This is a genomic window from Demequina aurantiaca, assembly GCF_000975135.1.
In the GTDB taxonomy this organism is placed as follows: Bacteria; Actinomycetota; Actinomycetes; order Actinomycetales; family Demequinaceae; genus Demequina; species Demequina aurantiaca.
Genome location: NZ_BBRF01000001.1, coordinates 1 through 41992, shown reverse-complemented (window position 1 = coordinate 41992; position 41992 = coordinate 1). Strand labels below are relative to the sequence as shown.

Genomic DNA, 41992 nt, shown 5'->3' with positions numbered 1-41992 from the left:
ACGTTGTTGCGGTTGGGTACCAGGTTGGGCACTGCAGTGGGATTCTCGCTCGGTACCGCGGTGGGGACTTGTCCGGGGGTGACGTTGTTGCGGTTGGGTACCAGGTTGGGCACTGCAGTGGGATTCTCGCTCGGTACCGCGGTAGGGACCTTTCCGGGGGTGACGTGGTCGCGTGCTGGCACCAAGCCCGGCGTCGTAGTGGGCTGAGGGGATGGGACGAGGTCAGGAGTGACGAGGGGCGTCTGAACGTCCGGTGTCGGAACCGAAGGGCCCTTTGGCGGTTCGACAACCTCGTGGGGCGTCGGCGTAGCGGTGACCTTCTGCGTTGGCGTCTTCTGAACCTCCGGCTGTGGCACCGGAGTGTTGGTGTAGGTGCAGTTCACGCGGTCGCTACCGGCGAGCTTGATGCTGACACCGCGGTCGGTGTAGGTGATGCCGCTGGATCCGTCGCGCGACGTACAGACAGGGGCGTTTCCCTTGAGGGCCCAGTCCGCGCTCTTGGCTTCAGTAATGGTCCACTCGGGGTCGTGGGCGCCCACGGCGCCGCGAATGTAGGTAACGGAGTCGGGGTGTCCGTTCGAGGCGGCTAGTGTGAAGTCGTTGACGCCATCGCCATCCGAATCGCCAAAGGGGACAGTTCCCGTGAATGTGGCGTGGGACGTGCCGTGTGCGCCATCTGTGACCTTCTTGGTCACGATGATCTCGCCCGCGGTGGGCGGCGGTTGCACCGCGTAGTAGTAGCAGTAGGCGTGGGTTACGCCGTTGGGGTACGTCACGTACTCAACGTTGTCTCCGTTGAGTGCGTCGCTCGAGCAACGCAGCGCACCGTATCCCAGCTCCGTGCCCCGGCCGTTGAGCGGAGCGGTGGGGTGACCGCCCTGGACCCAGAGGCGCTGGCCGTGAGTGGCGTGACGTACCTGGTCAGCGGTCAGGGTGATCGTCGTAGCAGCCGGGATGGTTGCGCCCGTAGCAACCCCATGGTTGTTGAGCATCGGAGTCGACTTCCCGGTGGTCACCTGAGTGGAGAACGCGCCCGTGACGGTAGACAGTTGATGCGTCGCTGCTGACTTGCCCTTGTACCCTGTGCCGAGAGTGAAGTCCCAATTCTCGAGCGGGTGGCAGTTCGGGGCGCCGGCGTCCTCTTTGGCCGGTACCACTGAATCGTGCCGTGCGTATCCGGTGTCGTGGCCGAGGTCACGAAGGGACTCCATGATGTCGTTGCGTGCCTTATTGGCCTGGACGTCTGCGTAGGTGGGGCAAACGCGGGCGACGACCGTGAGTTGGTAGGTAGGGGTATGGGTAGAGGTGGCCTCGGCAGCGGGTGCCATGGCGAGCATGGGAATCGCTATCGCGCCAATGGCGAGCGGGGCGAGGATGATGCGCTTGATGATAGAGGTGGGGGACACCTTTAAGTTCTTCACTTTAGTTCTTCTTCTCTAGTGTGTGACCGGATCGGCCTGGGCCACTTCATCGGGGAGAAGGTCGTCACTTATGAATGTACGCCGCACGGTGAGGGGTGCATCGGGACGAAGGTCCCTCACCACCTCGAGTAGATATGCGGTGTCTTAACGTGCACGCGTATGTGCATTAAATCGTTACCTTCGGCCGGGTGTGGCACGCGGCATACCGTCCCTATCTCGCTGGCGCGTACCGAAGTACGCTGAGGTTGAACGTTCGGACCTTAAGGTACGCATAAGCGAGGAGTCATGATGTTTGGAAAAAAGACGAACCAAGACAACGCCACCGCCGATGCTGCGGCGGTCACCGGAGCCAGCGGGCTTTCCGGAGACAACAAGATTGGTGAGTGGCTGGATCACCCGCAGGGCGGACCGGTGCTACGCGCGATGCTCGCGGAGGCGGGTCAGGATGCGTCAGCTCTGAGGCCTGTGCGGCGAATGAGCATGAAGCGTCTGATCCCCATGAGCAAGGGTCAGTTTACCGAGGGCAAGATCGCGGAGCTCGTTGCCAAAGCCGACTCGTTCGACCCGGCGACAGCGGCGCCCGAAGCGGACACGGCATCGGCCGCTGAAGCGGTGTCCACTGAACCCGAGTTCGACCTTCCCGAGTGGCAGGAGAAGGTCACTGGCGGTCGATTTGCCGGCAAGACGCTGATCATTACGGGCGCCGGCTCCGGCATTGGACGTGCGACCGCTTCACGAGTGGCGCGCGAGGGCGGTCGCGTGATTGCCGTGGACATGTCCGAGACCGGGCTGAACGAGTTTGTGGCGGAGCACGCCGACGAAGACATCGTTCCTGTCGTGGGCAACATCACGGTCGAGGAGGACATCGCAGCCATTGTCGCGGCGGCGGGAGACACGGTAGACGGCCTCGCGAACATCGCCGGGATCATGGACAACATGACTCCTCTACACGAGGTGACCGACGCTGTCTGGGAACGAGTCATGGCGGTTAACGTCACCGGCACGTTCAAATTGTCGCGAGCGGTGCTTCCGCTGATGTTGGCCGCTCACGCAGGTTCGATCGTCAACATCACCTCCGAGGCGGGACTGCGAGGCTCGGCCGCTGGGCTCGCGTACACCGCCTCCAAGCACGCAGTGGTCGGCATGACCAAGAGCTCGGCGTTCATGTACGGTCCGCAAGGTGTCCGCGTCAACGCGGTCGCGCCCGGCCCCACCATTACTGGCATTGAGGCGAACTTCGATTCAGCCCTAGGAGGAGCTCGTATTCAGCAGGCGATGGCCGCGATGCCGACGCCGGTGGGCCCCGAGGAGTTGGCGGCGTCCATCTCATTCTTGTTGTCTGATGACGCGACCAATATCAATGGCGTGATTCTGCCCTCCGATGGAGGCTGGTCAGCGGTCTAGGTCTCATCACTCTTGGCGCTGCGTGCTGCTCGTGCATGGGTGTCAACTAGACGGCCGTCCATCATCTCCACCACGCGCTCCATGCGGGCGAAGTGGCTGGTGTCGTGGGTGACAAGTAGCGTTGACGTTCCCTCGGACGCCGTCAGATCCAACACGATGTCGATGATCTGGGAGCCGCGTTCCTGGTCTAGCGAGCTCGTGGGTTCGTCGACAAGGAGGATGCTCGGTCGGTTCATGAGGGCGCGCGCAATGTTGATGCGCTGGCGCTGGCCGCCGGACAACTGGTGTGGACGCTTGTGCGCCTGGTCAGCCAGTCCCACCGTCGCGAGAATCTCAGTGGCTCGCCGGCCGGCCGCGGGGCGCCTGGCACGTGCACCCTGTGTTCCGAGTTCATTCATGACGGTCAGCTGCTCGAGTGCTGTGAGGGAAGGCAGCAGATTCGCTTGCTGAAACACGATCCCGACCTGTTCACGGCGAAGGGCACTTGCGTCCTTTGTGCTGAGCCCGCCAGCGTCCGTGCCGTTGATCAGGATGCGTCCCGAGTCCGGCTGGATCAGCGTGGCGCCGAGCGCGAGAAGGCTGGACTTGCCCGAGCCTGATGGCCCGGTGATGCAGGTGACAGTGCCGGCAACTGCCGTCAAAGAGACCTGGTTGACGGCAGTGACCCGATTCGATCCGTCGGGATACGTCAAGGTCACATCACTGAACTCGATCATCGTGCACCTCCAAGTGCTGAAAGTGGGTTGACGGACGTGACGGAACGGACACCGACTGCCGCGCCCGCGAGACCCAAGATGACCAGAAGGGCTGCGGGTAGTGCCGTGGTGAGTGGGCTCACGAGGAAAGGCAGCGCGGCAGGCACGATGGCACCGACTCCAATCACGGCGGCAACGCCTACTGCCACCCCCGTAGCAAGGACGACGCCAGCCTGGCCCAGGGCGTCCTTCATCAGGGTGCGAGTTGCGGCTCCGAGTGCCTTGAGAATCGCAATGTCACCAGAGCGCTGAATAGTCCACACAGTGAAGAACGCGCCGATCACGAGGGCGGAGATGCTAAACAGCATCGCGATCATCATGCCTAGCGAGCCCACCTCGGAGGCGAAGGCGGGAATGGCGGTCAGCGACGCCAGTTGACCCTTCGCTGTGGTGTGGGTGTTGGACGCTACCTGGTCCCACTGTGGCGATCCGGTGACGGCAACGCCCGTGGCAAAAATCGTCCCTTCGCGTTGGGTTGCGGCGATGTCCTGCCAGTCGGCAAGTGAGGTGTACGCGACGGGGGTGTGGCTGTACCACCAGTCGTCGCCGACTGCGCTCACTAAGAGCTTGAACCCCGCAATTGTGACGGTGTCGCCAATCTGCGCGTCGAGCGCGTCGGCGGCCCCTGTGGACAGCACGATGCTTCGAGGAATGTCCGCAACCGTCGCCTCGGGGCTTAACTCCTGGTTGGGAGAGGCACCGTAGCCAACGATTGTGATCGCGGCCTCGCCGGACTCAGACTCGGCACGCGAGGTCGTGATTCCTACGGGGGTAGCGGAGGTGACACCCTCGGCTTCAGCCCACGTGTCGGCCTGCTTCTGGGTGATGCTGGAGGAGGAGAAGTCCGTTGCAGCGCCGTTGTCGCTTGCCGCGAGCACCATTTTGTCGAAAGGCAACGCCAGGATCCCAGAAACGTTCTGCCACGCTAGGCCGCCGGCAAGCCCGCTCAAGAACCCGACCAGAATGGTGATGAGCACGATGACGGAAGAAATGAGCGCGAAGCGTCCGCGGGCAAACCTGAGGTCACGTAAGGCGACGAACATGTGGATCCTTGTCTAGAGCGAGTCAATGTGGAGTTGTCTCAGTCTCGGACTCTTTCCCGCCAGGCACATCGGCCACTTAGGTGGAACTCGGCTGCGGCAAAGGGGTGAGCGTCGGTCAACCTTTTGGCTGATGGGCGGTCGCGGCGCCGCGCGTAGGCTGAACGGTATGGCTCACGATGCTCTCCGCCCAGTGTTCGTTGGGCTGCAAGTGGGATTGCACGGGCTATTGGTTCTGCTTGCCGCGCTGGTCATCGGGCGAGCGGCTTTCGCTCCCTATCCGGGAGCCACTGCGGCGGTGGTGATTGCGATCGTCATGGTCGCGACGTATGCGTTCGGTATCTGGCGCGTGGGTGCTCGACGAGTAGGAAACGGCATTGCAGTGTGGCTAGGCGTACTCACACTTGAATGGATTGCGTTGCTCTGGTTCACCCCCGATGCCGCCTACCTGGTGTTTCCGCTGTTCTTTCTGTACCTTCACCTGCTCGGACGAGCAGTCGGGGCCGCCGTTGTGGTCACGACCACCGTGGTGGCGGTGGTTGCGCTCGGCGCGCATGGAGGCTGGAGCGTGGGCGGTGTGGTGGGTCCCCTTGTGGGCGCTGGTGTCGCCCTGCTCATCGGCTACGGCTATGAGTCGCTGTCTCGTGAGGCGTCCGAGCGAGAACGCCTCCTCGCGGAGCTCACCGCTGCTCAGGGGCAGCTCGCCGCCTCTGAGCATGAGTCGGGAGTTCTCGCGGAGAGGGCACGGCTCGCTCGCGAGATCCACGACACTGTCGCCCAAGGGCTGTCCAGCATCCAGATGCTGCTTCACGCGGCCGAACGCGCGGATCCGGAGGGCCCGGGAGTGCCGCACGTTCGCCTGGCACGCGAGACTGCAGCGGCCAATCTTGCCGATGCCAGGCGATTTATTCGTGAACTCACACCCCCTGACCTGGACGCGCACGGCCTCGAGGATGTGTTGCATCGCTTCGCGCGGGATGAGTGGGCGAGCCACGGCCTCGTCGTGGACGTGCAGGTCCGTGGTTCGGAGACGCTGCCGATGCATCTCCAGACGGCGCTGCTGCGCATAGTTCAGGGTGCGATGGCGAATGTCATTCAGCATGCCCAGGCAGACTCCGCGACAGTAGAACTGGTCGCGGACTCCGAGACGGTCAGCCTCCGCGTGAGTGACGACGGCGTCGGGTTCGATGTGGCGGCGGTCAGTGGCGCGCCGTCGTCGCATCGTGATAGCTCGTTTGGTTTGAGGGCCACACGCGAGCGCGTCGACCAACTCGGCGGGGAATGCGTCGTGGAATCAAGCATTGGCGCTGGCACTGTGGTGGCCGTGATGTTGGATCTGGAGGTTGTCTCATGATTCGGGTGGTGATCGCTGACGACCACCCGATAGTGCGTGCAGGCATTCGGGCGCTCCTCGACCCAGAGGCGGAGATCGACGTGGTCGGAGAGGCGCAGACAGGCGACGCCGCCGCAGAATTGGCGCGCGAGCTACTGCCCGATCTGGTGCTGATGGACCTGCAGTTTGGTGTGGATGCTCGTACATCAGGAGTGGACGCGACGGCGACCATTAGGGCACTACCGGAACCCGCGCCGTATGTGTTGGTGCTGACGAACTACGACACAGATCTTGACATCCTTGGTGCAGTGGAGGCCGGGGCAAGCGGATATCTGTTGAAGGATGCGCCACCGAGTGACTTGCTCGCGGCGATTCGCGCGGCGGCCGCGGGGGAGAGTGCGTTGGCGCCGGTCATTGCGTCGCGGCTGATGTCGCGAATGCGGTCGTCGCACGTGCGCCTCAGCGCTCGCGAGTTGCAAGTGCTTGACCTTGTCGCACAGGGCCATGCAAATACGGAGGTTGCGGCGACGCTGTTCGTGACCGAGGCGACTGTGAAATCGCATCTCGCTCATGTCTTCACCAAACTCGGGGTCACATCACGCACGTCAGCCGTCGCGGTCGCGCGGTCACAAGGACTATTGCGTTGAATATGGTCGTCCTGCAAAGTTGCCCGTGATTGCGCGGTTAACCTGGCGGTATGAGACCAGAACGCTTCGACACTGTACTGCGCCACGCGCGCATCACCGGTGGCGCAGACTCGACCGTAGACGTGCTGATTCGTGACGGGCGCATCGCGCAGATTGCGCCGGAGATCGAAGCCGACGATGCCGCCGGCGCGGAACAGGTGGACCTCGACGGCCGCTTCTTGGGACCTGGCATGTGGGACAACCACGTGCACTTCGCCCTGTGGGCACGCACCCGCAGGCGCTTTCACGTCGCGGGAGCGTCCTCCGCTGCGGAGGTGTGCGCGATGGTGGCCGCAAGAGTCGCTGCCGAACCGGAGAACGACGCAACGCTCGTAGGAGTTGGCTTCCGCGATGCCCTGTGGCCCGATGTTCCCACCACGGAGGCGCTCGATGCGGCGTCCCGTCACCGACCGGTCGTGCTGATCAGCGGCGACGTGCACTGCTGTTGGGTCAATTCCGCGGCCGAGCGTCACTACGACCTGGCGCACGCCGGACTGCTCCGCGAAACCGAAGCCTTCGAGTTGCAGCGCAAGCTTGAGGTCGAGCCTGACGACGATGAGCGAATCTACGCGGTGGAGGCGGGCGCCTCAGCCGCCGCCCGCGGCACCGTCGGAATTGTCGACCTCGAAATGGCGGACAACATGCGGCTGTGGGTGCGCAACTGCGCCCAGGGGCTGGGGCTCCTGCGGGTGCGTGCGGGGTTCTACGAGGACATGTTCGACACGATGGTGGAACGAGGCGTACGCACCGGAGACATCGTTGAGGACACCAACGGGCTCGTGACAGTGGGTCCCTTCAAGATCATCACCGACGGTTCGCTCAACACCAAGACCGCCTACTGCCACGACCCCTACCCGGGCACTGCAGACCACGGCATCATCACGGTGCCGCCTACGGCCCTCGAGGACATGTTGGACCGGGCCACTCAGCATGGCTTTGAGGTGGCCGTGCACGCGATCGGAGATCTCGCCAACACCTTCGCGCTCGACGCCTTCGCAAGTACAGGCGCGCGAGGCTCCATCGAGCACGCGCAGCTGGTCCAGCCAGAAGACATCGGCCGCTTTGCCCAATTGGGAATCACGGCGAGCGTCCAACCTGAGCATGCGATGGATGACCGAGACGCGGCCGACGTGCTGTGGGCGGGGCGCACCGACCGCTCGTTCCCGCTCGCCGACCTCCATGCCGCTGGCGCACGCATCGCGCTGGGCTCGGACGCCCCGGTCGCGACGCTCGACCCGTGGATCTCGTTCGCTGCGGCTGTGTCGCGGTCACGCGACGGGCGTGAGGCCTGGCACCCCGAGCAGCAGCTTTCGCGCGAAGCTGCACTCGCCGCGTCGACGTGCGCTGCGCGCGTGGAGGAGGGCGCACTGGCGGACCTCGTGGTGACGGACGCGGACCCGATGACCGCAGAGCCTGAGGTGCTACGTCGCATGCCTGTCGCCGCCACCTTGGTGGGAGGCGCGTTTACGCACACCCGCCTGTGATGGCGCGTTCATCGACCAGGAATGAACCTGCTGGCATGGGCGTTGGCGCAGGGGAAACCAATTCGCAGATATTGAGGAGTTATTCGTGGTCAAGGTTGAAGTCTGGTCCGACGTTGCGTGCCCGTGGTGCTACATCGGTAAGAAGCGACTGCAGGACGCCATCGCCGAATTTGATGACACCGTCGAGGTGCAGTGGCGCAGCTACCAGCTCGACCCCACGCACCCCAAGGGCGAGGTCATGACCCAGCCCGAGATGTTCGCCAAGCGTGGCATCGCAGCGGACCAGGTCGCCCAGATGAACGAGAGGGTGACCGGCATAGCCGCCGAGGTTGGCCTCGACTACGACCTCGACTCCTACATGGTCTCCAACACCAAGGATGCGCACCGCCTCTCCCACTTTGCGGACGCGCGCGGCGTGGGGGACCAGATGCATGAGCGCCTATTCCAGGCTCAGATGATGGAAGGCAAGATCCTCGACGACGCCGATGTTCTGGTCGGCCTGGGTGAGGACGTGGGTATTCCCGCTGACGACACTCGCGCCATGCTCGCCTCGGACGAGTTTGCGGCGGCCGTGGACGCCGACATTGCCGATGCGCAGATGGTGGGCGTGCAAGGCGTGCCGTTCTTCGTCTTTGACCGCAAGTACGCGGTGTCGGGTGCGCAGCCCAAGGAAATGTTCACTCGGGCTCTCGAAACCGCTCGCTCGGGTGAGGTTCCCGCCGGACAGTAGCGTCGCATCATCGGCCGGAAGCAACTATGTCTATCCTGAGCCTGTGAACACCACTACTCACGTCGGCATCGTCGTCAATCCGTCCAAGACCAGTCGCGAGGACGTCGAGGAAGCGTTGGCTTCCGTCGACATTGACCTTCCGTCTCCGCGATTCTCGTGGTTTGAGACCACCAAGGAGGATCCCGGGCACGGGATGACGCAGGAAGCCCTCGATGCGGGGGTGGACCTGGTGATCGCCGCTGGCGGTGATGGCACGGTGCGGGCCGTCGCAGAATGTCTCGCGGCCAGCGAGGTGCAGGCCGAACTCGGCATCATTCCCCTGGGTACAGGCAACCTGCTGACCCGAAACCTCGAGATCCCCCTGAACAGCATCGCCAAGGCGCTCACGGTGGCGCTTTCCGGAAAGTCGCGAACCATCGACCTGGCCTGGGCTCAGGCTGATGTGGGCGACGGTGACGACAACAAGGATCAGCGCCTGGCGTTCACCGTCATGGCGGGAGTGGGCGTGGACGCCAACATGATTATCGAGACCGACGAGGACCTCAAGGGCAAGGTCGGGTGGCTGGCCTATGTCGAGTCTCTTGGACGTGCACTCTCGGAGAGCGACGTGATCGAGATGGAGCTCACCGTCGACGGCCATGAGCCCTCCCGCAGCGAGGCGCACACCCTGATCGTCGGCAATTGCGGAATTCTGACGGGCGGCGTCACGCTGCTACCGGACGCGGATCCCGCGGACGGAGAACTCGACATGCTGGTGCTAAGCGCCGATGGTGTGGCGAGTTGGATGGACACGTTGCGCACCATGGTGTGGGACAACGGAATCAAGCGCTTGGTCGGTGCGTCCGACGCGGCGGAGAGCAGCGAATCCGTCGATCACCAGCGCGTCACCTCCGTCACCGTGACGTTGAGCGAGCCGCGAGTCTTGGAACTGGATGGCGACGACGTGGGGGAGTGTTCGCGCATCGAGTTCAGCATTCAACCGGAGGCAATTCACGTACGGGTGCCGCAGGAGTAGTCGGGCCCCGCGTCACTCGGTGTGCAGTCAACAGTCAAGCGCGCTGAGTAGCGAGCCCCGGTCGTACCTTTCTTCTCCGCCTTGCCGTGCGCGGGCCTCATAGAGCAGGCGCCCGGGTCGGTCCGACAGCACCACAATGCGGTCGGCCAGGGTCATCGCCTCATCAATGTCGTGAGTGACCAGAACCACACCTGAACCCGTTGTGGAAGCGTCCCTCGCCACAGCATCGGCCGCCGCGGCTTGTTCCGTCAGGTGAACAGTGGCGAGCCAGGCGTTCATGCGTCGTCGCGTGACGGGGTCGAGCCCTCCGAAGGGCTCGTCAAGCAGGAGCACGGGGCGCTCTGCCAGGCATGTCCTGAGCAAAGCGAGACGTTGGCGCATCCCCCCGGACAGTTCGTGCGGCCACGCGCGTTCAAATCCAGCGAGGCCGAACTCCTCGAATAGTTGTTGAGCACGCGGGTACGCCCGGTCGCGAGGCACCCCTGCCGCGATCGCTCCGACCATGGCGTTCGCCATCGCCCGCCTCCACGGCAGCAGGCCGTCACGTTGTGGCATCCACGCGGTCGCTCGGCGACCGGACGCGTCCGAGGGGACGGCGATCGTGCCCTCGACTTGTGCCCGGGGATCCAGGAGGCCACCAAGCGCGCGCAGCAGGGTGGATTTGCCGCAGCCCGATGGTCCGAGCACGGCCACGAACTCGCCGTCGTGTACGTCGAGGCTGAGCGCGTCGAGCACGTTGAGCCCGCCGTCCTGACTGCCACCACGTCCCCCGCGCGAAGCGGGGAACGTGATGGTGAGGTCACCGACAGACAAGACCGGCTCGCTGCGGCCGGCCTCCGGCGCTCGACCTGTGCTGTTGGCGGTGGTTGTCATTGCTTGGCGGGCAGGAACTCGTTGGTCCACGCCCCGTCGACACTCGGGTCGCCGTCCAGCATGTCGTTGTCGGTGAGCCACTGCGAGAACCGATCCCAGGTCGCGCCGTCCTGTTGTCCCCACGCCTGAGGCGAGGTCGCGTACTTGTCCGCGAGCCAGTCAGCGCTGGCGGTGACCAGGGCCGCGTCGAGCTCGGGAGCGGCGGCTATCAGCGCATCGGCGGCCACGGTGGGGTCCTCCATGGCTGCCGCGTAGCCGTGCGCGGTGACCTGCACAAAGGCACCCACCGTCTCCGGGGAGGACTCAATTTCCGCGCCCGATGTTGCGAGCAGCGGCGTGTACCAGTCGGGGATGCAATCGAACCAGTCGCGGAACGCGATGGTGTTGACGTCCATGCCGTCCACCTCACTTAGCCTCAAGGTGTCCCAAGCGTCAAAGACCCACGCGGTGTCGAACTGGTCCTGAGTGAGTCCGATGCGGAAATCGTCGCTCACGAGCGGCACATGGTCGACCTTCGCGGGGTCGCCACCGTCGCACTCGACCAGGCTGGAGATGATCGCGGTCTCGAGATCGGAGCCGTAGGAGCCGTAGTTTTTTCCCTCGAGGTCGCGCGGGCGTGTGATTCCCTCGTCTGCCAGCGACAGTAGCGAGGACGTGTTGTGCTCGATCACGGTCGCGACGGAAACCACGTCGGCACCGGCGGCCCGGGCGGGCAGCAGGCCCTCGGCCACGGAGAACGCGAAGTCGGCCTGGCCCGCGGCGAGCAGCTGCAGGCCGGACGTCTCGCCGGGCTCGATCACAGTGACGTCGAGTCCTGCGTCCTCGTACCAGCCGTTGGCGAGGGCCAGGTAGAGGCCTGAGTGGTTGGTATTGGGCGTCCAGTCGAGCACTACGGTGACCGGCGTGAGGGGCTGAGCCGCGTTGGTCGCGGAGTCCAATGCGGCCTCGTCCTTCGTGTCGGTATCGGTGGATGAGCAGGCGGCGAGCGCGAGGGCGGAACCGGCGGCGAGTGCCGCGAGTCGGGTGAAGTAAGTCATATTTTCTCCTGAATGAAAGTTGGAAGGGGAGGTTGGTCAGGTCGAAACGAGGTTGGTCTGCCAGGGGGTGGCGACGCGTCTCAGAGCGACGATCGCCGCCACCATGAGTGCCGACAGGATCGCGATGAGGGCGATGCCGACGAAGATCTGGTCGACCGCGTACGCCTTGCGGGAGCGCTGAATGAAGACTCCAATGCCGGACTCGCCGGCGAGGTACTCGGAGACCACGGCGGCGCCCACCGCATAGGTTGCGGCGATCCGCAGCCCGGCAAGTGCGCCGGGCACGGACGCGGGGAGACGCACCAGCCACATCTGATGTGCCTTTCCTCCGCCGAGTCCCGCGACGGTGTCCGAGTACTCGGCGTCCACGTCCCGGATAGCGGCGGTCGCGGCTACCAGGACGGGAAAGAACACGGTCAGTGCGACCAGGGTGACCTTGGGGGTCAGCCCGTAGCCGGCCCACAGGATCATCAGCGGCGCGAGCACCACCGTGGGAATGGTCTGGCTGAGCAACACCACCGGGTGGGAAATCTGCCCGCTGGTGGGAAACGCCGACGTGAGAACGGCGAGGAGCCACCCCAGCATCGTCCCCATGGCGAGTCCAAGTACCGCCTCGGTCGCCGTCGTAGCGACGTGTGGGCCAAGGAGCGGAGCCTGCTCAACGGCGGTGGCGACTACCTGGGACGGACGGGGCAGCACGAAGGGCGGCAGGTTGCCGATGCGTACGGCGGCCTCCCACGCAGCGACGAGGACGGCGACGGTTGCGGTCCCGATGAGCGCGGCTCGAAGTCTGGAGCCGGGCACTCGCTGCGTGCGGTGCGTGGCCCCAATCACCGGCGGTGCTTGCCTACCAGATCCTGGACCGACGGGCCGTCGTCAGCGGCACTGCCCGAGACCTTGATGACGGAGAGGCAGCCCTCGGCCCCGGCGGTGATCGTGGCCTCATGGACCGTGCGCAGCAGCGCCCAGATCTGGTCCGGGGTTCCTTCGATGGTGGTGCCCATCCCACCCACCTCGTAGGTCAGGCCGGACTCGCTGATGGCCGCGATCGCGGCGTCGACGTGGGCGTAGCGGTTGTCGGCGGTGCCGATGGGGCGGGGCAGGACTTGGATTTCTGCGATCATGCGTGACTCCTGGATTGAGACCAGGGTGCAACTCAACGCTCGCACTACTGCATTGCATGCAGTCGCCATCCGTCACGGGGGAGTACACCCGGCGGGTATTGCAAATGCGCTGCCGAGCCCACGCCCGTGCCTTCGACACGTCCTTACGCTGGCATTACCCAGGTCAAGTTATCGGGTCAACAGCGCACTGATGGCTGTTTTCTCAGCTCGGCTGCCCCGAGCTCCCCGCGTTGGCCCTTGAAGCATAGCCACATTGTCGAGAAGGAGTCCAACAAGGACACATTGTGGACTTTGAAGTCCGCTCTGTTCTCTGGAGGTACGGCATATACTCGTCGCAACGGAGAGCTGAAAAGGGACAATACGGCGCATGGACGACAAGACGATAGTGCCGCCGGTGCTCTACGTGCCGGTGCGTCGAGACGGACAGGGGTCGGTGGAAGTGATCACCATGCCCATGGACAATGGCGGCGCGGCCCTGCTCGCCTACACGGCGCTCGACCGCCTCGCCAAAGGCTGTGGCGCGGGCCAGGCCTGGGTGACCATCTTCACGTCCACGCTGTCCACGGTGAAGGAAGAATCGCCTTTCGACGCCTTAGCCTTCGACGTCGAGTTCCCCGGTGGGCTGGCTAAGGCAATGAGCTCATGAGTGAAATTTCGATTGACGGCGCCCGCATCCAGTCGCTCGCCGAGGATCTCCAGCCCAGCATCGACGATGTGTACGAGAGTCTCGGTGGGACTCCCGGCGTCGATGGGGGCATCGCGGCTAACATGATCGCGCTCATCACTTCCGCGGCGGCCGAGGGTGCGCAGACCGTCCCGGACTCCTACCTGGCACTGATGGCGCTGGTCAAGGAGGCCGTCACAGACTTTACTGCCACGGAGGAATCAGCGGCGCAAGCCTTGCGAGACTACGAGTCGCAGATTGAAGATTCATGAGTCTCGACACCACCATTCACGGCGATCCGGAATCCATTCACGACCTTGCGGACTGGCTCGACAACGTCAAGTCGGCCATTAAGACCGCGGACGTGCAAATGACGTGGGTCGCCACCGAGGCGTCCTACGCGTGGAGCGGCAGTGCGGCGATGGCCTTCCATGAGGCGGTCCAGGCGCTGAGGCGGTCCCAGTTCCCTGTGGCCGACTACCTGCGCGACGCCGTCGAGGTTTTTCGCTCCTACGCCAACCGCCTGAGCCGGGGGCGGGAGTACTTTGCCGAGATTCGGGGGTCGGCCCAGGGGGTCGGCTTGATCGTGAACGGGAATGTTGTCGAGTACCCCATGACCCGTCTGACGTATTGTCCGGACCTCAACTCGCCGTACACTCCGCCGCCGGGCCCCGCGCCCTCATACTTCATTGCATCGAATGGTTACGTTCCGAACCCGAATATGTCTCCCGATGTCAACGAGTGGTACGGCCACCAGTACCGGTTGTCGGCTTACAACGACGCGTCGAGCAAGGTCGGCACGTGGGAGGGCGAGCTGGACAAGTGGCTCGCGGAACACATGGCTCCACTCATCGGTCGCGTGGAAGAAATGTCCGACGCCGCCAAGACCTTCGCGGCGCTGCGGACAGGCTCGGAGTCGACTGTGGCCGCCGCGCTCGAGGGAAGCAGCGCACACGTGGACGTGAAGTTGAAAGAATGGCGCGCGGAACAGGGCGTTTTCAGCGACATCGCCAACGATGCCCGAGATGCCGCGCGTTCCGGCAATCCGGCGCGACGTGCCGCCTACGAGGCCTTTGACTTCTCGGGAAGTGACCTCAAAATTGGCGACCTCGAAGTCAAGATTGGCAGCGTTGGCCACTATTCCAAGATCATTCCCATCGTCGGCAACGTGGTGGACATTTCCTTGGCGGGCTACGACATTGCCGAGGGCGCTTCCGAGTCGTCCGTGATTGCGGAGCTCTTTGGGGGCGCGGCAGCTGGAGCGGCCGGAGCGGCTGGGGGCGGCGCTATAGCGGCCGCCCTTGGCTCCAACCCCGTGGGCTGGATTGCGGCGGGTGCAGTCGTGGTGGGGTGGGCAGGTAGCGAGGCCGCGTCCTGGCTGTGGGAATCCACTGTCGACCTCGATACTCGTGAATCGGTCGACTACTGGCTCGAAGAAAATGTGTTGTGGGACTCCACCTCCGGCACCCTCAAGACAGGACCATGATGCTCCCGACTAGATTGCGGGTTTCGCTCGGACGCACCGCCCCTAGCGAGACCCTGCGCCCACTGAAGACGTGGGTCATTCCCGTGCTCATTGTCGCGTTGGTGGTGTTGGCCGCCTTCGCCATTGCAGACTCGGGTGAGACGCCTCTTTTCTTGGTGGTCGCGTTGGCAGTGGTGGCGTTGGCGGCGATCCTGGGATCCATGACTGGGCTGTGCTGGCTGTCGCCCAAGGTCGTGAATGTCGAGCGCAGTGAGGGACCCCTGGTCATGACGCCCCCGGTGGCCCTGCAGATTCTGGTGAATCTCATGGCGGGGCTCGCGCTGCTGTCCGTCGTGGTGCTGTGGGTGCAACCGGATCAATGGGCGGATGCACCCTTCTACACCCGCGGCGTGATTTTGGGAGGGCCGGTGGTGGGTGCGTTCATGACCGGGCAGACATTGCTGTCGCTGCGTCGGCCCGCTGGACTTGGCTTGGATGACTACGGCTTGCGCGGGGTGAGGGGCGGTCCTCACGTGGCACTGAAGTGGTCGCAATTGGCGGACATCAGGGTGATCGAGGTGAAGAAGACTCGGACCTTGGTGTTGGTGACCGTCGACGGTCCAGTACAGGTGAAGGAGGGAACACTGAGCGGCGACGTCTACGCGGTCGCGACGGTCGTGGCCTACTACCTGCACCACCCAGATGAGCGCGCCCGACTGAGTACCGGAGTTGATGCTGTCCGTCACGTCGAGGCCGAGGTGCGGGCCGGGCAGTTTGCCGCCCTCTGACAGAACGCTACCGCCGCATGTATTGACATCGACATCATGCTTGTCAAGAAATAAATGTCGGTTGCGGATTTCTCGACACGAGTGGGGCTTGACGATGAAGGCATCAGGTGCCCGGCAGCTGCCCCGAGCTCCCCGCGTTGGCTCTTGAAGCATGGCCACATTGCTGAGCTCGAGTCCAGACGCCCCTTGGGGGGGTGCCTGCGCCTACCTACCAGGTGAGCCGTCGCCCAGGTCGGTGCAGTTCACCTCGACGGTGAGGTGCATGCGCATGTAGTCGCGCGCTCCCGCGTCGCCGTGAGCCGCGGCCGCGACATCGCGCCAGTGGTCGCGACCTATGAGCACGGGATGCCCGGGCTCGCCATCAAAATTGGCCCGCGCCAGCGCCTCACGCCCGTCGTTTGCGCCAGCGGCGATGATTCGCATGCCTGCAGTAGCGGTCTGCTCGGGAAGCTCAACGAGGGTCAGCAACACCGCATCGGCCGCAGAGGTCGCCGCCGCGGCGAGCCCCACACGTATTGACGCTGCCTGGCCCTCCTCCCAGTCGGTGGCGATGACGGGAAGGGCACGTGGAGGAACCAGGTGTGCCGCGGCATCTGCCTGCGCTCCCAGCACCACAATGACCTCGCGGCAGCCGGCGTCGCGGAGAGCATCGCAAGCGAGCGTCACCCACGGCACACCCTCCGGAGTCTTGCTGAGCGCTGGGGGCCCTTCCGCACGCGATCCCGCACCTGCCGCCAGCACTACTCCTGTCACGTCCATGCCACCCATCCTAGGATGAGTGCGCGGTGCATGGCCGAGTGCGACGATTCAATTAGCCGCGCGCTGAGCGCTGGGCCGATGCCGTTGCGGCTTTCGCTCCCACGGACGCCGCTCGACGCCTATTGCACAGCGGTAAAACTGATCGCGCCCGCGACGTCGTGCCAGGCCGCGGTGGCCAGTTCGTCGTCCTGATACATCGTCCATGTGAGCGGGGTGACGATCCAGCCGCGCTCCCCGGCGTCACGAGCCGCCTGGTCGCTCTGGGACGGAGTGAAGGTCCGCCATGCGAGGAAGAACCCAACTGCCAACACCACCGCGATCGCAACAAAGATCATCCAGACCTGTGGTCGCGCACTCGCCGGCTGCGAATCATCCCCGTGGGGTGTGACACCGGGGATGCGAGGATCCGACGCGGGCGTCGATCCATGATGTGCGGCCGGTATGGTGCGGCGGTAGGACGACATGAACCCTGGCATCTGACCTACCTCCGCTCTGTTCGGATGCTTCGATCCTACGTGCGCGGGTGCGGGCGCGTGGAGGAATCAGTCAGGTGGGAGGGTTCTCGCCGAATTTTGCATCGACCACGTCATGCCAGGCGTGGTCGTCGGCGAGTCCAGTGCGCACCAGCAGGTCTCGCCAGTCCTCCCGTGCATGCTCCAAGGCGTCGTCAAACATGGACCGGTTGCCGCGCGCCGCCATCAGGATCGCAGCATGGACGCGTTCGGCATCGACCTGCGGGGAGACGGCTACGCGCTCGAGTGGACTGACCATCATGGGTGCGGCGGCCCCAAAGTCAGCGTTGAGTTGCTCGACGATGCGCGCGCTGGGGATGGGCATGGGCTGAAGTCTGGCACGCCTCACCCTGCGTGGGTGACCGTTGTGCGAGAGCGCTCGCGGCCGTCGAGGTGAGTCGCCAGCGTCTACCGGCGGCGCGCGCGACGCGGACGCAGCGGGGGGCTTGCCGTGCCGGCTCCCTCGACTATTCCATCGAGGACCTCGGCCACAGTGTCGAGTGCCGTGTGGCGAGGCTCCCACCCGAGCACGGACCGTGCGCGATCGGTTGACATCAGGGTGATGTTTGCCGACATGTCTACCCATCCGGGGCTGACGGGAACCACGCGCGAATTCCACGCTGCGGACACGGCCGCCCTCACCGCAGGCGTCGGCGTCCGCTGAAGTCGGCCCCCGGAGAGCAGGCTTGCGATCTCGGGGCCTCCCAGCACGTCGTCCGCCGCCACGTTCAGCGCCCCGCCGGGCCTGGCCCTCACCGCGCCAACGTAGGCTCGCGCCACATCGTCTGCGTGTAGCGCTTGCACGCGGGTGTGATCGGGCCAGGTAGTGATCGGAAGGTGACCGCTGAAGATGGCGGGCGGTACCAGGGGGCCGATGAAGTAGCGCATGATCTCTGATCCCGCATCGCGCTGGAAAATCAACGCAGGCCGCAGGCGGGTAATCAGCACCTCAGGATGGTCGTGCTCGTGTCGATTGAGAAGGTGTTCAAGGTCGGCCTTATCGACGCTGTACTCACTCGTCGGGATGCCCCTCGTAGGCCAGCTCTCGTCGTGAAGTTCGTCGTCGTGGCTTGGCGAATAGGCGCCCACTGACGAGGCAACCACAACGTGATCGACGCCGGCGGCACGTGCGGCCGACAGCACCCGGGAGCTCCCCAGAATGTTGGTCCGGCGCAGTCGCTCGCGGTCGTGATTGGGCTGAATCGCCCACGCAAGATGGATCACTGCGGAGGCGCCCTCCATAGCCTGGGCAAGTGTCCGAATCACCCGGTCACCGTCGCGTGCGCCGATGTCGACGCTGGTCCAGGTCGCCACGTCATAGGGCGCAGGTGGCGTGCGGCGAGGAATGCGTCGAGCCACCGCAGCTACCTCGGTGACGTCGTCCGCCGCGCGAAGCGCACGCAACACGGCCGTTCCCACGTTTCCGCTGGCTCCCAGGACTACGACCTTCATGGTTTCTCCCAATGCTGGTGATAGACAGATGCCGTGACGATGCACGAGCACATCGCTGGGTTCAACACCTTCGCCCACCAAGTTATGCCGAGTGGACGAAGCGCAAGGTTCCCAGCGATGAGCGGAATAGCACAGTCCCCGCACCTGTTGGCCCAAGCATGACTTCCTCTCGCGCGACATCATCCATCAAACTCAGCGACGGCACGTCCATTCCCCAACTCGGGTTCGGTACGTTCCAGGTTCCACCGGCCGATGCCGTGGAGACGGTGGGCGCCGCGCTTGACGTGGGATTTCGCCACATCGACACTGCCCAGGGGTATAAGAACGAGGCCGAGGTGGGCGAGGCCATAGCCAACTCTGGCATCGCCCGCGACGAGATCTACGTGACAAGCAAGCTCACCAACAGCATGCACGCGCGTGACGACGTGATGCGCTCCTTCGACGAGACGCTCGCGAAGCTCCGCCTGGACAAGCTCGACTTGTTCCTCATCCACTGGCCGCTGCCGACGCGGTATGACGGTGACTTTGTTTCCACGTGGAGGGCCATGCTCGAGCTGGTCGAGGACGGCCGTCTCACCTCCGCCGGGGTGTCGAACTTTGAGCCCGCGCACCTGACCAAGATCATCGACGAGACCGGCGCGACTCCCGTGGTGAACCAGATCGAGGCTCACCCGTACTTCCACAACAACGCCGCGCGCCAGGCGTCTCACGACCAGGCGATCGCCGTCGAAGCTTGGGGCCCTCTTGCCCGGGGCGAGGCGCTCGACGATCCCATCGTGAAGGCCATCGCCACAGAGACCGACCGCGCGGCCTCACAGGTGGTCCTGCGCTGGCACGTGCAGCGCGGGGACATCATCTTCCCCAAGTCGATGCACCGCGAGCGTATGGCAGAGAACCTGGCCATCTTCGACTTTGAACTCTCCGACGACCAGATCGCACGCATCGACACGCTGGATAGGGGCGAGGATGGGCGTCAGGGACCAAACCCGAACACTTTCGACGCACTCTGAGCGAACCCTGCTCGCTCGCGAGCGTGCAATGTCGTTCGTCAAGGTCTTGACAAGCGATAGATATCTATCGATAATCGAGACGTGAGTCAATGGGCGCGGAACGTACTGTGGATGCTTCTTGGCCTGCTTTTCGCGGGGTCCATCCTCGCGCAGGTGCTGGTGCCGCTGCTGGCTGAGGAAGAGGCTCAAGGTATCGCTGAGGTTGCTCACCTGGTAGTCCCCTATGCGATTGCCGGCATTCTCGCAATCCTTTGTGGTCAGGTGGCGCTCGTCATCATCGGCCGTCTGCTGCTGTTTGTCGCGGACGACCATATCTTTACGGGGCCCGCGTTGAGATGGGTGGACGGCATTATCTGGTGTGCGGTGGTCGCCACTGTCATTTGCTTCGCGGTGCCTGCTCATCTGCTGAGCACACAAGGAGGCGGGCCGGGGATCGTCCTGTTCGCTGCCGGGGCGCTTACTGCGGGCGCGGCCTTTGTGTTGCTCATGGTCGTGATGCGCGGTCTGTTGCAGGCGGCCATCTCCAACCGTGACGAGCTCGCGGAGGTGATCTGATGGCCATCGTCGTCGATATCGACGTCATGCTTGCTCGCAAGAAGATGTCGGTCGCGGACTTCGCCTACGCCATAGGCATCAGCCCTGCCAACGTCGCGGTTCTCAAAAATGGCCGCGCTAAGGCGGTCCGCTTCACGACGCTCGACTCGATTTGCGAGGTGCTTGAGTGTCAGCCGGGAGACGTGCTGAGGTGGGAGCCGGACAAGGCTCAGCCCGCATCATCACGACCGCAACGAGGGCCCAAGTAAACCTCACTGGTCCTACCGAATCCCAGTAGCGTGGCAAGTATGGCGACCTTTCCGTTTTGCATGGTCGACGTATTCCCCTCTGACGTCGCGTTCTCCGGCAACCCGCTCGCAGTGGTGCTTGACGCGGAGGGTCTCTCCACGGCACAGATGGCCGCGTTCTCCGCATGGACCAACCTGTCGGAGTGCACCTTTGTGCTTCCACCCACGGATCCCGGTGCCGACTATCGCGTGCGCATTTTCTCCCTCACCGCCGAGCTGCCCTTTGCCGGTCACCCCACGCTGGGCACAGCGCGTGCCTGGCTCGACGCGGGAGGCGTGCCGCTGGCGCCTGGCCGAGCGGTTCAGGAGTGTGGCGTGGGTCTCGTCCCCGTGAGGATCGACGATCAGGAGCTGGCATTTGCCGCCCCGCCGTTGGTCCGGTCGGGCGCGGTGGACGACGCCGACCTCGCCGATGCGCTCGCGATCCTGGGGGTGAAGGAATCCGAGGTGGTCGAGTCAAGGTGGGTCGACAACGGGCCCGGCTGGCTTGGAGTGTTGTTGTCCAGCGCCGATGCTGTCCTCGCCCTGGATCCCGACCTAGCCGCCCGAGCGGGGCAGCGCAGCATCGGTGCGGTTGGCCTGCATGACGAAGACAGCGAAGCACATGCTGCGATCGAGGTACGCGGCTTCTTCAACGACGGCGGCGGCCCGCTACGGGAGGATCCCGTCACCGGCAGCCTGAACGCCTCGATTGCCCAGTGGCTGACGGCGACCGGTCGGTTGTCTGCGCCGTACGTGGCGCGCCAGGGGACGATGCTGGGCCGGGACGGGCGCGTGCGTGTCACCGAGGGCGATGGCGACCTCTGGATCGGCGGCAATGTTGTCGCGCGCGTCTCTGGAAATGTCGACCTCTAGTCGCCGTCCCGACGGACACAACGATGAGGGGTCGAACGCCATCGGCGTCCGACCCCCAATCCGTAAGGCGTGTGGCTACTTGCGGTTGGCCTGGTAGTAGGCGATGAGTGCCTTGGTGGACGCGTCCTGGTCGGCCAGCGCAGCTGCATCACCCTGGATGGCCGGCGCAATCTGGACGGCGAGCTGCTTGCCGAGCTCCACGCCCCACTGGTCAAAGCTGTTGATGCCCCAGATGACGCCCTGTGTGAACGTGATGTGCTCGTAGAGCGCGATCAGCTGGCCGAGCACCTGAGGGGTGAGCGCGGGGGCAAAGATCGAGGTGGTGGGCTTGTTGCCCGCGAACGTGCGTGCGGCGACGAGCGCACCCTCGGTGCCTTCGGCCTCGACTTCGGCGGCGGTCTTGCCGAACGCCAGCGCCTTGGTCTGCGCCAGGAAGTTCGCGAGGAACAGCGAGTGCGCGTCTTGGTCGCCGTCCACCAGGGGATAGGCGGGGTTGACCACGGCGATGAAGTCCGCGGGGATCAGCTTGGTGCCCTGGTGAATGAGCTGGTAGAACGCGTGCTGGCCGTTGGTGCCGGGCTCGCCCCAGAACACCTCGCCGGTCTCGGTGGTGACGGGCGAGCCGTCCCAGCGCACCGACTTGCCGTTGGACTCCATGGTGAGTTGCTGCAGGTACGCGGGGAAGCGGTGTAGTTGTTGCGCGTAGGGAAGCACGGCGTGCGACTGTGATCCCAGGAAGTTGCCGTACCAGACGTTGAGCAGGCCCATCAGGACGGGCACGTTCTGCTCGAGTGGGGTGGTGCGCACGTGCTCGTCCACCGTGTGGAAGCCCGCGAGCAGGTCGCCGAACACGTCGGGACCCAGCGCGATGGACAGCGACAGGCCGATGGCTGAGTCGACCGAGTAGCGCCCGCCCACCCAGTCCCAAAAGCCGAAGGCATTGGTGGGGTCGATGCCGAAGGCCTCGACCTTGTCGAGTGCCGTGGAAACCGCCACAAAGTGGTGGGCCACAGCATCGGCGTGGGAAGCATCGTCCCCGGAAATGGCGCCGGAGGCGGCCAGCGCGTCCCACAGCCACTGGCGCGCGAGGCGCGCGTTGGTCAGCGTCTCGAGCGTGGTGAACGTCTTGGAGGCGACGATGAACAGCGTGGTCTCGGGATTCAGTCCCTTGAGCTTTTGCGCGATGTCAGTGGGGTCGATGTTGGACACGAAGCGTGCGGAGATGCCCGCGGTCGCGTAGGGCTCGAGCGCCTCGTAGACCATGACGGGGCCCAGGTCCGAGCCGCCGATGCCAATGTTCACGATGTGCGACACGCGCTTGCCGGTAACGCCGGTCCACTCGCCCGAGCGCACGCGGTCCGCGAACTCGGAGACCTTACCTAGGACCTCCTGGACGTCCGCATCGATGTGCTGGCCGTCCACGACCAAGCTGGGTGAGGCATCGGCCGGACGGCGCAGGGCCGTGTGCAGGACTGCGCGGTCCTCGGTGGTGTTGATGTGCTCACCGGCGAGCATCGCGGCGTAGCGCTCGGCGACCCCGGTCTGGTCGGCGAGTTTGACCAACGACGCGAGGATGTCATCAGTCACCAAATTCTTAGACAGGTCGACGTGCAGGTCGCCCAGCGGCAAAGACATGCGCTCGACGCGCGAGGCGTCGGACGCGAACCACGCGCGCAGATCCGGCTCGAAGGACTCGTGGTAGGCAGTCAGTTCCGCCCAGGCAGAGGTGGACGTGGCATCGATGGGTGCGTTCATGCCTCCTATGCTAGCGACGCGCGCAGATAGCTAGGCCTGCCACGACTGGCCGATGGTGTTGAATGGGGCAAGACGCGAATGAACCAGGTGCAATGCGGCACGGAGGGTGATTCGCGGCTGGAACGTGGAACGGCGGCAGAGCACACATGAGCAACTCCTTGGCGACAAAGCTGAAGTCGAGTCGGCTGGAGGTCATTGTGCTCGTGGTGGCCGCCGTGTGCTACCTGGCACTGTCGGCGTTGGTTCGTGACGGGTGGGCGGATACCCACATGGACACGTGGTTGCCCGTGCCGACCATCTCGCCCCGCTCGCCCCTGGGCCAAATACTGCAAACTTTCTCGGTCATTACTCAGCCCTACGTGATGCTGGTAGTGACCGCCGTGCTCGCGGTACGGGCCTTTCATCAGCGTCAACGTCGGCTCGGATTTGCCCTTCTGGTCGCCTTGCTCGGCCTCCCGATATGGGAAGTAGCCCGACACCTGGTGGAGCGCCCGCGCCCGCAGTCCGCCTTCAGCGAGTCCATCTCCGCGACGGGGTATGCGTATCCCGCGGGGCACACGCTCGCGATGACGCTCCTTGCCTGGGTATTCGTGGCGGTCTCGAGCGCACAACTGCGCTCCGTGGGCACGTTGCGGCGCTGGCAATTCTGGGGGGTGGTGGCGGTTCTGGTGGTGGCCGTTGACCAGTTCCTCATGGGGGTGCAATACCTCTCCGACCTCGTGGCCGGTGTGCTGCTCGGCCTGACGATGGCGACCGTCTCGCTCCTCGTCAGCCGATTCGAGGGCATCCTGCCTGGTGGCACGGTGACGTCCCGGCTGCCCAGTTCCGGCCGCCACCCTGGAGTGATTTACAACCCCACCAAGGTGCTCGATCTTGAGGACTTCCGTCGCCGGCTGACGACCGTCTCGCGCTACAAGGGTTGGGAGGCGCCGACGTGGTGGGAGACCAAAGCCGACGACCCGGGTGCCGGCATGGCAGCCGATGCGGCGGACCAGGGAATGGATCGCGTCTTGGTGGCGGGCGGTGACGGTACGGTGCGAGCAGTCTGTACGGCGATGGCCGGGCACGAGATTCCCGTCGCCATCGTCCCGGCCGGGACGGGAAATCTCCTTGGACGCAACCTCAGAATCCCTCTCGACGAAGGAGAGGCGACGGCGCTCGCGTTGCAGGGCTTCCCGCGGCGCATCGACGTGGTGAGGTTCACGTCCGGGGAGGCCGCGAATACGTTCGTCGTGATGGCCGGCGTGGGGCTTGACGCGCAGATCATGCGCGACACCAACCCCAAGATCAAGAAGATGGTCAAGGGCGGCGCCTACGTCCTTGCCGGCGCTCAGCAGGTCAGCAACGCGGAGTTCCACGCCACGGTGACCTTGGATGGGAAGGTGGTCCACGACGGCGATGCCGCCATGGTCTTGGTCGGCAACGTTGGCAAGCTCCAGGGTGGGATCGACCTCATTCCCGGGGCCGATGCATCCGACGGCCTCCTGCACGTCGTCGTCGCCCAGGGCCAGGGTGTGCTCGGTATGGGGCGGATGCTCAAGGCGTTGAGCAAAGGCAAGGACAGCGCAGCGATTCGGCACTATGACGGTCGCCGCGTGACGGTAGAGCTGGACCGGCCGGTACCGTACCAACTCGACGGCGACGTCGAGGGGGACACGCGGTCCTTCGAGGCGGAGATCGACCCCGGCGCGTTGTCCGTTGTGGTTCCTCGCTAGCGACGCCTCGGGACGGTCGCTAGCTGACGGGTGCCACCACGTTCGCGCCGCACAGCATGACGCCGATGCGGCTGCCGGGCTCGGGCACCCAGCGCCCGGTCATCAACGCGGCGAACGGTGCGGCAACGCCCGGCTCGACGATCACCCGCAGCAGCCGCCACAGGCGGGCTTGGGCCGCTGACACGTCGTGGTCGGTCACGACGACCGACTGAACGTTTGCCTCGTTGAGGGCGCGCCAAGGGACGTCGCCGATGCGCCGGGCGCCCAAGTGGTCCGCCGCCACCCCGGAGATGGGCACGTCCACGGGGTGACCTGCCTCGACGGCGGCGGCGAAGGAGGCCGTTCCCACCGTCTCGCAGCCCACAATCTGCATGCGGTCCCCGCACCACGCGGCGGCACCTCCCGCGAGGCCGCCTCCGCCCACGGCGAGCAGCATCGCGTCGAGCGGACGACCTTGCGACGTGCGGCTGTCAAGGTCGAATTCGCGCGCGCACGTGCCGGCACCCGCCATCACGATCGGGTCGTCGAATGCCTCGATGGACGTCGCATGGTGCTGTACGAGGTAGTCGGCGGCTGCGTCCTTGGCATCGCCGTAGGTCTCGCCGATGCTGTGGATGTGCGCGTCCAGGCCCACCAACCTGTCGATCTTGGAGGGGTTGGCGGTCGTGGGCACAAAGATGTGGGCCTGGTGGCCGAACTCCCGGGCTGCGTAGGCGACCGCCGCCCCATGGTTGCCGCCCGATGCCGCGACCACCCCGGCATCGGCGATGGGTTGTGTGGCGACGTAGTGACACGCGCCGCGTGCCTTGAAGGCGCCGGTGACTTGAAGGAACTCGAGCTTGAAGACAAGGGTGGCGTCGACGCCGATCGCCGAGCCCGGGACCTCAATCACGGGAGTATGGCGCACGTGTGGCTCGATGGCCGCCGCGGCTTGCTCGATGTCGTCGGGAGTCACGTGCTGCGCGTTGGTCATCTGCCCATTGTGTCGCTGTATTGCCTGGTGCGCAGGACAGACGGTGGCGTGGGTGCCTGCATGCGTCGGTGCTTCATGGTGAGATAGTCCAGTGAGCGACAACAGCCAAAACCGACCAGCGGACGATGCCCGTGCTCGGCACCAGGAATTGGTTCAGGAGATCGAGGCGCACCGGGCGGCGTACTACGGCGACGACGCTCCGGCGGTGTCCGACGCCGAGTACGACGCGCTCGAGCGCGAACTGCGCGACCTCGAGGCATTGCACCCAGAGTTCGCGACTCCCGATAGCCCCACACGCACGGTTGGTGCCGCAAGCGTGCCCACCGGATTCGCGTCGGTCAAGCACCGCGAACGGATGATGAGCCTCGACAACGCCTTTGGGATTGACGAGGTGGAGGCGTGGCTAGCGCGCGTGGGCAAGGAGGCCGGCGACGAGGAGATCGTATGCGAGCCCAAGATCGACGGTCTGTCCATCTCGCTCACCTACGTCGACGGTGAGTTGACGCGGGGTGTGACCCGCGGTGACGGCACGACCGGAGAGGACGTGACCGCGAATGTGAAGACGATTTCGACGATTCCCGCGCGCCTCACTGGAGCCGCTCCCGCCCTCGTGGAGATCCGCGGCGAGGTATTTCTACCCGTCGCCGCGTTCGAGGAACTCAATGCGAGGCTGGTCGCCGAAGGCAAGGACCCGTACGCGAATCCCCGCAATACGGCGGCTGGTTCGCTGCGTCAAAAGAACTCGGACATCACCGCGAGCCGCCCGCTCGACGTGACGACGTATGCACTCGGTGCCCTGGACTGGGGGGACACTCCAGTCGACGAGCGCGCGTCGACGCAGTCCGGTATCTACGACGTTCTCGCGGACTGGGGCCTACCCGTCAGTGGATTCACCGCCGTCCTGCGCGGCCGTGGGGCCATTGAGGACTACTTGGCCGACCTCGAATCAAAGCGCCACGACCTGGTGCACGAGATCGACGGTGCGGTGCTCAAGGTGAACAGCCGCGCGGCTCAAGCGGAGTTGGGGTTCACGAGCCGAGCCCCGCGCTGGGCAATCGCGTACAAGTTTGCGCCCGAGGAGGTGCACACCACGCTCGAGGACATTCGCGTGGACGTGGGCCGCACGGGTCGCGTGACCCCCTACGGAGTCATGACGCCCACCGTCGTCGCCGGATCCACGGTGACGTTCGCGACGCTCCACAACGCCCACGAGGTGGCCCGCAAGGGGGTTCGCATCGGTGACACCGTCGTGTTGCGCAAGGCGGGAGATGTGATCCCGGAGATCGTGGGACCGGTCGTCGCGGCGCGTACCGGCGACGAACGTGAGTGGACGATGCCGGCGAACTGCCCGTCCTGCGGGACCGCATTGGCTGAGCAAAAGGAGGGCGACAAGGACCTGCGCTGCCCCAACTCCGAATTTTGTCCGGCACAGATCGTGGACCGCATCGCCTTCATCGGCGCGCGTGGGGCATTCGATGTCGAGGTCCTGGGAGAGAAGGCCGCTCACGCGCTGGTCGAGTCTGGCGTGCTCGCGAATGAGGCGGGGTTGTTCTCGCTCACCGAGGATGACCTGCGACGTGTGCCACTGCTAACGTACGAGGCTGACCAGAAGCTCACCAAGAAACAGGTCGAGGCGGGTCAGACCGGCCGCCGAGCCGGTGACGTCTCCGCCAACGGGCTCAAGTTGCTCGCCAATCTGGAGCAGGCCAAATCGCAGGCACTGTGGCGCGTGGTGGTGGCGCTGAGCATCCGGCACGTCGGGCCAACGGCATCGCGCGCGCTCGCGACGGAGTTTGGCTCGATGGACGCCATACGGGCGGCCGACGCTGAGACGCTCGCCGCAGTCGAGGGCGTGGGCCCGGTGATTGCTGAGGCGGTGGTGCAGTGGTTCTCAGTGCCGTGGCACGTCAACATCGTCGACAGCTGGGCCGCCGCAGGCGTGCGGATGGAGGACGAGCGTGACGATTCGGCGCCAGCAACACTTGCTGGCCTCACGATCGTCGCCACCGGCTCGCTTGAAAACTTCACCCGTGACTCCGTCAAGGAGGCGATCATCGCGCACGGCGGCAAGGCAGCATCGTCCGTTTCCAAGAACACCGACTACGTGGTGGCGGGAGCCGGCGCAGGGTCCAAGGCGGCGAAGGCCGAGCAGCTTGGGGTCACAATCCTCGACGAGGCAGCGTTTGAGGTGCTCCTGGAGCAGGGTCCCGAAGCGCTCTAGCCACGCAAAGGAAAGAGCGTGTCGGAGCAACGCACAACTGCTCCGACACGCTCACCTCGCCTCAGCGGATGGTGTCCGCAGCGAGGCCGTTCCCTACTTTTGTGGCGCTTGAATCGCCAACTCGGCGGGTACTTCGCTGGCCTTGCCATCGTGAAGGTGGCACGCGACCAGACGTTCTGGTTCCGACATTTTGAGGGCGGTGCGCGAGAGCGCAGGGTCCTCGGTGCGGCAACGATCCATGACGAAGGGGCAGCGGTCAGCAAACCGGCAACCGGAGGGGAGTTTGGCCATGTCGGGAGGTGAACCGGGAATGCCCTGCAGTTCGCGACGCGGTCCGCGCAGGGGCGGGAAGGAATTGAGCAGGCCCCTGGTGTACGGGTGGCGGGGGCGCAAGTAGGCGTCCTTCGCGTCCGCCGCTTCGACAATCTCTCCCGCGTACATGATGGCGATGCGGTCGGCTACCTCTACGAGGAGCGAGACGTCGTGCGTGATGAAGATCACCGAGAATCCCAGGCGATCACGCAGGTCCGTGATCTCCTCGAGGATCTGGCGCTGCATCACCACGTCGAGTGCGGTGGTGGGCTCGTCCATGATCAGCAGCTCGGGCTCGAGCACCAGGGCCATGGCAATCATGACGCGCTGGCGCATGCCGCCGGAGAGTTGGTGGGGGTACGCCTTGAGACGGTCGGCGTTGATGCCCACCATCTCGAGGACGTAGGCCGCACGGTCACGAGCCTCCTGCTTGGTGGCGGTCTTGCCGTGCGCCTTGATCGCGTCGATCAGCTGCGTGCCGACCCGGTGAACCGGGTTGAGAGAGTTCATCGCGCCCTGGAACACGATCGCGAAGTCACGCCAGCGAGCGGTACGTAGATCCTTGTCGTTCAGCGTGAGAATGTCCGTCTTGACGCCGTCACGGCCGGTAAAGATCACCTCGCCGCCACGAATCACGCCTGGAGGGGGGAGCAGCCGGGTTGCCCCATAAGCCAGCGTGGACTTGCCACATCCGGACTCACCCGCGAGACCCAAGACCTCGCCGCGGTTGAGCGTGAGCGATACGTCCTGGAGGACGTGGGTGGGGTCGTCGCCGAACCCGTAGTCAACCGACAGGTTCTTGATCTCCAGGATGGGATCCGCGGCCTGGAGCGTCGCGTTGGTCAGCGCAGGGGCGGTGGTAGTCATCTCTAGCCCTTCACGTTCGTAGAAGCGGGGATTTCCCCGGAAGGCTCCGGGGCAAAGGAGTTGCCGCCGGGTGGACTGCCGGGTTGTGGCGTGGCAGCTACTCCGCCGTGCGTCGTGCCGCGGTCGATGGGAGTGAAACCAACGCGGGCCTGAACGCCACGCTTGCGGAGAACTCGCGCGTACCTGCCCGTGGAGCGCAGGCGTGGGTTCACGAACTCGTCAATTCCGAAGTTGATGAGCGCGAGCGCCACACCCACGGCGGCGATGCAGAGACCGGCGGGGACAAACCACCACCATGCGCCACGGGCGAGTGCCTGATTTCCCTGTGCCCAGTAGAGGATGGTTCCCCAGTTCCAGTCGGTGGGGGAGGTCACACCAATGAACGCGAGCGTGACTTGAGTCAGGATGGCGAAGGTCACGGTCGCGACAAAGCTGGACGCGATGATCGCGGTGAGGTTGGGAAGAATCTCTGCGAGGACAATGCGCCAGGTGGACTCCCCATTGGCGCGGGAGGCTTCGACGTAGTCGCGCTTGCGGTGGGACATGGTCTGTGCGCGCAGCACGCGAGCACCCCAGGCCCAAGCGGTCAGCGAGATGACCCCCGCAATGACTATCATTCCGCCGTCGAGTGAGCTGGCGATGATGATGAGCAACGGAAGCGCTGGTATCACCAGGAAGATGTTTGACAGTAGGGACAGACCCTCGTCGCTCCAGCCGCCTAGGTAGCCGGCGGTGACTCCAACAATCACCGCGAGGATGGTGGCGAGAACGCCGGCGGTGAAGCCCACAATCATGACGTAGCGGGTGCCCACCAGCAACTGAGAGAGGACGTCCTGTCCCAGGTGAGTGGTGCCCAACCAGTGCTCCCACGACGGCGGGGCGACGAGCTGGTCGCTGAAGGCATCGGGGTCGTAGGGGGCAATCCAGGGGCCGATGATCGCGATGATCACGAAGAAGCCCAGGATGATCATGCCGGTGATGGCCTTGGAGTTACGCAGGAAGACAAACTGCGAGCCCTTCTTGGGCTTGGGGGGTCCCTGCTTGGTGTGCGAGACGCCGGGCGCGTCCGGACGTGGGAGCTCCTGTGGTTCCAGGTTGTTGGTGTCGACAGTAGTCATGATTAACCTTCCTGCCTAGTGCGTGGATCGAGGAATGCGTAGACCACGTCGGCCATCATGTTCGCGACGAGAATCGCGAGCGTAATGACGAGGAAGCAGCCCTGCATCAATGGATAGTCACTGGCGGTCACGGCCTGATAGAGCACAAAGCCGATGCCGGGATAAGAGAAGACCATCTCCATGACCAGCGTTCCACCCACGATGAAGCCGAGCGCGAGAGCGAAACTGGAGATCTGCGGCAGTACCGCGTTGCGCGCCGCGTAGCTGACCATGACGCGACGCTCCTTGAGTCCCTTGGCCTGAGCCACGGTGACGTAGTCCTCGGAGCTGACCGTCACCATCATGTTGCGCATGCCCAGGATCCAACCGGAGATGGATGACACGACGATGGTGAGCGCGGGCAGGATTCCGTGCCACAGCACCGAACTGATGAATTCCCAGTTCCAGGCGGGAATCAGGCCCGGTTGGTAGCCCTTGGAGGCGGGGAAGAAGTCCCAGGTCACGGCGAAGAGCAGGATAGCGATCAGGCCGAACCAGAAGTAGGGCACGGCGGAGAAGAAGGTCGCGACTGGGAGTACCGCATCGGCTTTGGTGCCGCGGCGCCAGCCAATGAGCGTTCCCACGGTCGTGCCGAGAATCACGCTGAGGATGGTGGCGATGCCGACCAAACCCACCGTCCAGGGCAGCGACTGCTGAATCACGGAGCTCACGGGAGTGGGGAAGAAGGCGAACGACAGCCCCAGGTCGCCGTGGAAGAGCTGGTTCCAATAGGAGGTGTACTGCTCCCACAGGCTCTGACCGTTGTCGAGACCAAAGAGCACCTTGAGCGAGTTGATCGCGTCGGGGCTGATCTGGCCGCCGGACTTGATGATCAGGGAGGAAACGGGGTCCCCCGGCATCATGCGCGGAAGGAAGAAGTTAAGCGTGACGGCAGCCCATGCGGTGACGATGTAGAAGATGCCGCGGCGAATGAAGAAGCGCATCAGATGGTCTCCTTGACGGACTTGGCGACGCCGGAGACGTCTGGCTTGTTGTCGCGGTCCGAATAGCCCCAGCAGCGTGCGGCGCGGTCATCGCCGGGCACGTTGAACAGGTCAGGGGTCTCTGAACGGCATAGGTCGTTGGCGAAGGGGCAGCGAGCCGCGAACCGGCAGCCGGGAGGGGGCGACACGAGTGAGGGCGCCTCGCCGGAAGTCGAGCGTTCGGTGCGAGCCGGCGCATCGGGGTCCGGCGCCGAGTCGATCAGCAGCCGTGTATACGGGTGAGCGGGAGTCTGGGTGATGTCCTCGCTGGGACCCTGCTCGACAATCTGACCCGCGTACATCACCATCGTGCGGTCCGCGAAGTAGCGCGCGGAGGCGATGTCGTGCGTGATGTAGAGGATGGCGACGTGCATGTCGTCGCGCAGCGTCTTGAGGAGGTTCAGGATCCCCAGGCGGATGGATACGTCGAGCATCGAGATGGGCTCATCGGCTAGGAGGACGTCGGGGTCTGCGGCGAGGGCACGTGCGATCGCGACGCGCTGACGCTGACCGCCAGAGAGTTCGTGGGGAAACTTGTCGATGTAGCGGTCCACCGGCGTGAGCTGGACGCGGGCGAGGAGTTCTTCGAGCGCCGCTTCCAACTTGTCGCCACGGAGGTTGCCCTTGTGGATCCGGACGCTTCGCGTGAGGGTGTAGCGAATGGTGTGAATGGGGTTGAGGGAGCCGAACGGATCCTGGAAGATCATCTGGACGCGCTTGGAGTGGCGGCGGAATGCGCGCCTGCCACGGCCGTCAACGCTCTTGTCACTCAGGCGGATGTCGCCGCTCGTGCGGTGGATCAGCAGCGAAAGGAGTTTGGCGATGGTGGATTTGCCCGAGCCGGACTCGCCCACCAGCGCCACGACGGAGCCGCGTGTCAGTTCAAGGTCGACCCCGTCGACGGCGTGCACTGCCTTGCCGCGGGCCAGGCCGCGCAATGGGAAGTGCTTCGTCAGGCCCTGGGCCCGGAGGACGACGTCGCCGGCCGTCTCGACCGCGGCGGCACTGCCGGCGGGAGGAGTGTCTGTAGGCATTCGCTTTCCTTGCAAAGTATTGGAGTGAATCGTTGGTGACACCAGAGTGCGGCGGGGGCGGACTCTTACGAGCCCGCCCCCACCGTTGTTGCTAGTCGGTCGCGGGCTTCAGCTTCATAAGAATCTGAGAGGCCTGCGGGCCGGTCGGCTGTGCCTGGTTGTACGGGTCCTCATCCGAGGGCCATCCGGTGTAGTACTTCGAGGAGTACTCGGCGGATGCGGGACGTCCACGGACGATGATCGCGGGCTGGTCCTCAACGAAGCGCTTCTGGACGATGTCCATCGCTTCCTGGCGAACCGAGTCCTCGGATGCGCTCGAGAAGTCAGCAAGTGCCTTGGTGGCCTCGTCGTTGTTGTAACGACCGAAGTTCCAGTTGGCGGCTTCACCCTGCGGCAGGTAGTAAGCGCCATCCATGATGTCGCTGTACATGTCGTAAGGCGTCGGGCCACCATCGGTCCAGTGCAGCGATGCCTGGAAGTCACCAGCGGCGATGTCTCCGAACCAGGAGTCAGCGTCGGGGGTGTCGACCGTAGCCTCGATACCAATCTGGCTCGCCATGTCGGCAATCTGCTGAAGGGTGGTGACGTAGTCGTTCCAACCAGCGGGGTCGGTCAGCGTGAAGGTGACCTGCTCGCCGTCCTTGTCGAACAGCTTGTCGCCCTCGTAGGTGTAGCCGGCGTCGGTCAGGACCTTCTTGGCGCCCTCGACATCAACCGAGTACTCCTTGCCCTCGTACTCGGATGAGATGAACGCGTTGCCGGCAGGCGTCGGCATACCGGTGATCGAGGTGACCTCCGGGAAGGCCTTCTCCGAACCGATGTTGTAGATCGCGTTGCGATCAGTCACCATGCTGAGTGCCTGGCGGACGGCCACGTCGTTGAACGGCTTGGTCTCGTTGTTGAGGTAGAGCACGTCGACTGCCAGACCGGAGGGAGTCCAGAAGTGGTTGTGCTCCGGGTCCTTGGCGATGTAGACGTTCTCGTAGTCCGAGATGTTCGTCCAGCCCCACTGCAGTTCGCCGGCAACGAGGGCCGTCGTCATGGCTGCGTTGTCCGTGTAGGACGTGTACAGCAGTTCGGGAGCCGCAGGAGTGCCGCCCCAGTAGTCAGCGTTGGGAACGAGCTTGACGGCTTCAGGGGTCCAGTTCTCAAGGACGTAGGGGCCGGTTCCGATCGGGTCCTGGTTGAGGTCGGTCGTCGGGTCGGCGATGCCTTCCCAGATGTGCTTGGGCACGATGAACGTGTTGAGCACGCGGTTGGCCTTGACGAACACGGGCTGCGTGAAGCCAACGGTCACGGTGTTGCCGTCGACGGTGATGTCGCCATAAGGCAGTGCAGTGTTGTTGAGTGCCTCGTTGTCCTTGCGGATCTGGAACGAGAACGCAACGTCATCGGCCGTCAGCGGGGTGCCATCCGACCAGTTGACGCCGTCACGAACGGTGAACGTCACGGACGAGTAGTCCTCGTTCCACGCAGCGTCGGTCGCGAGCCACGGCTCCGGAGGGGTGTCCGAGATGTCCGTCACCTGGAATAGGGGCTCGTAGATCGCGTATGCGTAGCCGAGCGACTGTGCCGACGACGTGTTTACGAACGGGTTCGAGTTGTCGGTCTGGGTGCCGTTTGGCATACCAATGGTCAGTGCCTCGGTGCCGACAGCAGCACCCGCGCTAGCGGATTCGCTGTTCGAAGGCGCGGGGGAGTTGCTGCTCTCCTCGGACGAGTCCGAAGAGCAACCTGCAACAACCAATGCGGTGGCGAGCCCTAGGGCTACGGCCGGGATTAGTCGGTTAGACATCATGTACCTCTCTGTGACGTGATGCGGATCTTATTTTAGGTGAGCAGTTGGCTACTCGATGTGGTGATACTTCGAAGCCAGCGAGTGCCAACTCCTTGTACCCGTTCGTCAGGCGGAAGGAGCCGTCTGACTGGGGGCGCTTGCCTCCCTCGGTTTCTCGCGCACCGCGGGTGCGGTGCCACCGTGGGAGGGAAGATTAATGAGGGTGCGCGTCCGGAGATCTCGGACGGAGCGGCCCAAGGCGATCGCGTATTCGCCCTCAGGCAGCACCCAGGCGTGGGATGCGGTGTCCCAGACCTCGAAGGTGCGGCGGGGCAGTCGCACCGAGACGGTCGAGGTCTCGCCGGAGCCAATGCTGATGCGCTCGAATCCGCCGAGCCAACGAATGGGGCGCTCGATGCCCGCTGGGCTGGGCGAGGGAGCCTCGACGTAGGCCTGTACGACTTCAGCGCCCTCGCGACTTCCGGTGTTGGTGACGGACAGCGTCACGGTGACCGTGCCATCGTCCGCCACACGGGCCGATGCCTCGGTACCGTAGTCGAAGTCGGTCCAGCCGAGGCCGTGGCCGAAGGGGGCGGCCGGAGTCTTCTCGGTGCGCTCCCATTCGCGGTAGCCCACATGGACGCCCTCGGGGTAGTGCAGCACCATGTCGGCGTCGGGTGCAGTGTTCATGATGGGCACGTCCGACTCGGAGGAGGGTAGCGTCCAGGGCAGGCGGCCCGCAGGCTCGGTCTTTCCCGTGATGACGTCGGCCACGGCGTTGCCGCACTCCTGACCAGGGAACCAGGACCAGAGAACTGTCTTGGCCTCGTTGAGCCAGGGCAGCAGCACGGGTGCGCCGGCGTTGACGACCACGATCGCATCGGGGGCGACCTCGAGAACTCGGCGCACGAGCTCGTCCTGGCGTCCCGGAAGTGCCAGGCTCACGCGGTCCCAGCCCTCGGACTCAACCTCGGAATTGGTGCCGACCACCAGCACCGTCAGGTCGGCGTTGCGGGCGGCCTCGACGGCCTCGACGATCTCATCTTCGATGGAGGGACCGGGGCGAGCGTGACGGAAGTCGGCGCGCACCCAGCGGCCGTAGCCGCCCGCGTTGACGGTCTTGAGTTCCACGCGGACGCGCACCGTGCGGGGCTCGTCGATCGTGATCGTGAGGCCCGAGCCGATGGGGGAGTTGGCGCTGGAGTCGAGGATGACGTTGGCGTCCACCTCAACGTGAGACTCGGAGACGAGCGTGCCGTCGATGAAGATACGGTGTGCGCCGACGACTCCGACGTCGATGCGGTGCTCGCCAGACTCGCGCAGGGCGAGATTGGTCTCGAGGACGACGTCGGTGCAGTCGGCGGACGGGTCGCTGTGCCAGCCAGACCAGGTCGGGTTGACCAGTGCCGAGACGATCTCGCCAGCGGTGTTCAGCTCGGTGACAGCAATTCCCGCCTCACCGGTGACGGGGTCGGTGGCGTCCCGTGTGAGATCCGCGGGCGGCGTGTGGACCAATGCGGAACCGCCACGCAGGAGCGTGATGTCGGCGTTGGGGAAGGCTTCGGTGAGGCCTGACGTGGGGCTGACCACGTAGTGCGGGTGCACCGTCGAACTGCCGCCACCCAAAACATAGGCGTTGACGGCGTTCGGGCCGATGAGTGCGATGCTGGCGACGTCTGCTGCGTCTACTACATAGTCCTTGCCACGGCGTAGAACCACGGTGGCCTCGGCGGCGAGCTTGCGCAGGAACTCCGCATCGTCGGGACGCGAGGGCGCGGGAATCGCGTCACCGAAACCGCCGGTGCGCTCCGCGAGCAAAAGAATGCGGGCGACCTTGTCGTCGATGACGCTTTCGTCGACGTCGCCGCGACGCACGGCCTCGAGGAGGTTGTCCTCCCACGGGCCTCCGGGGCCGGGCATCACGAGGTCGAGGCCGCCGTTGGCCGATTCGACGGTGGTGTTCGTGGCCATCCAGTCGCTGAGGACGACGCCATCGAAGCCCCACTCGCCCTTGAGGACGTCGTTGTTGAGGTGACCGTGTTCCGTCATGGGGGCGGCCTCGTCGCCGGCGTCGGCGCCGTTGTATGCGGCCATGACCGACCACACACCGACGTCGGTGACGAGGTGCTCGAACGGTGCCATGTAGATCTCGCGCAGTGCCTGCTCGGGGACTCGCGACGTGTACTCGGTGCGGTAGTTCTCCGAGTCGTTGGCCACGTAGTGCTTGACGCAGGCCGCGACGCCGGCTTCCTGCATGGCGCTCACCGCTGCTGCCGCGATCTGAGTGGTGAGATACGGATCCTCGGAGTAGCACTCAAAGTGACGGCCGCCGATGGGCGTGCGCTGGATGTTGACCTGTGGCGCGAGGACGATGTCTACGCCGAGCCGACGGGCCTCAGTGGCGAACATGGTGCCTGCGCGGCGAGCAGCGTCGAGGTTCCAGGTCGCTGCGAGGCCGCTGGGGGAAGGCATGAGAAGGCTGGTTGCTCCGGGGATTTCGCCCGTGCCGCGCACGCCCACGGGGCCGTCGGAGATCGCGAGTGAGCGGAGACCAATCTGGGGCATTGCGTAGAGACGCCATGCGGTCTGTCCCGTGAGCAGGCGCACCTTGTCTTCGAGGCTGAGGGCAGCCACAAGCGGTGCAATGGACTCACCGGCAGTGTTACTGGCGGCAAGTGCATCCTGGGACTTCGTCGTCACGTTTTCTTCTCCACGTTCACTTCGTTGGGCGGGACAGTTGGAACCTTACTTACTCGTTAGTAAGTTTGGCAACTCTCCGAGCCAAAGTCACCAAACCGTTATGTTTCCGTTACTGTGGCGGCATGACTGAAAGCGCAACGTCGCGGGTGGCCAAGCCGCGAGAAGAGACCCTCAGAAAGCGCGAGGAGATCCTGAGCGCTGCCATGGTGGTGTTCGGAAATAAGGGCTACAAGAACGGCTCGCTAGCGGAGATCGCCGAGCAGGTAGGCATGACTCACGCAGGGGTTTTGCATCATTTTGGGTCCAAGGACCAGTTGTTGCTTGAGGTGCTGCTCTATCGTGACCGCACGGACGTCGAGCACATCGAAGGGCAGCACATTCCCGACGGACTGGAGCTCTTCAACCACCTCGTCCGCACCGCCAGAATGAACGAAGAGCGCCCTGGAATCGTCCAAGCCTTCGCCGTGCTGTCCTCCGAGTCGGTGACGGATAACCACCCCGCCAAACAGTTCTTTATCGAGCGCTACGAAACCCTGCGCGGCGAGGTCCGGGCTGCGCTGTTGGCGGTATGCGACCCCAGCGATCAGCCCTCGGATGATGAAATTGATTACGCAGTCAACGGCGTGATCGCGGTGATGGACGGCCTCCAGATTCAGTGGCTCCTGTCGCCCGACGTGGTGAAGCTTGCGGACTCATCGGCCTTCGCTATCAATGCGATTTTGTCCTCGGTCGTGTCCGGCCACACGCGGCGCATCATCAGTTAGTTCGGGTCCCGCGTGCGACTCGCTGGCCTAAAGATGGCGCAAGCGAACAGCGCGGTCTAGATTGGTGGCAAAGGTTTCACCAACGACGGGCAATGTCCGCGAAATAGGTGGGGGCGCGATGAGCAAAGTGAGCGGTCGCCACCTCCAGACGAGGAGAGTCCAATGACCGAATCAATACGCGAGGTCTCACCCAACGAGTCGAGCCGTATCGCAGAGATTGGCGAACTCACTGCATTGGCCTACTTGGCCGATGGCCTCGTCGATCAGGCTCACCCGTACCTGGCCGCCCTTCGCGATGCGCAGGCGCGTGCCGAGAGCGCGCACCTCCTCATGATGTCCGATGGTGAGGCCGGCGCCGGCGCAATCGTTGGCACGTTGACCGTCGTCGCCCCAGGCAGCCCCTTTATCGAAGTAGCCGGCGAGGATGAGTTTGAGTTCCGCATGCTGGCCGTCTCTCCTATTGAACGGGGACGTGGCCTAGGGGCCAAGCTCACCAGAGCGGGAATGGACTTTGCCGTCGAACGCGGCGCCAAGCGCATTGTGTTGTCGACGATGGCGCACATGCACCCGGCGCATCGTCTCTACGAGCGGCTTGGGTTCGAACGACGTGAGGACCTGGACTGGGTCGTCATCGACCATCCTGACGGCTCGGTTACGCGCGTGCCGGCAGCAGAAGCCGCCGGCGTCGCCGGAGCGGCGGACCGAGGCATCCAGCTCATTGGCTATTCCTGGGAGCCGAAGTAAACCGCGCCGTACCCGTGGCCGCAACTGCCGACTGATGCGCGGTGGCTTAACCATTAGACTCGCCTCATGTCTTCCCTTGAACGCTCCGATGTGGCGCGCCTCGCGGCGCTGGCCCGCATCGACATGACCGACCAGGACCTCGACCGCATGGCGGGTCAACTCTCCGCGATTGTGGACGCCGTCGCCAAGGTGGCCGAGGTCGCCGACTCGGATGTGGTCGCGACTTCGCACCCCATTCCGATGGCGAACGTCCATCGCGAGGACGTGGTGCGCCCGTCTCTGACGCAGGAACAGGCGCTTGCTGGGGCACCCGCCGCTGAGGACGGTCGCTTCCGTGTGCCGCAGATCCTGGGGGAGGAAGCATGAGCGATCTCACCCGTATGACGGCTGCACAGATGGCCGATGCGATGGCAGCGGGGGAGATCACTTCCGTTCAGTTGACGCAGGCACACCTGGACCGGATCGGCGCCGTTGATGGCGACGTGCACGCGTTCCTTCACATCGATGCCGAGGGCGCACTGGCGACCGCGGCCGCCGTGGATGCTGACCGTGCGGCTGGCGTCGAGCTCCCCGCGCTCGCGGGCGTGCCGATTGCCCTCAAGGACCTGCTCGTCACGAAGGGTCTGCCCACGACGGCTGGCTCCAAGATTCTTGAGGGATGGATCCCGCCCTACGACGCCACAGTCACGCGCAAGGTTCGCGAGGCCCGCATGCCGATCCTCGGCAAGACCAACCTCGACGAGTTCGCGATGGGCTCCTCCACCGAGTACTCGGGTTACGGTCCCACGCACAACCCCTGGGACCTCGAGCGAATCCCGGGCGGCTCTGGTGGCGGTAGTGCGGCCGCGCTGGCCGCGTGGGAGGCACCGCTGGCGGTGGGTTCAGACACCGGTGGTTCCATCCGCCAGCCCGCGTCCGTCACCGGCACCGTGGGCGTCAAGCCTACGTATGGTGGCGTCTCGCGTTTTGGCGCGATCGCGCTGGCGTCTTCACTCGACCAACTCGGCCCCTGTGCCCGCACCGTGCTCGACACGGCGCTGTTGCACGAGGTCATGGGTGGGCACGACGACATGGATGCGACCTCGCTCAACGAGCCTGTGCCTGGAGTGGTGGCCGCCGCCCGCGAAGGTGCGCTCGGCGACCTGACGGGAGTGCGCATCGGCGTCGTGAAGGAATTGCGTGGCGACGACTCGGGAGAGGGCGGCGGCTACCAAGCCGGTGTCAAGCAGCGCTTCCAGGAGAGCCTCGACAAGTTGCAGTCGGCGGGCGCGGAGATCGTGGAGGTCTCGTGCCCACACTTCGAGTACGCGCTCGCGGCGTACTACCTGATCCTGCCGTCGGAAGCCTCAAGCAACCTCGCCAAGTTCGACTCGGTGCGATTCGGACTGCGCGTGGAGACCGGTACGGTCGAGCGGACCATGGCCGCGACGCGTGCCGAGGGCTTCGGCGATGAAGTGAAGCGCCGCATCATGCTCGGCACCTACGCGTTGAGTGCCGGCTTCTACGACGCCTACTACGGCTCGGCGCAGAAGGTGCGCACGCTGGTCCAAAAGGACTTCGCCGCGGCATTCCAGTTGGCCGACGTCTTGGTGTCGCCGACCACCCCCACCACGCCGTTCAAGCTGGGAGAGCGCATCGACGATCCGCTGGCGATGTATCTCAACGATGTCGCCACCATTCCCGCCAACCTCGCGGGAATCCCCGGCATGTCACTGCCCTCCGGCATGGCGCCGGAGGATGGCTTGCCCACCGGTTTCCAGATTCTGGCTCCCGCACACGAGGACGCACGCCTCTATCGCGTCGGTGCCGCGCTCGAGGCCGCCCTCGCCGCCGAATGGGGTGGTTCGTTGATGGACCAAGCCCCCGAACTGGAGGTCCGCTCATGAGCTACACGTACGAGTCCGCGACGCGCGACTTCGACCCGGTTTTCGGCATCGAGGTCCACGTGGAGTTGAACACCAAGACCAAGATGTTCTGTGGTTGTGCCAACGAGTTCGGTGCTGAGCCCAACACCCAAGTGTGCCCGGTTTGCCTGGGCTTGCCCGGTGCGATGCCCGTGCCCAACCAGAAGGCCATCGAGAGTGCGATTCGCCTGGGGCTTTCTTTGGGCTGCTCGATTCGCGAGTCGAGCCGTTTCGCGCGCAAGAACTACTTCTACCCGGACCTGTCCAAGGACTACCAGATCTCGCAGTTTGACGAGCCCACGTGCTACGAAGGCGAACTCGAGGTGGTGCTGGACGATGGCACCGCGGTCATGATCGGCATCGAGCGTGCTCACATCGAGGAGGACGCAGGTAAGAACACCCACAAGGGCGGCTCGGGAGGGATCCAGGGCGCCGACTACTCGCTGGTCGACTACAACCGTGGCGGCGTGCCGCTGGTCGAAATCGTGACCCACCCCATCGAAGGCATGGGAAACCGCACCGCAGAGGTGGCCCGCGCCTATGTCGCGACCATTCGCGACATCGTCAAAGCACTCGGTATTTCCGATGGACGCATGGAGCAGGGGTCGGTTCGCGCCGACGTCAACCTTTCGCTCCGTGCCAAGGCGGCCGATGGCGAGGATCAGTCGGCGATCGAGTTCGGCAAGCGTTCGGAGACAAAGAACGTGAACTCGCTGCGCGCGATCGAGAATGCAATTCACCACGAGGCCGGCCGTCAGGCGGATCTGCTCAGCGCGGGCAAGCCCGTGGTGCAGGAAACTCGCCACTGGCACGAGGACACCAAGTCCACGACTCCCGGGCGGTCCAAGGAGCAGGCGGAGGACTACCGTTACTTCCCGGAGCCGGACATGCTTCCCGTGCAGCCGTCCCGTGAGTGGGTCGAAGAGTTGCGCGCCACCATTCCTGAGCACCCTGCCAAGATGCGTAAGCGTCTGCAGGCTGACTGGGGATTCGCGGATATGGAGATGCGCGACGCGATCAACGCCGACGCTCTTGATCTGATCGCGGACACCGTCGCCGCCGGCGCCAAGCCGCAGGCAGCGCGCAAGTGGTGGATGGGTGAGCTCGCCCGTATCGCCAACGAGCGCGACGTCGCCATCGCGACTCTTCCCGTCACTCCCCAGGACATCGCGGAGCTCCAGGGACTTGTCGAGGCGGGCACGCTGAACGACAAGCTTGCACGCCAGGCGCTCGAGGGTGTGTTGGCGGGTGAGGGATCCCCTAAGGCCGTTGTTGAGTCCCGCGGGCTCGAGATTGTGTCCGACGACTCGGCCCTAGAGGCTGCGGTCGACGAGGCCCTCGCGGCTCAACCCGACGTCCTGGCGAAGCTACAAGACGGCAAGATCCAGGCTGCGGGTGCGATTGTGGGTGCTGTCATGAAGATCACGCGCGGTCAGGCCGATGCCGGTCGTGTTCGCGAGATTATCTTGCAGCGCGCTGGAGTCAGCGAATAGCGGCATAGGAACGACGAGAGCTGTAGAGAGAAGAGTGCCGGGGCTGCGGAGCCCCGGCACTCTTTTGCTTTGCACAGGCGCGTGCAGGATGCGCGAGCCCCGGCACTGCACACTGGCGTTTCAAACGGAACCACAGCCTTGCCTTCGGCCATTCCCCACTAACGCGCCATCGATGATGGAAACTGGCGAGAAAAGATTTCTCATCAGTTTGGCGTGGGAGCAGGTGCAGCGGCAGGCCGGAGGCCGGCAATTGTAGTGAAATGTGGGCACTTACCTGGAGTTATTCGGTCGAGGTTGCGTCGACACGCCCGGGGGGTTGGCGATTTGACGGTTTGTTCATCTGC

General features: G+C 64.6%; 40 protein-coding genes and 1 riboswitch. Of the genes, 21 read left to right on the top strand and 19 right to left on the bottom strand.

Translation table 11 applies throughout. The features are described 5' to 3' along the window. Positions 1-1421 (bottom strand): prealbumin-like fold domain-containing protein (locus AOP73_RS11955; protein WP_439645221.1); only part of this gene is annotated, 1421 nt, incomplete at its 3' end. A 285-nt stretch (positions 1422-1706) separates the two neighbouring features. Between AOP73_RS11955 and AOP73_RS00195 the strand changes: the two genes are divergently transcribed. Continuing rightward, entirely contained in the window at positions 1707-2825 is a 1119-nt protein-coding gene (locus AOP73_RS00195) for an SDR family NAD(P)-dependent oxidoreductase (RefSeq protein WP_236683464.1), read from the top strand. Here AOP73_RS00195 and AOP73_RS00190 read toward each other — a convergent pair. Beyond that, on the bottom strand, positions 2822-3541 hold the full coding sequence (locus AOP73_RS00190) for an ABC transporter ATP-binding protein (RefSeq protein ID WP_061962663.1): 720 nt from the start codon (positions 3539-3541) through the stop codon (positions 2822-2824). The genes AOP73_RS00195 and AOP73_RS00190 overlap by 4 nt on opposite strands. Then, positions 3538-4623: an ABC transporter permease gene (locus AOP73_RS00185; RefSeq protein ID WP_061962662.1), complete on the bottom strand. Its 1086-nt coding sequence runs from the start codon at positions 4621-4623 to the stop codon at positions 3538-3540. Before AOP73_RS00185 ends, AOP73_RS00190 begins: the two co-directional genes overlap by 4 nt. Before the next feature lie 166 nt (positions 4624-4789). Here AOP73_RS00185 and AOP73_RS00180 point away from each other — a divergent pair, with 166 nt between their 5' ends. The 5 genes from AOP73_RS00180 to AOP73_RS00160 all read left to right on the top strand — a co-directional run bounded on the left by AOP73_RS00180 (position 4790) and on the right by AOP73_RS00160 (position 9868). Further along, the gene (locus AOP73_RS00180; RefSeq protein WP_061962661.1) at positions 4790-5974 is read left to right on the top strand and encodes a sensor histidine kinase; all 1185 of its coding nucleotides are present in this window, start codon (positions 4790-4792) and stop codon (positions 5972-5974) included. Then, positions 5971-6600, top strand: a complete 630-nt coding sequence (locus AOP73_RS00175) for a response regulator (RefSeq protein WP_061962660.1) — start codon at positions 5971-5973, stop codon at positions 6598-6600. The genes AOP73_RS00180 and AOP73_RS00175 overlap by 4 nt, the downstream gene beginning before the upstream one ends. 50 nt (positions 6601-6650) lie before the next feature. Beyond that, the gene (locus tag AOP73_RS00170) at positions 6651-8123 is read left to right on the top strand and encodes an amidohydrolase (protein ID WP_061962659.1); all 1473 of its coding nucleotides are present in this window, start codon (positions 6651-6653) and stop codon (positions 8121-8123) included. Between the two features lie 85 nt (positions 8124-8208). Then, positions 8209-8853, top strand: coding sequence for a DsbA family oxidoreductase (locus AOP73_RS12140; protein WP_061962658.1), 645 nt, complete (start codon positions 8209-8211; stop codon positions 8851-8853). Positions 8854-8896: 43 nt separating this feature from the next. Continuing rightward, positions 8897-9868 (top strand): diacylglycerol/lipid kinase family protein, encoded by a 972-nt coding sequence (locus tag AOP73_RS00160; RefSeq protein WP_061964682.1) that lies wholly within the window; start codon positions 8897-8899, stop codon positions 9866-9868. Positions 9869-9895: 27 nt separating this feature from the next. On the opposite strand, the gene AOP73_RS00155 is transcribed toward AOP73_RS00160, so the two are convergent. Genes AOP73_RS00155 through AOP73_RS00140 form a run of 4 tightly spaced genes read right to left on the bottom strand, consistent with a single transcriptional unit; the run spans position 9896 to position 12902 of the window. Continuing rightward, positions 9896-10741 (bottom strand): ABC transporter ATP-binding protein, encoded by an 846-nt coding sequence (locus AOP73_RS00155; RefSeq protein WP_061962657.1) that lies wholly within the window; start codon positions 10739-10741, stop codon positions 9896-9898. Beyond that, complete coding sequence (locus AOP73_RS00150; protein WP_061962656.1) at positions 10738-11778, bottom strand: ABC transporter substrate-binding protein; 1041 nt, start codon at positions 11776-11778, stop codon at positions 10738-10740. The genes AOP73_RS00155 and AOP73_RS00150 overlap by 4 nt, the downstream gene beginning before the upstream one ends. A 36-nt stretch (positions 11779-11814) precedes the next feature. Continuing rightward, positions 11815-12612 (bottom strand): ABC transporter permease, encoded by a 798-nt coding sequence (locus AOP73_RS00145; RefSeq protein ID WP_236683463.1) that lies wholly within the window; start codon positions 12610-12612, stop codon positions 11815-11817. Continuing rightward, positions 12609-12902 carry a thiamine-binding protein gene (locus tag AOP73_RS00140; protein ID WP_061962655.1) on the bottom strand — a complete coding sequence of 98 codons (294 nt, stop codon included), beginning with the start codon at positions 12900-12902 and terminating at the stop codon, positions 12609-12611. The genes AOP73_RS00145 and AOP73_RS00140 overlap by 4 nt, the downstream gene beginning before the upstream one ends. 123 nt (positions 12903-13025) lie before the next feature. Further along, a riboswitch (TPP riboswitch) is annotated at positions 13026-13140 on the bottom strand. A 129-nt stretch (positions 13141-13269) separates the two neighbouring features. Between AOP73_RS00140 and AOP73_RS00135 the strand changes: the two genes are divergently transcribed. The 4 genes from AOP73_RS00135 to AOP73_RS00120 are packed head-to-tail and all read left to right on the top strand — an operon-like array spanning position 13270 to position 15819. After that, entirely contained in the window at positions 13270-13548 is a 279-nt protein-coding gene (locus AOP73_RS00135) for an SAV_915 family protein (protein WP_061962654.1), read from the top strand. Next, positions 13545-13838, top strand: a complete 294-nt coding sequence (locus tag AOP73_RS00130) for a hypothetical protein (protein ID WP_061962653.1) — start codon at positions 13545-13547, stop codon at positions 13836-13838. Before AOP73_RS00135 ends, AOP73_RS00130 begins: the two co-directional genes overlap by 4 nt. Then, entirely contained in the window at positions 13835-15052 is a 1218-nt protein-coding gene (locus tag AOP73_RS00125; RefSeq protein WP_061962652.1) for a putative T7SS-secreted protein, read from the top strand. The genes AOP73_RS00130 and AOP73_RS00125 overlap by 4 nt, the downstream gene beginning before the upstream one ends. After that, positions 15049-15819, top strand: a complete 771-nt coding sequence (locus tag AOP73_RS00120; RefSeq protein WP_152650484.1) for a hypothetical protein — start codon at positions 15049-15051, stop codon at positions 15817-15819. Before AOP73_RS00125 ends, AOP73_RS00120 begins: the two co-directional genes overlap by 4 nt. Positions 15820-16023: 204 nt before the next feature. On the opposite strand, the gene AOP73_RS00115 is transcribed toward AOP73_RS00120, so the two are convergent. From AOP73_RS00115 to AOP73_RS00100, 4 genes are all read right to left on the bottom strand, one after another. Next, the gene (locus AOP73_RS00115) at positions 16024-16578 is read right to left on the bottom strand and encodes a nucleotidyltransferase family protein (RefSeq protein WP_061962650.1); all 555 of its coding nucleotides are present in this window, start codon (positions 16576-16578) and stop codon (positions 16024-16026) included. Between the two features lie 119 nt (positions 16579-16697). Further along, positions 16698-17054: a hypothetical protein gene (locus tag AOP73_RS11830; RefSeq protein ID WP_152650483.1), complete on the bottom strand. Its 357-nt coding sequence runs from the start codon at positions 17052-17054 to the stop codon at positions 16698-16700. 70 nt (positions 17055-17124) lie between these two features. Further along, positions 17125-17415 carry a hypothetical protein gene (locus AOP73_RS00105; protein WP_061962648.1) on the bottom strand — a complete coding sequence of 97 codons (291 nt, stop codon included), beginning with the start codon at positions 17413-17415 and terminating at the stop codon, positions 17125-17127. An 83-nt stretch (positions 17416-17498) separates the two neighbouring features. Next, the gene (locus AOP73_RS00100) at positions 17499-18542 is read right to left on the bottom strand and encodes an NAD-dependent epimerase/dehydratase family protein (protein WP_061962647.1); all 1044 of its coding nucleotides are present in this window, start codon (positions 18540-18542) and stop codon (positions 17499-17501) included. Positions 18543-18700: 158 nt separating this feature from the next. Here AOP73_RS00100 and AOP73_RS00095 point away from each other — a divergent pair, with 158 nt between their 5' ends. The 4 genes from AOP73_RS00095 (at position 18701) to AOP73_RS00080 (ending at position 21249) form a co-directional block, all read left to right on the top strand. Then, positions 18701-19552, top strand: a complete 852-nt coding sequence (locus tag AOP73_RS00095; protein WP_061962646.1) for an aldo/keto reductase — start codon at positions 18701-18703, stop codon at positions 19550-19552. An 81-nt stretch (positions 19553-19633) separates the two neighbouring features. Next, positions 19634-20107 carry a DUF2975 domain-containing protein gene (locus tag AOP73_RS00090; RefSeq protein ID WP_152650482.1) on the top strand — a complete coding sequence of 158 codons (474 nt, stop codon included), beginning with the start codon at positions 19634-19636 and terminating at the stop codon, positions 20105-20107. Next, complete coding sequence (locus AOP73_RS00085) at positions 20107-20355, top strand: helix-turn-helix domain-containing protein (RefSeq protein WP_061962644.1); 249 nt, start codon at positions 20107-20109, stop codon at positions 20353-20355. The genes AOP73_RS00090 and AOP73_RS00085 overlap by 1 nt, the downstream gene beginning before the upstream one ends. A 39-nt stretch (positions 20356-20394) precedes the next feature. Then, a complete protein-coding gene (locus AOP73_RS00080) occupies positions 20395-21249 on the top strand; it encodes a PhzF family phenazine biosynthesis protein (protein ID WP_061962643.1) in 855 nt (284 codons plus the stop codon). Positions 21250-21324: 75 nt separating this feature from the next. Here AOP73_RS00080 and pgi read toward each other — a convergent pair whose 3' ends face one another. Beyond that, entirely contained in the window at positions 21325-23004 is a 1680-nt protein-coding gene (gene pgi / locus AOP73_RS00075; RefSeq protein ID WP_061962642.1) for a glucose-6-phosphate isomerase, read from the bottom strand. Positions 23005-23150: 146 nt separating this feature from the next. Between pgi and AOP73_RS00070 the strand changes: the two genes are divergently transcribed. Continuing rightward, positions 23151-24719: a bifunctional phosphatase PAP2/diacylglycerol kinase family protein gene (locus tag AOP73_RS00070; RefSeq protein ID WP_061962641.1), complete on the top strand. Its 1569-nt coding sequence runs from the start codon at positions 23151-23153 to the stop codon at positions 24717-24719. A 19-nt stretch (positions 24720-24738) separates the two neighbouring features. Here the strand turns inward: AOP73_RS00070 and AOP73_RS00065 are convergent, their stop codons facing one another. Further along, positions 24739-25692 carry a serine/threonine dehydratase gene (locus AOP73_RS00065; protein WP_061962640.1) on the bottom strand — a complete coding sequence of 318 codons (954 nt, stop codon included), beginning with the start codon at positions 25690-25692 and terminating at the stop codon, positions 24739-24741. Positions 25693-25783: 91 nt separating this feature from the next. Between AOP73_RS00065 and ligA the strand changes: the two genes are divergently transcribed. Next, positions 25784-27913 carry an NAD-dependent DNA ligase LigA gene (gene ligA, locus AOP73_RS00060; RefSeq protein ID WP_061962639.1) on the top strand — a complete coding sequence of 710 codons (2130 nt, stop codon included), beginning with the start codon at positions 25784-25786 and terminating at the stop codon, positions 27911-27913. Positions 27914-28006: 93 nt separating this feature from the next. Here ligA and AOP73_RS00055 read toward each other — a convergent pair whose 3' ends face one another. The 6 genes from AOP73_RS00055 to AOP73_RS00030 all read right to left on the bottom strand — a co-directional run bounded on the left by AOP73_RS00055 (position 28007) and on the right by AOP73_RS00030 (position 36743). Next, the gene (locus AOP73_RS00055; RefSeq protein WP_061962638.1) at positions 28007-29092 is read right to left on the bottom strand and encodes an ABC transporter ATP-binding protein; all 1086 of its coding nucleotides are present in this window, start codon (positions 29090-29092) and stop codon (positions 28007-28009) included. A gap of 2 nt (positions 29093-29094) precedes the next feature. Next, entirely contained in the window at positions 29095-30210 is a 1116-nt protein-coding gene (locus tag AOP73_RS00050; RefSeq protein WP_084626439.1) for an ABC transporter permease, read from the bottom strand. A gap of 2 nt (positions 30211-30212) precedes the next feature. Next, positions 30213-31193: an ABC transporter permease gene (locus AOP73_RS00045; RefSeq protein ID WP_061962637.1), complete on the bottom strand. Its 981-nt coding sequence runs from the start codon at positions 31191-31193 to the stop codon at positions 30213-30215. Continuing rightward, a complete protein-coding gene (locus tag AOP73_RS00040; protein WP_061962636.1) occupies positions 31193-32266 on the bottom strand; it encodes an ABC transporter ATP-binding protein in 1074 nt (357 codons plus the stop codon). Before AOP73_RS00040 ends, AOP73_RS00045 begins: the two co-directional genes overlap by 1 nt. 91 nt (positions 32267-32357) lie before the next feature. Beyond that, positions 32358-34064 (bottom strand): ABC transporter substrate-binding protein, encoded by a 1707-nt coding sequence (locus tag AOP73_RS00035; RefSeq protein WP_236683462.1) that lies wholly within the window; start codon positions 34062-34064, stop codon positions 32358-32360. Between the two features lie 105 nt (positions 34065-34169). Continuing rightward, the gene (locus AOP73_RS00030; RefSeq protein ID WP_236683461.1) at positions 34170-36743 is read right to left on the bottom strand and encodes a beta-glucosidase family protein; all 2574 of its coding nucleotides are present in this window, start codon (positions 36741-36743) and stop codon (positions 34170-34172) included. A 122-nt stretch (positions 36744-36865) separates the two neighbouring features. Between AOP73_RS00030 and AOP73_RS00025 the strand changes: the two genes are divergently transcribed. From AOP73_RS00025 to gatB, 5 genes are all read left to right on the top strand, one after another. Continuing rightward, positions 36866-37507 carry a TetR/AcrR family transcriptional regulator gene (locus AOP73_RS00025; RefSeq protein WP_061962634.1) on the top strand — a complete coding sequence of 214 codons (642 nt, stop codon included), beginning with the start codon at positions 36866-36868 and terminating at the stop codon, positions 37505-37507. Between the two features lie 162 nt (positions 37508-37669). After that, positions 37670-38251, top strand: coding sequence for a GNAT family N-acetyltransferase (locus AOP73_RS00020; protein WP_084626438.1), 582 nt, complete (start codon positions 37670-37672; stop codon positions 38249-38251). Between the two features lie 66 nt (positions 38252-38317). After that, positions 38318-38617: an Asp-tRNA(Asn)/Glu-tRNA(Gln) amidotransferase subunit GatC gene (gatC, locus tag AOP73_RS00015; protein WP_061962633.1), complete on the top strand. Its 300-nt coding sequence runs from the start codon at positions 38318-38320 to the stop codon at positions 38615-38617. Next, the gene (gene gatA, locus AOP73_RS00010; protein ID WP_061962632.1) at positions 38614-40137 is read left to right on the top strand and encodes an Asp-tRNA(Asn)/Glu-tRNA(Gln) amidotransferase subunit GatA; all 1524 of its coding nucleotides are present in this window, start codon (positions 38614-38616) and stop codon (positions 40135-40137) included. The genes gatC and gatA overlap by 4 nt, the downstream gene beginning before the upstream one ends. Next, positions 40134-41648 carry an Asp-tRNA(Asn)/Glu-tRNA(Gln) amidotransferase subunit GatB gene (gene gatB, locus AOP73_RS00005; protein WP_061962631.1) on the top strand — a complete coding sequence of 505 codons (1515 nt, stop codon included), beginning with the start codon at positions 40134-40136 and terminating at the stop codon, positions 41646-41648. Before gatA ends, gatB begins: the two co-directional genes overlap by 4 nt. The last annotated feature ends 344 nt before the right edge of the window (positions 41649-41992 follow it).

Excerpts from the sequence above, each read along its gene's own strand:
- AOP73_RS00195 (WP_236683464.1), top strand. The coding sequence starts at position 1,707 with ATGATGTTTGGAAAAAAGACGAACCAAGACAACGCCACCGCCGATGCT.
- AOP73_RS00190 (WP_061962663.1), bottom strand. The coding sequence starts at position 3,541 with ATGATCGAGTTCAGTGATGTGACCTTGACGTATCCCGACGGATCGAAT.
- AOP73_RS00185 (WP_061962662.1), bottom strand. The coding sequence starts at position 4,623 with ATGTTCGTCGCCTTACGTGACCTCAGGTTTGCCCGCGGACGCTTCGCG.
- AOP73_RS00180 (WP_061962661.1), top strand. The coding sequence starts at position 4,790 with ATGGCTCACGATGCTCTCCGCCCAGTGTTCGTTGGGCTGCAAGTGGGA.
- AOP73_RS00175 (WP_061962660.1), top strand. The coding sequence starts at position 5,971 with ATGATTCGGGTGGTGATCGCTGACGACCACCCGATAGTGCGTGCAGGC.
- AOP73_RS00170 (WP_061962659.1), top strand. The coding sequence starts at position 6,651 with ATGAGACCAGAACGCTTCGACACTGTACTGCGCCACGCGCGCATCACC.
- AOP73_RS00155 (WP_061962657.1), bottom strand. The coding sequence starts at position 10,741 with ATGACAACCACCGCCAACAGCACAGGTCGAGCGCCGGAGGCCGGCCGC.
- AOP73_RS00150 (WP_061962656.1), bottom strand. The coding sequence starts at position 11,778 with ATGACTTACTTCACCCGACTCGCGGCACTCGCCGCCGGTTCCGCCCTC.
- AOP73_RS00140 (WP_061962655.1), bottom strand. The coding sequence starts at position 12,902 with ATGATCGCAGAAATCCAAGTCCTGCCCCGCCCCATCGGCACCGCCGAC.
- AOP73_RS00135 (WP_061962654.1), top strand. The coding sequence starts at position 13,270 with ATGGACGACAAGACGATAGTGCCGCCGGTGCTCTACGTGCCGGTGCGT.
- AOP73_RS00130 (WP_061962653.1), top strand. The coding sequence starts at position 13,545 with ATGAGTGAAATTTCGATTGACGGCGCCCGCATCCAGTCGCTCGCCGAG.
- AOP73_RS00125 (WP_061962652.1), top strand. The coding sequence starts at position 13,835 with ATGAGTCTCGACACCACCATTCACGGCGATCCGGAATCCATTCACGAC.
- AOP73_RS00120 (WP_152650484.1), top strand. The coding sequence starts at position 15,049 with ATGATGCTCCCGACTAGATTGCGGGTTTCGCTCGGACGCACCGCCCCT.
- AOP73_RS00115 (WP_061962650.1), bottom strand. The coding sequence starts at position 16,578 with ATGGACGTGACAGGAGTAGTGCTGGCGGCAGGTGCGGGATCGCGTGCG.
- AOP73_RS11830 (WP_152650483.1), bottom strand. The coding sequence starts at position 17,054 with ATGCCAGGGTTCATGTCGTCCTACCGCCGCACCATACCGGCCGCACAT.
- AOP73_RS00105 (WP_061962648.1), bottom strand. The coding sequence starts at position 17,415 with ATGCCCATCCCCAGCGCGCGCATCGTCGAGCAACTCAACGCTGACTTT.
- AOP73_RS00100 (WP_061962647.1), bottom strand. The coding sequence starts at position 18,542 with ATGAAGGTCGTAGTCCTGGGAGCCAGCGGAAACGTGGGAACGGCCGTG.
- AOP73_RS00095 (WP_061962646.1), top strand. The coding sequence starts at position 18,701 with ATGACTTCCTCTCGCGCGACATCATCCATCAAACTCAGCGACGGCACG.
- AOP73_RS00085 (WP_061962644.1), top strand. The coding sequence starts at position 20,107 with ATGGCCATCGTCGTCGATATCGACGTCATGCTTGCTCGCAAGAAGATG.
- AOP73_RS00080 (WP_061962643.1), top strand. The coding sequence starts at position 20,395 with ATGGCGACCTTTCCGTTTTGCATGGTCGACGTATTCCCCTCTGACGTC.
- pgi (WP_061962642.1), bottom strand. The coding sequence starts at position 23,004 with ATGAACGCACCCATCGATGCCACGTCCACCTCTGCCTGGGCGGAACTG.
- AOP73_RS00070 (WP_061962641.1), top strand. The coding sequence starts at position 23,151 with ATGAGCAACTCCTTGGCGACAAAGCTGAAGTCGAGTCGGCTGGAGGTC.
- AOP73_RS00065 (WP_061962640.1), bottom strand. The coding sequence starts at position 25,692 with ATGACCAACGCGCAGCACGTGACTCCCGACGACATCGAGCAAGCCGCG.
- AOP73_RS00055 (WP_061962638.1), bottom strand. The coding sequence starts at position 29,092 with ATGACTACCACCGCCCCTGCGCTGACCAACGCGACGCTCCAGGCCGCG.
- AOP73_RS00050 (WP_084626439.1), bottom strand. The coding sequence starts at position 30,210 with ATGACTACTGTCGACACCAACAACCTGGAACCACAGGAGCTCCCACGT.
- AOP73_RS00045 (WP_061962637.1), bottom strand. The coding sequence starts at position 31,193 with ATGCGCTTCTTCATTCGCCGCGGCATCTTCTACATCGTCACCGCATGG.
- AOP73_RS00040 (WP_061962636.1), bottom strand. The coding sequence starts at position 32,266 with ATGCCTACAGACACTCCTCCCGCCGGCAGTGCCGCCGCGGTCGAGACG.
- AOP73_RS00035 (WP_236683462.1), bottom strand. The coding sequence starts at position 34,064 with ATGATGTCTAACCGACTAATCCCGGCCGTAGCCCTAGGGCTCGCCACC.
- AOP73_RS00025 (WP_061962634.1), top strand. The coding sequence starts at position 36,866 with ATGACTGAAAGCGCAACGTCGCGGGTGGCCAAGCCGCGAGAAGAGACC.
- AOP73_RS00020 (WP_084626438.1), top strand. The coding sequence starts at position 37,670 with ATGACCGAATCAATACGCGAGGTCTCACCCAACGAGTCGAGCCGTATC.
- gatC (WP_061962633.1), top strand. The coding sequence starts at position 38,318 with ATGTCTTCCCTTGAACGCTCCGATGTGGCGCGCCTCGCGGCGCTGGCC.
- gatA (WP_061962632.1), top strand. The coding sequence starts at position 38,614 with ATGAGCGATCTCACCCGTATGACGGCTGCACAGATGGCCGATGCGATG.
- gatB (WP_061962631.1), top strand. The coding sequence starts at position 40,134 with ATGAGCTACACGTACGAGTCCGCGACGCGCGACTTCGACCCGGTTTTC.